At 32.3% G+C, this 57,671-nt stretch carries 54 protein-coding genes and 2 riboswitches (2 of these 56 cut by a window edge); of the genes, 36 read left to right on the top strand and 18 right to left on the bottom strand.

Annotated features, from left to right (window positions below; all coding sequences use genetic code 11):
* The 13 genes from ACWJJ2_RS10300 to ACWJJ2_RS10240 all read left to right on the top strand — a co-directional run.
* Window positions 1–67, top strand: partial view of a hypothetical protein gene (locus ACWJJ2_RS10300; protein ID WP_216303199.1) — the final stretch only. The gene continues 122 nt to the left of window position 1, outside the view; 67 of the gene's 189 nt are visible here — the last part of the coding sequence; its start codon lies off the left edge, out of view; it ends in the stop codon at window positions 65–67.
* A gap of 125 nt (window positions 68–192) precedes the next feature.
* Window positions 193–1,323 carry a site-2 protease family protein gene (locus ACWJJ2_RS10295; protein ID WP_216303198.1) on the top strand — a complete coding sequence of 377 codons (1,131 nt, stop codon included), beginning with the start codon at window positions 193–195 and terminating at the stop codon, window positions 1,321–1,323.
* A gap of 39 nt (window positions 1,324–1,362) precedes the next feature.
* Window positions 1,363–1,569 carry a hypothetical protein gene (locus ACWJJ2_RS10290; RefSeq protein ID WP_216303197.1) on the top strand — a complete coding sequence of 69 codons (207 nt, stop codon included), beginning with the start codon at window positions 1,363–1,365 and terminating at the stop codon, window positions 1,567–1,569.
* Window positions 1,570–1,949: 380 nt separating this feature from the next.
* Complete coding sequence (locus ACWJJ2_RS10285) at window positions 1,950–3,056, top strand: M50 family metallopeptidase (RefSeq protein WP_268064018.1); 1,107 nt, start codon at window positions 1,950–1,952, stop codon at window positions 3,054–3,056.
* Window positions 3,057–3,145: 89 nt separating this feature from the next.
* Window positions 3,146–3,469 (top strand): hypothetical protein, encoded by a 324-nt coding sequence (locus ACWJJ2_RS10280; RefSeq protein WP_216303195.1) that lies wholly within the window; start codon window positions 3,146–3,148, stop codon window positions 3,467–3,469.
* A 466-nt stretch (window positions 3,470–3,935) separates the two neighbouring features.
* Window positions 3,936–4,115: a hypothetical protein gene (locus ACWJJ2_RS10275; RefSeq protein ID WP_216303194.1), complete on the top strand. Its 180-nt coding sequence runs from the start codon at window positions 3,936–3,938 to the stop codon at window positions 4,113–4,115.
* A 170-nt stretch (window positions 4,116–4,285) separates the two neighbouring features.
* The gene (locus tag ACWJJ2_RS10270) at window positions 4,286–5,083 is read left to right on the top strand and encodes an alpha/beta hydrolase (RefSeq protein WP_216303193.1); all 798 of its coding nucleotides are present in this window, start codon (window positions 4,286–4,288) and stop codon (window positions 5,081–5,083) included.
* Window positions 5,084–5,319: 236 nt separating this feature from the next.
* Window positions 5,320–5,583 carry a TM1266 family iron-only hydrogenase system putative regulator gene (locus tag ACWJJ2_RS10265; RefSeq protein ID WP_216303192.1) on the top strand — a complete coding sequence of 88 codons (264 nt, stop codon included), beginning with the start codon at window positions 5,320–5,322 and terminating at the stop codon, window positions 5,581–5,583.
* A 73-nt stretch (window positions 5,584–5,656) separates the two neighbouring features.
* Window positions 5,657–7,075 carry a [FeFe] hydrogenase H-cluster radical SAM maturase HydG gene (gene hydG, locus ACWJJ2_RS10260; RefSeq protein ID WP_220286755.1) on the top strand — a complete coding sequence of 473 codons (1,419 nt, stop codon included), beginning with the start codon at window positions 5,657–5,659 and terminating at the stop codon, window positions 7,073–7,075.
* A 303-nt stretch (window positions 7,076–7,378) separates the two neighbouring features.
* Entirely contained in the window at window positions 7,379–8,824 is a 1,446-nt protein-coding gene (locus tag ACWJJ2_RS10255; protein WP_462953226.1) for an FAD-dependent oxidoreductase, read from the top strand.
* Between the two features lie 140 nt (window positions 8,825–8,964).
* Window positions 8,965–10,026, top strand: coding sequence for an IS30 family transposase (locus tag ACWJJ2_RS10250; protein WP_462953225.1), 1,062 nt, complete (start codon window positions 8,965–8,967; stop codon window positions 10,024–10,026).
* A 157-nt stretch (window positions 10,027–10,183) separates the two neighbouring features.
* Entirely contained in the window at window positions 10,184–10,546 is a 363-nt protein-coding gene (locus ACWJJ2_RS10245) for a Na-translocating system protein MpsC family protein (RefSeq protein ID WP_216303189.1), read from the top strand.
* Between the two features lie 142 nt (window positions 10,547–10,688).
* Window positions 10,689–11,879 (top strand): L-lactate MFS transporter, encoded by a 1,191-nt coding sequence (locus ACWJJ2_RS10240; RefSeq protein ID WP_216303188.1) that lies wholly within the window; start codon window positions 10,689–10,691, stop codon window positions 11,877–11,879.
* A 202-nt stretch (window positions 11,880–12,081) separates the two neighbouring features.
* Here the strand turns inward: ACWJJ2_RS10240 and thiT are convergent, their stop codons facing one another.
* Complete coding sequence (thiT, locus tag ACWJJ2_RS10235) at window positions 12,082–12,723, bottom strand: energy-coupled thiamine transporter ThiT (protein ID WP_216303187.1); 642 nt, start codon at window positions 12,721–12,723, stop codon at window positions 12,082–12,084.
* 87 nt (window positions 12,724–12,810) lie between these two features.
* Window positions 12,811–12,915: riboswitch (TPP riboswitch) on the bottom strand.
* Between the two features lie 272 nt (window positions 12,916–13,187).
* Here thiT and ACWJJ2_RS10230 point away from each other — a divergent pair.
* The gene (locus ACWJJ2_RS10230; RefSeq protein WP_216303186.1) at window positions 13,188–14,051 is read left to right on the top strand and encodes a polysaccharide deacetylase family protein; all 864 of its coding nucleotides are present in this window, start codon (window positions 13,188–13,190) and stop codon (window positions 14,049–14,051) included.
* 66 nt (window positions 14,052–14,117) lie between these two features.
* Here ACWJJ2_RS10230 and metA read toward each other — a convergent pair whose 3' ends face one another.
* Complete coding sequence (gene metA / locus ACWJJ2_RS10225) at window positions 14,118–15,035, bottom strand: homoserine O-acetyltransferase MetA (RefSeq protein ID WP_216303185.1); 918 nt, start codon at window positions 15,033–15,035, stop codon at window positions 14,118–14,120.
* A 112-nt stretch (window positions 15,036–15,147) separates the two neighbouring features.
* A riboswitch (SAM riboswitch) is annotated at window positions 15,148–15,259 on the bottom strand.
* 210 nt (window positions 15,260–15,469) lie between these two features.
* Between metA and ACWJJ2_RS10220 the strand changes: the two genes are divergently transcribed.
* A complete protein-coding gene (locus ACWJJ2_RS10220) occupies window positions 15,470–16,855 on the top strand; it encodes an MATE family efflux transporter (protein WP_253198189.1) in 1,386 nt (461 codons plus the stop codon).
* An 83-nt stretch (window positions 16,856–16,938) separates the two neighbouring features.
* Here ACWJJ2_RS10220 and yjeM read toward each other — a convergent pair whose 3' ends face one another.
* On the bottom strand, window positions 16,939–18,471 hold the full coding sequence (yjeM, locus tag ACWJJ2_RS10215; protein WP_216303184.1) for a glutamate/gamma-aminobutyrate family transporter YjeM: 1,533 nt from the start codon (window positions 18,469–18,471) through the stop codon (window positions 16,939–16,941).
* A 237-nt stretch (window positions 18,472–18,708) separates the two neighbouring features.
* Here yjeM and ybaK point away from each other — a divergent pair, with 237 nt between their 5' ends.
* Window positions 18,709–19,179, top strand: coding sequence for a Cys-tRNA(Pro) deacylase (ybaK, locus tag ACWJJ2_RS10210; protein WP_216303183.1), 471 nt, complete (start codon window positions 18,709–18,711; stop codon window positions 19,177–19,179).
* Window positions 19,180–19,611: 432 nt separating this feature from the next.
* On the opposite strand, the gene ACWJJ2_RS10205 is transcribed toward ybaK, so the two are convergent.
* The 3 genes from ACWJJ2_RS10205 to ACWJJ2_RS10195 form a co-directional block, all read right to left on the bottom strand.
* A complete protein-coding gene (locus tag ACWJJ2_RS10205; protein ID WP_220286748.1) occupies window positions 19,612–20,166 on the bottom strand; it encodes a sugar O-acetyltransferase in 555 nt (184 codons plus the stop codon).
* Between the two features lie 289 nt (window positions 20,167–20,455).
* Entirely contained in the window at window positions 20,456–20,716 is a 261-nt protein-coding gene (locus ACWJJ2_RS10200) for a hypothetical protein (RefSeq protein ID WP_462953224.1), read from the bottom strand.
* A gap of 223 nt (window positions 20,717–20,939) precedes the next feature.
* On the bottom strand, window positions 20,940–21,494 hold the full coding sequence (locus ACWJJ2_RS10195) for a hypothetical protein (protein WP_216303180.1): 555 nt from the start codon (window positions 21,492–21,494) through the stop codon (window positions 20,940–20,942).
* A 410-nt stretch (window positions 21,495–21,904) separates the two neighbouring features.
* Here ACWJJ2_RS10195 and ACWJJ2_RS10190 point away from each other — a divergent pair, with 410 nt between their 5' ends.
* Window positions 21,905–23,134 carry an aminopeptidase gene (locus ACWJJ2_RS10190; protein WP_187351415.1) on the top strand — a complete coding sequence of 410 codons (1,230 nt, stop codon included), beginning with the start codon at window positions 21,905–21,907 and terminating at the stop codon, window positions 23,132–23,134.
* Between the two features lie 376 nt (window positions 23,135–23,510).
* A complete protein-coding gene (locus tag ACWJJ2_RS10185; protein ID WP_165412632.1) occupies window positions 23,511–23,678 on the top strand; it encodes a zinc-ribbon domain-containing protein in 168 nt (55 codons plus the stop codon).
* A 150-nt stretch (window positions 23,679–23,828) separates the two neighbouring features.
* On the opposite strand, the gene ACWJJ2_RS10180 is transcribed toward ACWJJ2_RS10185, so the two are convergent.
* Window positions 23,829–23,993 (bottom strand): hypothetical protein, encoded by a 165-nt coding sequence (locus ACWJJ2_RS10180; protein WP_165412633.1) that lies wholly within the window; start codon window positions 23,991–23,993, stop codon window positions 23,829–23,831.
* Between the two features lie 231 nt (window positions 23,994–24,224).
* Here ACWJJ2_RS10180 and ACWJJ2_RS10175 point away from each other — a divergent pair, with 231 nt between their 5' ends.
* Window positions 24,225–24,950, top strand: a complete 726-nt coding sequence (locus tag ACWJJ2_RS10175; RefSeq protein ID WP_216303179.1) for a hypothetical protein — start codon at window positions 24,225–24,227, stop codon at window positions 24,948–24,950.
* Between the two features lie 43 nt (window positions 24,951–24,993).
* Entirely contained in the window at window positions 24,994–25,419 is a 426-nt protein-coding gene (locus tag ACWJJ2_RS10170; RefSeq protein WP_216303178.1) for an acyl-CoA thioesterase, read from the top strand.
* 30 nt (window positions 25,420–25,449) lie between these two features.
* Here the strand turns inward: ACWJJ2_RS10170 and ACWJJ2_RS10165 are convergent, their stop codons facing one another.
* A complete protein-coding gene (locus ACWJJ2_RS10165) occupies window positions 25,450–26,058 on the bottom strand; it encodes a 3'-5' exonuclease (protein WP_216303177.1) in 609 nt (202 codons plus the stop codon).
* A 252-nt stretch (window positions 26,059–26,310) separates the two neighbouring features.
* Here ACWJJ2_RS10165 and ACWJJ2_RS10160 point away from each other — a divergent pair, with 252 nt between their 5' ends.
* The 3 genes from ACWJJ2_RS10160 to ACWJJ2_RS10150 all read left to right on the top strand — a co-directional run bounded on the left by ACWJJ2_RS10160 (window position 26,311) and on the right by ACWJJ2_RS10150 (window position 30,584).
* On the top strand, window positions 26,311–27,984 hold the full coding sequence (locus ACWJJ2_RS10160; RefSeq protein ID WP_462953223.1) for a LytS/YhcK type 5TM receptor domain-containing protein: 1,674 nt from the start codon (window positions 26,311–26,313) through the stop codon (window positions 27,982–27,984).
* Between the two features lie 4 nt (window positions 27,985–27,988).
* On the top strand, window positions 27,989–28,690 hold the full coding sequence (locus ACWJJ2_RS10155; RefSeq protein WP_216303175.1) for a LytR/AlgR family response regulator transcription factor: 702 nt from the start codon (window positions 27,989–27,991) through the stop codon (window positions 28,688–28,690).
* A 457-nt stretch (window positions 28,691–29,147) separates the two neighbouring features.
* Window positions 29,148–30,584 carry a carbon starvation CstA family protein gene (locus ACWJJ2_RS10150; RefSeq protein WP_216303174.1) on the top strand — a complete coding sequence of 479 codons (1,437 nt, stop codon included), beginning with the start codon at window positions 29,148–29,150 and terminating at the stop codon, window positions 30,582–30,584.
* A 73-nt stretch (window positions 30,585–30,657) separates the two neighbouring features.
* Here ACWJJ2_RS10150 and ACWJJ2_RS10145 read toward each other — a convergent pair whose 3' ends face one another.
* A complete protein-coding gene (locus tag ACWJJ2_RS10145; RefSeq protein WP_462953222.1) occupies window positions 30,658–31,707 on the bottom strand; it encodes an amidohydrolase in 1,050 nt (349 codons plus the stop codon).
* Between the two features lie 241 nt (window positions 31,708–31,948).
* On the bottom strand, window positions 31,949–32,128 hold the full coding sequence (locus ACWJJ2_RS10140; RefSeq protein WP_216304641.1) for an asparagine synthase: 180 nt from the start codon (window positions 32,126–32,128) through the stop codon (window positions 31,949–31,951).
* 225 nt (window positions 32,129–32,353) lie between these two features.
* Between ACWJJ2_RS10140 and ACWJJ2_RS10135 the strand changes: the two genes are divergently transcribed.
* Window positions 32,354–32,518 (top strand): hypothetical protein, encoded by a 165-nt coding sequence (locus ACWJJ2_RS10135; protein WP_165412643.1) that lies wholly within the window; start codon window positions 32,354–32,356, stop codon window positions 32,516–32,518.
* A gap of 314 nt (window positions 32,519–32,832) precedes the next feature.
* Here ACWJJ2_RS10135 and ACWJJ2_RS10130 read toward each other — a convergent pair whose 3' ends face one another.
* A complete protein-coding gene (locus ACWJJ2_RS10130) occupies window positions 32,833–33,246 on the bottom strand; it encodes a hypothetical protein (RefSeq protein WP_165412644.1) in 414 nt (137 codons plus the stop codon).
* A 325-nt stretch (window positions 33,247–33,571) separates the two neighbouring features.
* On the opposite strand from ACWJJ2_RS10130, the gene proB reads away from it, so the two are divergent.
* Window positions 33,572–34,390, top strand: coding sequence for a glutamate 5-kinase (gene proB, locus ACWJJ2_RS10125; protein ID WP_216304244.1), 819 nt, complete (start codon window positions 33,572–33,574; stop codon window positions 34,388–34,390).
* Between the two features lie 65 nt (window positions 34,391–34,455).
* Complete coding sequence (locus ACWJJ2_RS10120; protein ID WP_462952579.1) at window positions 34,456–35,712, top strand: glutamate-5-semialdehyde dehydrogenase; 1,257 nt, start codon at window positions 34,456–34,458, stop codon at window positions 35,710–35,712.
* Window positions 35,713–35,829: 117 nt separating this feature from the next.
* On the opposite strand, the gene ACWJJ2_RS10115 is transcribed toward ACWJJ2_RS10120, so the two are convergent.
* Window positions 35,830–35,967, bottom strand: coding sequence for a hypothetical protein (locus ACWJJ2_RS10115; RefSeq protein ID WP_216304246.1), 138 nt, complete (start codon window positions 35,965–35,967; stop codon window positions 35,830–35,832).
* Between the two features lie 306 nt (window positions 35,968–36,273).
* Between ACWJJ2_RS10115 and ACWJJ2_RS10110 the strand changes: the two genes are divergently transcribed.
* The 4 genes from ACWJJ2_RS10110 to xdhC all read left to right on the top strand — a co-directional run bounded on the left by ACWJJ2_RS10110 (window position 36,274) and on the right by xdhC (window position 41,353).
* Window positions 36,274–37,617: a nucleobase:cation symporter-2 family protein gene (locus ACWJJ2_RS10110; RefSeq protein WP_462953221.1), complete on the top strand. Its 1,344-nt coding sequence runs from the start codon at window positions 36,274–36,276 to the stop codon at window positions 37,615–37,617.
* 68 nt (window positions 37,618–37,685) lie between these two features.
* Complete coding sequence (xdhA, locus tag ACWJJ2_RS10105) at window positions 37,686–39,965, top strand: xanthine dehydrogenase subunit XdhA (RefSeq protein ID WP_462953220.1); 2,280 nt, start codon at window positions 37,686–37,688, stop codon at window positions 39,963–39,965.
* Between the two features lie 19 nt (window positions 39,966–39,984).
* Entirely contained in the window at window positions 39,985–40,872 is an 888-nt protein-coding gene (gene xdhB, locus ACWJJ2_RS10100; RefSeq protein WP_462953219.1) for a xanthine dehydrogenase subunit XdhB, read from the top strand.
* Window positions 40,865–41,353, top strand: a complete 489-nt coding sequence (xdhC, locus tag ACWJJ2_RS10095) for a xanthine dehydrogenase subunit XdhC (protein WP_216304250.1) — start codon at window positions 40,865–40,867, stop codon at window positions 41,351–41,353. Before xdhB ends, xdhC begins: the two co-directional genes overlap by 8 nt.
* 119 nt (window positions 41,354–41,472) lie before the next feature.
* On the opposite strand, the gene ACWJJ2_RS10090 is transcribed toward xdhC, so the two are convergent.
* From ACWJJ2_RS10090 to ACWJJ2_RS10065, 6 genes are read right to left on the bottom strand one after another with little or no spacing between them, the layout of a single operon-like run.
* Window positions 41,473–41,937, bottom strand: coding sequence for a nucleoside deaminase (locus ACWJJ2_RS10090; RefSeq protein WP_462953218.1), 465 nt, complete (start codon window positions 41,935–41,937; stop codon window positions 41,473–41,475).
* A gap of 45 nt (window positions 41,938–41,982) precedes the next feature.
* Window positions 41,983–43,335, bottom strand: coding sequence for a uracil-xanthine permease family protein (locus ACWJJ2_RS10085; RefSeq protein WP_216304252.1), 1,353 nt, complete (start codon window positions 43,333–43,335; stop codon window positions 41,983–41,985).
* Window positions 43,336–43,364: 29 nt separating this feature from the next.
* Window positions 43,365–44,558, bottom strand: a complete 1,194-nt coding sequence (gene ygeW, locus ACWJJ2_RS10080) for a knotted carbamoyltransferase YgeW (protein ID WP_462953217.1) — start codon at window positions 44,556–44,558, stop codon at window positions 43,365–43,367.
* Window positions 44,559–44,594: 36 nt separating this feature from the next.
* Window positions 44,595–45,905 carry a YgeY family selenium metabolism-linked hydrolase gene (locus ACWJJ2_RS10075; protein ID WP_216304254.1) on the bottom strand — a complete coding sequence of 437 codons (1,311 nt, stop codon included), beginning with the start codon at window positions 45,903–45,905 and terminating at the stop codon, window positions 44,595–44,597.
* Window positions 45,906–45,963: 58 nt separating this feature from the next.
* Entirely contained in the window at window positions 45,964–47,175 is a 1,212-nt protein-coding gene (gene dpaL / locus ACWJJ2_RS10070) for a diaminopropionate ammonia-lyase (protein ID WP_462953216.1), read from the bottom strand.
* A 19-nt stretch (window positions 47,176–47,194) separates the two neighbouring features.
* A complete protein-coding gene (locus tag ACWJJ2_RS10065; protein ID WP_462953215.1) occupies window positions 47,195–47,833 on the bottom strand; it encodes a helix-turn-helix transcriptional regulator in 639 nt (212 codons plus the stop codon).
* A 254-nt stretch (window positions 47,834–48,087) separates the two neighbouring features.
* On the opposite strand from ACWJJ2_RS10065, the gene ssnA reads away from it, so the two are divergent.
* The 6 genes from ssnA to mocA all read left to right on the top strand — a co-directional run.
* A complete protein-coding gene (gene ssnA / locus ACWJJ2_RS10060) occupies window positions 48,088–49,419 on the top strand; it encodes a putative aminohydrolase SsnA (protein ID WP_462953214.1) in 1,332 nt (443 codons plus the stop codon).
* Window positions 49,420–49,448: 29 nt separating this feature from the next.
* On the top strand, window positions 49,449–52,451 hold the full coding sequence (ygfK, locus tag ACWJJ2_RS10055) for a putative selenate reductase subunit YgfK (protein ID WP_462953213.1): 3,003 nt from the start codon (window positions 49,449–49,451) through the stop codon (window positions 52,449–52,451).
* A 20-nt stretch (window positions 52,452–52,471) separates the two neighbouring features.
* On the top strand, window positions 52,472–53,845 hold the full coding sequence (gene hydA, locus ACWJJ2_RS10050) for a dihydropyrimidinase (RefSeq protein WP_220320255.1): 1,374 nt from the start codon (window positions 52,472–52,474) through the stop codon (window positions 53,843–53,845).
* The gene (xdh, locus tag ACWJJ2_RS10045) at window positions 53,838–56,396 is read left to right on the top strand and encodes a selenium-dependent xanthine dehydrogenase (protein ID WP_462954331.1); all 2,559 of its coding nucleotides are present in this window, start codon (window positions 53,838–53,840) and stop codon (window positions 56,394–56,396) included. Before hydA ends, xdh begins: the two co-directional genes overlap by 8 nt.
* Window positions 56,397–56,408: 12 nt before the next feature.
* Window positions 56,409–57,158 carry a selenium cofactor biosynthesis protein YqeC gene (gene yqeC / locus ACWJJ2_RS10040; protein ID WP_216304260.1) on the top strand — a complete coding sequence of 250 codons (750 nt, stop codon included), beginning with the start codon at window positions 56,409–56,411 and terminating at the stop codon, window positions 57,156–57,158.
* 90 nt (window positions 57,159–57,248) lie between these two features.
* Window positions 57,249–57,671 carry the 5' portion of a molybdenum cofactor cytidylyltransferase gene (mocA, locus tag ACWJJ2_RS10035; protein WP_216304261.1) on the top strand. It continues 171 nt past the right edge of the window, so 423 of the gene's 594 nt are visible here — the first part of the coding sequence; the start codon lies at window positions 57,249–57,251; the stop codon falls past the right edge of the window.

The following is a 57,671-nucleotide window of genomic DNA, read 5'->3' as shown; positions in this document are numbered from 1 at the left end:
TGTTGCAGTTGGTGTTGCAGTAGGGGTGGTTTTCTATAGCACAATTTTTGATAAAAAGGCAAACTGATATATATATTACTAAAAATTGGAGTATAATAATATTTATATAAAATTTAAGAAGGTGTATATGATAATTAAAAAGAAAAATATAAAATTAATATATATTAGGTTGCCATGTGGAGATTTCATATTATGAATATAAGTAATAAAAAAATAATGGGTCTTGTTTCATTTTTTGTAGGTATAGATATATTAATAATATTAACAGCGTTATGTAAAATTAAAAACTTATCTATTGATATTGAAAGTGTTCACAAATACAGTATATTAATATTATTAGTTTTATTATTAAGTTGTATTTATATCGATATAATAATTCATGAATTAGGTCACTTTATAGCTGGAAAATTAGTTGGATTTAAATTCTATTCTTTTACTATTTTTCCGTTTGAAATAAGAAATCAAAATCAAAAAGTCATTTTTCAAATCACTGGCAATTATGGGTTATTAGGTTCGTGTATGATGTATCCCAAGACTTTTAGTAAATTATTTAAAGAGTTATTAATATATTATCTTGGAGGCATAGGTTTGAACTTTATATTTATAATTGCATATTTATTTTTGATAATTTATAAGGTACCTAACATGAATAATATTTTCATAAAAATATTTTTTTGTTTTTTATTAATTATTAGTGAATTTAATTTAATTAAAAATGTTATACCAAGTAAAGTTAATGGAATGAAAACAGATGGCTCAAATGTATTGACTATAATAAACCCATCAGATTCCAATGATATTGATTTAATGGAAATGGTAATATCATTGCAACTTTTTTGTGGTATTAGACCAAGGGATATAAATTTTAAAGTACTAAATAATCGAAATATATTTAGTGATAAAAGCTTTCACGAATATATAAGCTTATATTATTTTTATTATTACCTAGATAGTGGAAATTTTGATAAAGCCCAAGTATGTATAGGTATAATTGAAGAAAATATTGATGAATATACTAAGGATGTAAGGCTAGATGTAATGTGTGAAATTTTATATTCTTATTGTTATATTAAAAAAGATATCAACAAATCAAAAGAAATATATACACAAATTTCACAAGTACTTTTAAATGATAAAAGTATTGGTGGTTTTCGAATACAAATGGCATATGAACTTTATATTAAAAAAGATATTGTAAAGGCTTTAGAATTTGGGCAGAGTGGATTAAGTTTAGTTAATCAGGATGAAGTAAAAGGAATAGATATTTTTGAAAAAGCTGAAATAGAAAGAATGATTGAACGGATCTCCAATTATAGTAATTAGCAAACAGAAGGCATACACCGTGATAGAGTAGTTATTACTGTGGCAGGAATGGAAGGTGACTTAGGGTGGATGGGTATGAAACTAGATAAAGAATATTATGTGATAGTGTCTATAATAGTATTTGTATGTGGTCTTATTATTAGTACTTATAATTTATATAATTTTACTGGATTTTTAATAATATTGCTACCGAGTACTATATTTAATGTTAGTTGGCATTGGTATCATAATGATAAAGGAGAATGATGTAGAACACTTAGGGAGCAGTTGTGATTTAAAGTGTATATGCTTTTATGTTAAGAGGTGGTCTGCTTTATGAGAAAAAGATAATCAGGCTAATAACTAAAGGTGGTTGCCAAGGATGTAGGTGATTAACATCTTGATTTAAGAGAGAAATAATGTCTCTCATCTGAATGCCCAAATTAAGTAACTTTAGCTCAAATAATTTAGACAAATGGAGCTAATTTGGTTTGTGACTAAATAGTAACTATAGTTAATAGATTTCAATTTTAGTATTATTTAATTTTTGGGGGGGGGAATCAATTAATTACATAAATAATAATATATTTCATAGAAAATTCAGATTCACTAAAATAATAATTAATGTTATTATACTAATAATCTTAATGAAGGGTGCGTATAAAACCAATTTATATAACATAGTTTTAGGTAAAGTGAATTTAAAAAATGATTACATGTTGAATAGAATGGTAATGTATTTTATTGTGGGAATTTTAATCTACTTTGTTTCAATTTTTATGCATGAATTAGGTCATTATTTAATGAGTAAATTAGTATGTATAAAGTTGAAATTATTTGTTGTAGGGCCAATCATATATATGAATGATAAAAAAAGAAAGATTTTTAGATTCAGATTATCAGGTCCACTTATCAGCGGGGGATTCATTTTACCAGAAATTAATGATGAGATTAATGATAAAAAAAGTCTCTTGTCATATACAAACCAATATATAAAGATATTATATGGGGGACCGATATTTACATTTGTAATTATTCTCATTTCATCCCTGTTTATAATAGAAAATAAATTTACTGTGATTTGTATGATTTTATTAATTGTAAATTGGTCAATTTTTATAACTATATTTTATAGCAGCATTAGTGTATATGGTGACTATTGTTTAATTGATTTACTCAAAAGAAAGCCTGAGTTTGTTATATTAATGTTTTCTATTCAATTCTCATCTGAATATCCAATTAATAATTTTATAGTTGAAGAATCTGAGCTGTTTGTGGACAAAATTTTGTCCAAGTGTGAATATAATAATATGGTCGTAGCACTAATAAACAGAATTATTGATCAAAAGATAATAAATGGAGAGAATTTAAGTATTCAGTGTATTAAATTTAAAGAATGGATTTTTAATTATTACTTTAAGTCTTCAAAAGGAAATATAATGTTTGATGCTAAAATTATAAAAGTTGCTTATAAATTCCTTCTGCATGAATACTCTTTAACAAAATATGAACTTAAATTAGATAATTATAAAAGTTTTGATAAGTTTTTAACCTTAAATAATTATAATACATTTAAATATTTTGCCATGATAAACGAAAGTTTAAGAGGATTATTTAGTGACGGTACTGGTTTTGATAAAAAATACAAGGAATATATTTGTGATGCGGGACAAATACTTTCAAAATGTAGTAACTATAAAAATTTGTTAGAAGATATTATGAAGAAATTAGGAGGCTGTGAGAAAAGTCTGTAAAATACAGCTTTCTATGCTAAAAATAATAGCTCCTAAATGAAACAAATTTTTTTGTTTTACTTTGGCCATACGGATATCTCGCTTGATTGTTGCCAAAGAAGAAACTTTATATTTCATTGATAGCTAATTATAAAAAGTGTGATTTATTTTATTTAGATAAATCTTTAGCAAAGAGAATTTTTGTTAGAGACGCTTTGTATGCATCTCTTGGATATATATTAGTTCTTATATCTGCATTTGGATTTTTTGGAATAGGTACTTTGCTTGAATCTGCGGTTATATTGATTGGAATTTTATTACTATATCCAACAATATGTACTGATAGAAAAATAGGACTTAGATATACAAAAGTTAAAGATATTTTAGGTGAAAATTTTTATTTGTATTTTAATTGTAAAGAAAATAATTTGTAGCAAGGTGAAGAATGCGACTACGACTCCTTTTTTACGGTATTGTTTTATAAAAAAAGATTAACAGATGTAGATTTGTTGGTACCTACAAAAAAACTTGGTGATAGCTGTGGGAAAACTGCTGAAGTATAGTTAAATATACTTTAGTGGTTTTATCGTCGTTGTGGCTGAAGGAAAGCCTTAGAAAAGTTAGAAACAGAGTATGTAAGAAATCTTGAAATTGGATTTAAAACAGGAGGAGGATTAAGATGCGTTATATGCATCGCTTGGATATATAATAGTTTTTATGTCTGTATTTGGATTTTTTTGAATCGATTCTTTGCTTGAATCTATAGTTACGTTTGGTAGGATTTTATTACTATATCCAACAATACGTACCGATAGAAAAATGGCGCTTAGATTTAACAAAGTTAAGGATAAATTATAATTAGTCTGCTCTTTCACTAAATTAAGTTTTTAAGGAGGATTTATGACTAAGAAAATGAAACTTGTAAGCTACATCGTAATGCAGTCTTTCATATTATTAGCTGCATTTTTAATAATACTTTTATCATTAAAGTATAATTTATCAATGATGATACCATTGATAATGATTATAATTGCACAAATACCAGTTTTTATATTTTTATTTAGTAAAAATACTAAATAAAAATAGAGGGACTGTCATACTGAATTAGTGGTAGACTTTCATTATTACGCTTAAGATAAAAAAGTAGAGGAAAACGTCATTACATTCATTCCTCTATTTTAAACTATTCGAAATATAGTGTATATAGTATTATACTAATACTAAAAATACTTTAGAGGAGGGGATAAAAAATGGCATTTTTACAAGTGAACTTTGCTTCAAAAGCCTTAAAAAGAGATGTTACTTTCAATGCTCTTATACCAATTGATACAATAGAAATACAGGAGGAAGAAATAATTAAGAAAAAACCAATGAAAGCGCTGTATCTCTTGCATGGGTTAGCTGGAAATTACACTGATTGGGTTTGTAGTAGTAAAATTGAGGAACTATCTTTAAGACACAATATCGCAGTGTTTATGCCCTCTGGAGAAAATAATTTTTATTTAGACGATGTTGATAAAGGCGAATTGTTTGGTGAGTTCGTTGGAAATGATTTAGTGGAATTTACACGCATGATATTTCCGTTATCAAGGAAAAGGGAAGATACATTTATAGGTGGGTTGTCTATGGGTGGATATGGAGCAATTCGAAATGGATTAAAATATTCTGACAATTTTAGCCGTATCATTGCATTATCTTCTGCTATAGTTACATACAATATTGCTGGAGCTTCTAGTGATTTTAAGGACGAAGTTCGTGACTATAAATTTTATACTAGAGTATTTGGTGATCTGAATCAACTTTTGGATAGTGATAAAGACCCAGAGGCACTTATTATTAAGTTGAAGAAGAAAAATGCTCTAATTCCTAAAATATATATGGCGTGCGGTACAAACGATTTTTTGTTAGAGGTAAATCATAAATACCGTGATTTTTTAATTTCAGAAAATATAGATGTAACATATGTAGAAAGTCCTGGCAGCCATACGTGGGATTTTTGGAATGAATATATTGAAAAAGGAATCAGATGGGCAGTTAAAAATAAGTAAATAAATTGTTGTATTGCTTTTTACTATCAGGAGTGGTACGGTTAGATTGATTTTAAATTAACAAAGTTATCGTTCTGAATGCACGAGGGTTCGTCCCGAATGAGAAGGCGAGAGAATAGTTGGAATGTTCCAAAGAACATATCTTTATTGGTTGTACCTTTGGTTTCGACGTACTATCCTTGTGCCTTTTCGGGTGCAGGGGTTTTTTTTATTGTTTAAAAGAAAGGAGGTTGCCAATGGAAACAAGAATTGCTCTAATTGGAATTATCGTTGAAAACACAGATGCTGCTCCAAAGCTTAACTCTATTCTCCACGAATATAGAGAATACATAGTAGGAAGAATGGGAGTACCCTATCTGAAACGCCATATTTCGGTAATAAGTATCGTTGTGGATGCGCCGAATGATGTTATCAGCGCCCTGTCAGGTAAGCTTGGAATGCTACCAAATGTAAACACCAAAACGATTTATTCCAAGGCGCCACCTATAGCAAAGCAGTAAACGAATGATTAAATCAAGGTCTATAAGGGTTTGACCATTTATAAATAATAAATATTAAAAAGGGGTTTATGCTATGTATGATAATAAGTCTAAAAATGCAACTGAGTTTATTGATGACGGTGAAATTCTATCTACCATTTCTTATGCTCGAGAAAACAAAAGAAATCGTGAGCTAATTGATAGCCTGATAGAACGTGCAAAAGACTGTAAGGGTCTAACACACAGGGAGGCTGCAGTACTTCTCGAATGTGATTTGGAAGATGAAAAAGAAAAAATGTTCAAACTGGCAAAAGAGATTAAGCAGAAGTTTTATGGCAATCGTATTGTTATTTTTGCTCCACTATATCTTTCGAACTATTGCGTAAATGGTTGTGTGTATTGTCCATATCACGCTAAAAATAAAACAATATCCCGTAAAAAACTTACGCAAGAAGAAATAGCACAAGAGGTCAAAGCACTTCAGGATATGGGACACAAGCGATTGGCTTTAGAATCAGGAGAAGACCCTGTGAACAATCCAATTGAATATATCCTTGAAAGTATAAAGACCATTTATAGTATTAAGCATAAAAATGGAGATATCCGCCGTGTCAATGTCAATATTGCTGCAACTACAGTGGAAGAATATAAGAAACTTAAGGATGCGGGCATCGGTACCTACATACTTTTCCAGGAAACGTATAACAAAAAAAATTATGAGGAGTTGCACCCAACAGGACCAAAGCACAACTATGAATATCATACGCAGGCTATGGATCGTGCCATGGAGGCTGGTATTGATGATGTGGGGATCGGAGTTTTATTCGGTTTAAATATGTACCGTTATGACTTTGTTGGACTACTCATGCATGCAGAGCATTTAGAGGCAGCCATGGGTGTGGGTCCACATACAATTAGTGTTCCTCGAATATGCCCTGCTGATGATATTGACCCAAATACGTTTTCAAATTCAATCTCGGATGAGATGTTCGAAAAAATTGTGGCTATTATTCGTATCGCTGTTCCATACACTGGCATGATTGTATCAACCCGTGAATCGAAAATAACACGTGAGCGTGTCTTGGAACTGGGTATATCTCAGGTAAGCGGAGGCTCATGCACCAGCGTTGGCGGATATGCGCAGACAGAAACGGAAGAAGATAACTCGAAGCAATTTGAAGTAACTGACACTCGTAAATTGGATGAAATTGTAAACTGGCTTTTGGAATTTGGGTATATTCCAAGCTTTTGCACCGCCTGTTATAGAGAAGGGCGTACAGGTGATCGTTTCATGAGTCTTGTGAAATCAGGTCAAATTGGAAACTGCTGTCAGCCGAACGCACTAATGACACTTAAAGAATATTTGGAGGATTATGCTTCACTTGATACCAAAAAAAAGGGCGAGATGGTAATTGAAAATGAGATTCCTAATATAAAAAATGAAAAGGTTCGTACAATTGCAATAGAGCATTTAAAAGAACTTAAGGAAGGGAAGCGAGATTTCCGTTTCTGATATTACAAATTAACATTTAAACATAACCATAATCATAAAATACAGTAAAGGTGTGTGTCAAAGTAATTGACACATGCTTTTTACGTTCTCGCATTAAGTAAAATTTATTTAATAGCTCAGCAACTATAAAATTACATCGCATTTATTTTTATAAACAACATACACGGCGAAAACTAATAAATAAGAAAACGATTTTATTGAAAATATCTATTATAATGTAAATAATTATATTATAATAGATATTAACAAAGATTAAATATTAAAAGGTTTTAAATATTAATAATATGTTGAGGGGTGATATTTATGTATGATGTAATTATTATAGGAGCAGGAGTAGTAGGTGCAGCGATAGCAAGGGAACTTTCAAGATATAATCTAAAAATAGGCGTTTTAGAAAAAGAAGATGACGTTGCAACGAAAGCATCAAAAGCAAATAGTGGAATAGTTCATGGTGGATATGCTGCAAAGTACGGTACATTAAAAGGACGATTATGCGGAAAAGGAAACAAAATGTATAGAAGTCTTGAGGAAGAATTAAATTTTGGATACAGACAAACAGGAGCTTTAGTGATTGGATTTAATGAAGGTGACGAGAAAAAAATTACTGAGCTTTATGAAAATGGTCTAAAATTAGACTGTAATGATTTAGAGGTGATAAGAGGAGCGAGACTAAAAGGAATAGAGCCACACTTAAATAGTGAAGTAAAGGTAGCACTATATGCTAAAAGCGTAGGGGTAGCGTCTCCTTATGAATTTACAATTGCGTTAGTAGAAAATGCTATAACTAATGGCGTTGAACTTAAGCTTGAAAATGAAGTAATATCTATAGAAAAATTAGAAGATAAGTTTATTGTACATACTAACAAGGAGGATATTAAAGCAAGATATATTATAAATGCTGCGGGTTTGCATAGTGATAATATATCTAACATGGTAGGGATCGATGATTTTAAAATAACACCAAAGAGAGGCCAATATATTTTAATGGGAAAAGATCAAGGGCACCTTGTGAATACTGTTATTTTTCAAGTGCCTACAGATAAAGGGAAAGGGATATTAGTAACTACCACATATCATGGCAATTTTATGATAGGACCTAATGCAGAAGAAGTGAGTAATGGAGATGATGTGTCAACTACCGCTGAAACTTTAAAAGATGTCATTATGGCGGCTAGAAAGTCCATACCTGATTTTAATGTGAGAGGCGCATTAACTACTTTTTCAGGGATAAGAGCTAGTAGCAGTACGGGGGATTTTATCATTGAGGAAAGCAGAGTTAAAAGATTTATTAATGTGGCTGGGATAGATTCTCCGGGGCTTACATCATCGCCAGCAATTGCTGAGATGGTGGTAGAAATACTTAAGAATTCAGGAATGAATCTTGTGAAGAATAATAATTTTAATCCTTATAGAAAAGGAATAATAGTAAAAAAAGATAATAGTTTTGATGGAGAAGTTAATCATGAAGATAAATCAAAAAATATTATATGCAGATGTGAGCAGGTTACAGAGGCAGAGATTATAGATGCGCTTCATAGAAATATACCAATTAACTCTATAGATGCGATTAAAAGACGTACAAGAGCAGGAATGGGAACTTGCCAAGGGAATTTTTGTAAACCTAGAGTTAAGGCTATTATAGCAAGAGAACTGAATATTTGCGAAGATAAAGTGAACGTGCGAGGCAAAAGTGATTCTAAACCGCCTGTTAGAGCGGAAATAAATTTGATTAGGAAATTTGAATTTTAGCAAAGGATGATAAAGTAACAAACTACAACCTGGTAAGTTGTATAATGAAATGACCGAAGAGTAACAAAAAATAAAGACTCAAGAGAAATACTCTTGTATAATGTTAAGTGACTAAACCAACATATACGGGAGGATTTCAAATGAGTCAATTAGATTTTATCACACAGAGCAGAAAAGGTAAACACATAACATACGAGGAACGCATAAAGTTAGAAGCTTTACACAAAATGGGACTTAATTCAACTCGTATTGCGGAGCAAATAGGTGGGCGTTCAGAACGTACAATAAGGCGTGAAATTGCTAAAGGAATTGTAGAACTATTGAATAGTGACTTAACCACTCGCATGGAATATAGCGCAGAAATTGGGCAGTCAGAGCATGACAAACAAGGTACCGCTAAAGGTCCTGCATTAAAAATAGGAAAAGATCATAAATTGGTGAAGTACTTAGAAAAAGCTATTGGTATAGATGGCGAATCTCCGTATGCAGCTATTCAAAATATCACAAATAAAGATCTACAATTTGAAACAACTATTTGCTTCAAAACTGTGTATAACTATTTGGATAATAATTTGTTTTTAAATATAAGTAACAAAGATCTGCCTGTTAAAAAGAATGCTAAAAAGAGAAACTATAAAAAAATAAGATCAGCGTATAACAATACCAAAGGAACTAGCATATCGGAGAGACCTGCAGCGGTAGCTGCACGTGATGAGATAGGCCACTGGGAAATGGACACTGTAGTTGGCAAACAGGGTACAAAAACTGTCTTGATGGTGTTAAGTGAAAGAGTAACTCGTAAGGAGTTAGTCTTTAAAATACCATCTAAATCACAGGCGGCTGTCGTGAAAGAATTGGACAAATTGGAGCGTAAAATGGGAATGTTATTCTCGAAAACATTTAAAACAATCACCTGTGATAACGGCTGTGAGAACCTTGATTTCGAGGGTATTGAGAACTCAGTAAGAAATAAACGAAAGAGAACTAAAGTGTATTATGCTCACCCATATAGTTCATGGGAGCGAGGCACAAACGAAAATATCAATAAAATGATACGACGATTTATCCCAAAAGGTGTGGATATTTCAGCATTCTCTAAAAAACAAATTATGCGAATACAGCACTGGATCAACAATTATCCAAGAAGGATTTTCAACGGTTTATCTGCCAATATGATGGAACAGAAAACCATTACAACTTAACATTATATTTTTCTTGAAAATTTCGGACATTTTATATTGCAATCTACAACAAACTACAACCTTAAATATTATTATTTACAATTATCAATTGATATGCTAAAATTATTTATTATATCAAGACTCTGATTCTATTTATGATGATTTATGGAGGAGCTCAATGACAAAAGGACAAATTGAAGCGAAATTAAGCGAAGCAATTAGTAAATTTGAGATTGAACACATGGGTAGAGGCCCAGAAAAAATTCGGACAATCATATTTCAAGATTTAATAATAGTAAGACTTAAAGGATTTTTAAGTAAATCAGAAAAAAGCTTGGCTCGAAGCAAGGAAGGCGTCGATTTAATTAAAAGACTGAATATTGCTTTGTTTGAGAATGCAAGAGAAAATTTGGAAGAAACTATAAAATCTATAATTGATGTTAATATAGTAAGTACTTATTCTGATGTGAGTACCAAAACAGGTGAAAAAATTATAGCTATAATTGTAGACCAAGATATTGAAGAACGATTAATAAAATAATCATGGAAGACGCACTGAAGGGTCAATGACCAGTCAAGGGGTAAGCCAATAACAATAACTCTGAGTGAGGAGTTTTTGTTATTGGCTTTTTTATTGATTTTAATTTTAAAGGAGTATTATAAAAAACGAAGGGGATGATAATATGAAATTTAAGCAAAGGTGGATATATGTGATTTTGGGAATTATAATTATGATGTGCTTAGGCACTGTATACTCATGGAGTGTTTTTAGGATTCCAATTGAAAAGGCTTTTAATATAGGATCTACTCAAAGTGGCTTTCCTTACATGGTTTCTTTAGCAGCTTATTCATTTTTTATGTTTATAACTGGAAAATATTTAGAGAAATACAGTCCAAGAATGGTTGTTTCTATGGGTGCACTTCTTGTAGCATTAGGATGGATATTATCTGCATATGCACCAAATATATATATTTTAACTATAACATATGGGGTAATAATTGGCGCTGGCGTAGGCATAGCATATGGAGCTCCGATGACGGTAGTAGCAAAATGGTTTCCAGAAAAAAAAGGCTTAGTAGTAGGCATTGTATTAATAGGATTTGGGTTGTCACCACTTATAACAGCTCCACTTGCAAGAAATTTAATAGAAAGTTATGGAATAACAAAAGCTTTCCTAATATTAGGTGTATCTTTTGGGGTAATAATACCTTTGCTTTCGTATCCATTTAGATATCCGTCTGATGTGGAAAGTAAAAGTCTTGAAACAACTGCAAGCACAAAAATTCATATGAATGGTACGAATACTGCTAAAATGATTAAATCAAAAAACTTTAAAGGGTTATATGTAAATTTTATGATTGGATCAATGATTGGACTAATGTTAATTGGAATGACAAGTAACGTTGGTGTAGAACTCATTAAGCTATCCCCAAAAACAGTAGCTTTATTAATGATCGTATTTGCAGTTTTTAATGGAATAGGTAGACCTATATTTGGCTTGATTACGGATAAGTACTCGTCTAAAACCGCCATGCTAATTTCTTACGCACTAATTATTATCGCAGCATTATTAATGCTAGTGGCAAATGAAGGCAGTTTAGTATTATTTAGTATAGCGTTTTCGATATTTTGGTTTAATCTTGGAGGATGGTTAGCTATAGCGCCTACTTCAACTCTTGATATGTATGGAACGAAACATTATAGTGAGAATTATGGTGTTGTGTTTACGGCATATGGTATAGGAGCCATTATCGGGGTGTTGGCTTCTGGACTTCTAATGGATATCCTTGCGAATTATAATTATATTTTTTATTTTATAATTGGTTTATGTATTATGGGTATTCTTTCATCTAAAAGAATGATTAAAACGTAATCTAACAGAATTGCCCATTTTAGTGGGCTAGAGTTAAGAGATGATTGATAGTAATTTCTAAGTTATTATATTTAATGCTACGTAATATTAATATTACGTAGCATTAAATATAATACAGTAAACTTCATGATGAACAGAATAATGTATTAGTATAACTTTTGGTTGAAGAAAAACGTGAAGTAGGTAGTAGATATATTTCGAGTTAATTTAGAGCTTTGGTTATAGCTAACTTTGATAATCGTTTTAAAGGTAGAAGCCCAATAATTACACAGGTAATAATGGTTTCCACACTTAGGTATGAACCGTTATATAAAAGGGAGTATAAATAAACAGAGGTTCCTTTTGGAGCATAGCTTCCGAAGAACACTACTCCAGAAATAAAATGGCATGTAAATCTAGCTAGCATTGCTACGACTACGCCAATAAGTATGACCTTAGTATTACGTGATCTAAAGTAACCAACTATTCCAATGGCCATAAAAGGAAGCGGATAATCAAATAGTACTTGCACTGGATGGAGTGCGAAGGGTGCTACTAAAAAATTAATAATTCCAAATAAAAAACCTGTTAAAAACCCAACTTCAGGACCATAAAATAAGGATATAAGTATGATTGGAACCATGCTCCCAGCAGTAATGCTACCACCTTGTGGTAATTTTATAATTGTAATAAACTGCAATACAGTAGATAATGCAAGAGATATACCAACTAAAGTTATCATCTGCGTAGTAAATTTAATTTTCCTAACTTTCAAAACTGCATAGATTAATAACAAAACTCCTAATAGTGCAAAAAGAGCAATGGGGGTTTTTGTAATTTCAGCGATTCTTTCGGTAAAAGTCATTTTTATAGCCTCCATGTATTGTGCTACAGAAGTATTATGGCAAAAACAAAAAAACTATATTCAAAAAAGGAATATAGTTAATGTACTTATACATCATAACCGCTTTCCTCCGCTGGTATTATCCAGATCAGGTATAAGGGTCAATGAATTAAATATTCATATCTCAGCCATTAGGCACCCCTAGCACATATATTATTATTATAATTTAATTATATAGAAGTATATTATATTTTACAACCTGTTTTAGATATTTATGAATTAAAAGAAAATAATAAAATAAAGAAAATACCGGAAAAGATTGATTTTATAATCTGGATGGTATAAAGTTAATAAATGTAAGGTGATCAATTTAGCATTAGGGTTACAAAATACTCAGGGAATTTATTATTAAGGGGTTTTGTATTAGATGATGAAGATTAAAAAATAATATGTGTTTCCGAAAAAATACATACAAGGAGGTTATTATGAGAAAAAAAATAATTTTAATATTTACACTCGTTATTTTAATGTCTCTTTCGGGGTGTTCAAGATCGAAGACTGCTACAATAAAAAAAACTGCCCCAGTTAAACCAGCAACTGCAGTTGAACCCATTAAACCGGCTGAACCCGCTCAAACCTCTTCGATACCCGCTTTTGACAAGACTGCTGTTATGAAGGCTTCAGGAAAGAGTGTTCCAGTTTTAATGTACCATTCAATTGACTACGAAAAAGATAATCCTATTCGTCTTCCTGTTAAAAGATTTGAGGAGCAACTAAAATATTTAAAAGATAATGGTTATTATACTATTACACTTACAAATTTATATGAATATCTTATTAAGGATATACCAATACCTGAAAAATCCATAGTTCTTACTTTTGATGATGGTTATGAAGATAATTATACGGATATGTTCCCTGTTTTGAAAAAGTATAATTTTAAAGCAACAATTTTTGTTATTACTGGTAGTATTGATAAAAGTCCTAACTATATGACTTCGAAACAGCTTGTGGAAATGGAAAAATATGGAGTGGAAATAGGGAGTCATACCGTAAAGCATGAAAATTTAAAAGAGATGCCTAAGGATAAGCAACTAGAAACTTTAGTTAAATCTAAAAAAGATTTGGAAAAAATATTAAATAAACAAATAAAATTCTTTTCCTACCCTTATGGTGGATACAGCAAAACTTCAATTGAGGCTGTACGAGAAGCAGGGTATACAATGGCTTTTAGTACTGACGGCAGATGGTCTTCCAAAGAGGATGGTATACTTTCCTTACATAGGGTATATATAAGTTCATTCCATGACATGGAAGAATTTAAGAAACGTATTTCTAATACAGATTAAATTTTAATAAAGTTCAATATTTAGAGTTGGGTCCCTAAGTTACTAGGGGCCCAACTTTTATATGTATTATTCTAGGTACACCAAATTGTAAGGTGTCTCCTGATAAACATAATAATTTAACCAGTTTAAAAAAAGCAAACTTGAGTGACCTCTCCATTTTACGATAGGTATTTTTAATGGATCGTCTTTTGGATAATAATTTTTGGGGACATTTATATTTAAGCCGTTTGCTATATCCCTGTCATATTCATTTTTTAATGTTAATGGATCATACTCTGAATGCCCGGTTATAAAAATTTGTCTTCCCTTTTTTGCTGATACAATGTAAATGCCTGATTCCTCAGATTCTGATAAAATTTCAAGCTCATCTATCTTATCAATATCAACTTTTCTTATTTCAGTATGTCTTGAATGTGGAACATAAAATTCATCGTCAAATCCACTCAAAAGTTTAACGTTTTGCTTTGTTATTTTATGTTTAAACACTCCAAATACTTTACTATCAAGTTTATGTTTTTGCACTCCGTAATGATAATGAAGCCCTGCTTGAGCACCCCAACAAATATGCAAGGTAGAGTATACATTGTGAATACTCCATTCCATAATTTTTTTAAGTTCCTCCCAGTAATCCACTTCTTCAAAGGGAATACTTTCAATTGGTGCGCCAGTTATTATCATTCCATCAAATCTAGAGTTCTTTATTTCTTCAAAAGTGTTATAAAATTTAATTAAATGTTCCTGCGATATATTTTTACATGCATGGCTTGCAGGGTGAAGAAGAACTATATCAATCTGTAGTGGAGAGTTTCCAAGAAGTCTTAAAATTTGTGTTTCAGTATCGATTTTTGTTGGCATAAGGTTTAAAATCACAATTTTTAAAGGCCGAATATCTTGGTGAAATGCGCAGTCTTCTGTAATAGTAAAAATGTTCTCTTTATTTAAAGTTTTAAACGCTGGAAGATTGTCAGGTATTTTTATTGGCATTTGCATCCTCCTTGTAATTAGGCATCTTATAAAAAAAAGCTGCTTTCCTATAAGGAAAGCAGCATGATTAACTTTAATAAACAATAAAATTGTATTATAAAATTTGCTATCGTCCTTATCTTTCAGATTTTATAATCTGATGGAATTGACACCATTGCACTCCACTTAAGAATGCTGGTTGTCGGGCATCATCGGGCCAGTCCCTCTGCCGCTCTGGATAAGTTGTATTCAGTTGTTATTGCTTAGTATATTACTCGTAAAAGCAATTGTCAATAGGTAAAAATGTCTTTGTTTTATTTTTGACAATATTGAACATATGTGTTACGATTGCTACTGTTCATCGGAGGGTATATAGATAATTATATGCTGGATAAGATGGTTGGATAAAGCCAACTGCCTTATCCAGCATTTTTTTATTTTAGGAGGCACATATTATGACACAACAGAACATTTTAACAGAAGGAAAGGTTATTATGAAACAAGAGAACACTTTAACAGAGGGTAAGGTTATCCCAACGCTTTTAAAATTTGCATTTCCGTTTCTATTAGCAAGCTTGTTGCAAGCACTCTATGGTGCAGCTGATTTGTTGGTTGTTGGACAGTTTGATAATTCGGCGCAAGTTTCTGCTGTGGCAACAGGAAGCCAGATTATGCAGACAATCACAAGCGTTATCCTTGGATTAACAACTGGAGGTACTATTTTAATTGGCAACTATTTGGGTGCAAAAAAATATAAAGATATTGCAGAGTCAGTTGGAACTATCATTTGTACATTTGGTATAATAGCAGCTGTGTTGACTGTAATTATGGTGGTAATGACAGGTACTATTACAAATTTAATGAATACGCCAACAGAGGCATTTAAATACACAAAACAATATATTTTTATCTGTTCTTGTGGTATTCCATTTATTATAGGGTACAATGCGTTGAGTGGTATTCTGCGAGGGCTAGGCAATTCAAAAGCACCATTATTCTTTATTGCGGTAGCTTGCGTAACTAATATTATGGTAGATTTAATATTAGTGGGTGGGTTCCATATGGGGGCTCCAGGAGCTGCAATTGCTACTATAGCTGCTCAAGCTATAAGCTTCATAATTGGGGTGCTGTATATAAAAAAGATAGGTTTTAACTTTGAGTTTCATCGTAGTCATATTAGGATTGAAGCAGGAAAAGCAAAGAAGGTATTTAAGCTAGGATTACCAATAGCATTACAGGATGGTTTAATTAATATTTCTTTTATAATAATCACAGCAGTTATTAATGTAATGGGACTTACTGCTTCTGCATCTGTAGGTGTTGTCGAAAAAATAATTGTATTTACAATGCTTCCAACGATTGCATTTGCTTCAGCAATTGCAGCAATGACAGCTCAGAATATGGGGGCAGGAAAGAAGGAAAGAGCAAAACAATGTTTGTATATAGGCACGGGATGCTCATTAATATTAGGAATAATATGTTATGCATATGCACAATGGAATCCAACATCGCTTACAGCATTGTTTTCTAGGGATACAGCGGTCATAGAAACAGCTGCATTATATATTAAATCATACAGCATCGATTGCATTTTGGTATGCTTTGTATTTTGTATGAACTCGTTTTTTAGTGGTTGTGGTAATTCGTTATTTCCAATGATTCACAGTTTAATTGCTACATTTATCATTCGTATACCGTTATCTTTTGTTTTAAGTAAAATAGTAGGTATGACTCTATATGAAATTGGATTTGCTTCTCCTCTTGCAACATTCGCATCACTTGTAATGTGTATAATCTACATTAAATCAGGTAAATGGAATAATAATAAAATTATTTATTGAGAAAATTATATAATATAATGTGAAAAGTAAAAAAATGATTTCTGTGCACAACACAGAAATCATCTTTTTGATTCAGCATAGACTTATTTAAAATTTTTATTTACAAAGGGTATATTTTTATTTAAATATTTCTTTTCATAGTGGCTATACATAAACCAGGCAACAGCCCCAAAGAATACTGGGCCACCTATACTCTGAAGCGTTATGATCAATTTTCCTTCCAGTGCTGGTTGTATTATTGAGAAGAAGTTTGCAAATCCAACAGTGAACATAACAACTATTGTCCATATTAGTGCACTTCTTTCAGTTTTGAATATTTCAAAAGGCTTAATAATATCTTTGTTTTTCTTAAATGGTGTAAAAGCAAAAGCTATAAACATGTATGGAAGAGTCATAGCTACATTAGTCATAGCTACTAACACAACGAAAAAACCTGACATATTCTCTCCACCAAAGGATACAAGAGCAATAATAACACAAACTATTGTAGCTTGAATCCACATAGCCCTTTGAGGCATTCCATTTTTCATTTCTGCCATTTTCCCAGGCCATAATTTAGCTGGAGTACCTTCAATTAATTGCTTTAATGGAGAAAACATTAATGTAAAGAATGCACCGGCTAAAGCTAAGAACATTGAAAGCCCAACGAATCTAGCTACTCCATGCGCCAAAGCTAAACATGTTGCTTCGCTTGCACCGAATGCACTACCAAGAGAATACCCTAGGTTACTCATTACTACATAACCAACATTACCTAAGTGAACGCCATTTCCAGTCATAACAGTTGACCAGTTAGTAAATATACCAACAAGGAATAGTCCAAGTGCGTATCCAACTGAGATAATAATTGCTGAAATAACAACACCCTTAGGGAAGTTTTTTTCAGCATTTTCTGTTTCGTCAACTAGTCCTCCAACAACTTCAATACCACCATAAGCAAATATAGCAAATACTACGAAAGCAAATGATGAAATCATATTTCCAGAATAAGCAGGATCTGGCGAGGATATGAATGAACTAAGTCCAGTTATTGGCTGAGCTAACTGGCCATGATTTCCTATAAGGACTAGTAGAGATCCGACTAATAATACTACGTTTAACAATGCAACTGCAGTGCCACCTAGTGATGTTACCTTTTTAATTTTATCTAATCCCTTAGTTGATATAAATGTAACAAATATTATCCAAAGCATTCCAAGTATTCCTAAAGTTTTAGGGCCGGTTAATCCAAATAAGGCCCAAGTCTGTGTTGTGTCTTTTCCAAATATTGCATTTGATATTGGAACCCAAACTCCTGAGGCAACGTTAACCATCCAAATTACATAAGATGCATACCACATGAACGTTGCCATAAACGCAAATTTAGCCCCCACTGATTTTTCCATCCATGAGTAGATTCCACCTTTTTCATCCTTGAAAGCTGCACCAAACTCAGATAGCATGAAAGCAAAAGGAATAAAAAATGTTATTCCAGACAGTATGTACCAAGGAATGGCAGCATAACCCATTTTATAGAATGATCTGGGAATGTTGTTAAATCCATAAACCGAAGTAAAAATCATTAAAACTAATGATACTAATGTTAAATGTTTAGTACTTTTTACTTTTTCCGACATGTTTTTTCCCCCTTTAATGTAGACGATCTAAGTTAATTTACTTTGTTAATATCATTATATAGCAACTGGTAAAAAATTCAATAGCAAAGGGGCATTTATAGTTAATAATTGGAAGAAAGTCCAATATATACTATGGTGATTAGGTAAATAGTGCATAAGGTAAGAAAAGAGGATATAATAAAGGAAGCTTTGAAACTAACTTTTTATTGTAAATCCATTTAAATAAAGGGGAAGATGATGATAAAAACAAATGCTATGCGAATTTTAGATAAAGGGAATGTAGAATACAATGTTATAACTTATGATATCAAAGATGATAAAATAGATGGAGTGTCTGTGGCAAATAAGATAGGTAGAGATGAAAAGTATGTCTATAAAACTTTAGTGACACATGGAATTTCTAAAAATATTTATATTATATTAATTCCAGTTAGAGAAGAAATAGACTTTAAGAAAGTAGCTAAAGTAACTAACGAGAAAAGAATAGAAATGTTAGATTTAAAGGATCTTCAAAAGGTTACAGGATATGTTAGAGGGGGGTGTTCCCCTATAGGTATGAAGAAACAGTATAAAACATTTATTGATAAAAGTGCTCTCGAAATAGATACCATAATTGTAAGTGCCGGAAAAATAGGAGTTCAAGTAGAAATCAACGCAAATTTATTAAAGGATAATGTGGAGGGTGAGTTTGCTTTTTTAGTAAAGTAATCTAACAATTATTCTGAGGGATTATCCAATCGGGATAATAAATTATCATAGGGTGGTGTATTAGCAATTTTAAAATAGGGGATGTTAATGATAAATTACGTTTCTAAAAACTTTTAACGACATTTCAGAAGGAAAGTCTCACACTTCTATAAGTGGGAGTAACTACTATAAGTGGAAGTGTTTGCACAATTGGGTGTAAAATATATGCAATTACGGTTTAGATAAGAAGAAGTTGAACTTAGGTTACAAAAGAATGTGAATAAAAAAATTGGCAAAAGCCAGATAGTGAACTACTGAAATATATATTTCAGTAGTTTTTTGAATATCGAGCATTTTTAATATTACTTGTAATTTATTTCATTATCGGATTTCAATTTAAAGATGAAATGTTGATACAACAGTTGTTAGTACTATATTAGGTACTTTTATTAATTAATCAATATTTTTTATTATTCTACAAGGATTTCCAACAGCGATAACATTAGCTGGAATATTTTTTGTAACCACGCTACCAGAACCTATTACGCTATTATCCCCAATAGTTACACCGGGATTTATTATAGAGCCACCACCAATCCATACATTATTACCTATAGTTACAGCTTTTGTATAATCAGCATTTTTGGGCCTTAATTTGGGATCAATTAAATGAGTTGCAGTAAATATGCTTACATTAGGAGCACACAATACATCATGTCCAATTTTTACAAGTCCATCATCTAAAACCAAAAAATTAAAATTCGCATAGAAATTTTCTCCAATTTCAATATTAGTGCCATAATCACAATGAAAGGGAGGTTCTATTTCAAAATTCCCGCCTATTTCTCCAAGTAGTTTTTTAATAATATTTATTCGCTCGATTGTTTCCTCGGGATCTGTATTATTATATAGTTTTGTAAGATGCCTAGCTTTATTTCTTAAGAGTACTAAATCTTTATCATAGGCATTATATATTTCACCATTTAGCATCTTTTGTTGTTCATTCATTTTATACACTCCTTATTATACTTAGTTAGTATGAGTATAGCATAGTAGAATAAACAGTAGAATTAAAGAGCCAATAAAGCTTAATATAGAAAGTAAAGTGATTAGAAATGGAACCATGTGATATGTCTTTAAAGTATATGATATACAGCGAGAATAAGGGGCGCGTTTCACAAGAATTTGGAAAGGAAATTATGGCAAAATAAGCATGGAAGAACAAAAAACTAAGTCACTTAGATTATTTATGTGACTTAGCCTAATCATATGATTTTGCTCGAATCTAAGTAGAAAATTATTTTTTTACATTGTCTTTGTCCGGCATAGGCATCATATGGTGCATATGCATCATACACATCATACACATCATATGCATCATATGCATCATACAGTTCTGCATCATAGGATCCATTGGTGTCTGATTCATAGGCATCATTGACATCATAGGATTCATTTGATTCATAGGCATCATTGACATCATAGGATTCATTTGATTCATAGGCATCGTAGGATTCATTTCTTTCATGTTTTTACAGTCCATTGAATAATTTTTCATAAAAATCTCCTTATAAAAGTTATACACAATATATTATTATGTAAAATAACATTTTATGTTACTACCTTTTCTAATTTAAAACATACTTCTAAAGAATCTTTATTGTTTTATATATAAGTAATTGTAAGTAGTTAAAGAGAACTACATGATTACAAAATTTCAAAATAAAATTAAACCATTAAAAAATGCGATTTTTTAATGGTTTAATATTTGTGATACTATACTATTTTTTTAATTCCGTTTTTCCTGTCAATTTACTTTTGGCATCCATTTTGAATGTAGATTTAGATTCATCAGTAGTAAAATATATATTTCCGTCAACGGTAGCATCTTTTAACTGAAAGTTATTTGCAGAAACATAAAGATCACCTTTGAAAGTCCCATGTTCTATACTGCCGTTAACACTATTGATAGTTAATTTTGGAACAGTTAAAGTGAATCTAGCAGTTATGTTTTTATTCTCATCTTGGCTGTATAGAGCTATCTTACGTTGTATAATATCTTTGCCACTATCATCTTTTTTACCGTTTTTATACTCACCATCAACTACAAGATCTTTATCAATAGCTAAATCCTTTGTTATTGCAATAATCCATGTCCCCTTGCTACTTATAGCCTTTTCAAAAGTAGCTGTAGTATTTACTATTGAAGCTGTAGTTACTACATTTGGGGTTGTTTCTGGCGGTGTTGTTTGTTTTGGGGGTGCAGGTTGCTTAGCACATCCTACAAACAACACAGTTAATAGAGCTGATGTTAATAGTACAATTTTTGATTTCATGAAAAATCCTCCTTATTAGTAAAATAATTATCGGTTTAAATGTAGTATAACCAAAATCATAAAAATTCATGTTTTTAAATAAATTATATTTAAGTAAAAGTCAGATATGATTATTTTGAGATAATTGTTTTGATTTAGTTCTCATAATTATCTTTATATAATAATATTACTAGTATAGCGGTTATAAAGATTATTATCATTGAAGTAAATAGAAAAGCAGATAGATGAAACTAAACATTAGATTTCATACGCTGTTTTTTATGGTATAATTTTCTTGGATGTACTAATAATAAATTATAAATAAAGTAAGCAAAATCAATCCGTGCAGAAGGCTACACGAGATATTGGAAGGAAGTGAGTATTTAGTGAATTTGAGTACTTGTTGTACACTTACTCGCTAAAAATAAATTATGAATAATGAATTATTAGAAAAATATGCTCTTTTATTGGTAAAAACAGGAATTAATATTCAAAAGAATCAAACACTTGTAATCAACTCGCCTATAGAGTGCGCGTCTTTTACTAGAATTGTTTCTCGAAGTGCTTATATAGAGGGTGCTAGGGAAGTAATTATAAATTGGAGGGATGAATTATCCTCAAAAATTAAATTCATGCATGCGCCAGAAGAGGTTTTTGAAGAATATCCGGAATGGCAGAGAGATTTTTACTTATCTAATGCACGAATGGGCGCAGCTTTCTTAAGTATTTCAGCCTCTGATCCTGAACTTATGAAGGATGTTAATCCGCAGAGATTGTCAAAAGCACATAAAGCAGCTAGTACTGCAATAAAAGAATACAGAGATAGGCTTATGAGTAATAAAAATGTATGGTGTGTTGCATCAATTCCAACTTTATCCTGGGCAAAAAAAGTTTTTCCAGAATTATCAGAGGATAAGGCAATGGAAAAACTTTGGAACTCTATATTTAAAACAGTAAGGGTTGATACAGAGGATCCTGTTGCTTCATGGGAAACTCACAAAAGCAATCTAAAAAAAAGTATGGACTTTTTAAATTTGAATAACTTTAAATATTTGCAATATAAAAATTCATTGGGTACTGATCTTAAAATTGAGCTTCCAGAAAATCATTTATGGCTTGGAGGATCAGATTATACCCCAGAGGGCATAGAGTTTATAGCTAATATGCCTACTGAAGAGGTATTTACACTTCCTAAAAAAACTGGAGTTAATGGAATAGTAGTAAGCTCAAAACCTTTAAACTATAATGGAAATCTAATTGAAGAATTTTCACTTACTTTTAAGCAGGGAAGAATTGTAGATTTCAAAGCAAAAAATGGTTATGATATTTTAAAGAGCATTATTGAAACCGATGAAGGATCTTATTATCTTGGTGAAGTGGCTTTAGTACCATATGATTCTCCAATATCAAATTCAAATATACTATTTTATAATACACTTTTTGACGAAAATGCATCTTGCCATTTGGCTATTGGGAAAGCATATCCAGTATGCATAAAAAATGGTGAAAATTTAAGTAGTGAGGAACTTGCAAAACTAGGGGTCAATGATTCCTTTGTGCATGAAGATTTTATGGTTGGCACAGGAGATTTGCAAATAATAGGTATTACAGCAGATGGAAAAGAAATACCTATATTTAAGAGTGGTAATTTTGCATTTTAACCACATTTCAGAAGGAAAGTCTACTACTTCTATAAGCGGGAGGTAACTACCCTAGCAAAAATAAAACTTCAGTGGGATTATAAATATCCTTCTGGAGTTCTTCAAAGCTGTGCAGCTACCCAGGAGATGATTTAAAGGATAGAGATAAATATTATTTCACTATGGTATGATTTTATAATGATATAAAAAAATGATTGTATAAAAAAGTAAAAAAATATTGTACATGCATTCATAATATGTTAATATAAGTATATAATAGTAATTAATAATTGCTATCTAGAGAATCTAATATGATAAACAGCATATCCTCTTTTAAGGAAATTATTGTTAATCAAATTTAGATTTTAATTTCCAAATAAAAGGAGGAATATTTAAAATGGAAGACAAAAACTTAATTTGTAAAGATTGTGGGAAAGAATTCGTATTCACTGAGGGCGAACAAGCTTTCTACAAAGAAAAAGGATTTGAAAATGAACCACAAAGATGTGTTGATTGCAGAAGAGCAAGAAAACAACAAAATGATAATTCATCTTTTAGAAGATAGTATAAATAAGTGCAAAGCCCTATAAAACTTTGGTTTTATAGGGCTTTTTTTATTTTCTAGGAAATTGTAAAAGTGCATAAGGTAGTGAAGTGGAAACTACAAACTAAAAAACTCCAGAAACATTCTGGAGTTTTTCTAGCGATAAAAATATTATTTGTTATGAGATAATTTAGAGCGTTTAGTCAATTTGTCATTATTTGCATCAATTTTCACGCCATTTTCAATTCCTATATCACCACCGCTTTGGGGGAACATTTTTCTCAGTTCGGCGTTAGTTTTTTTATCAGTTTTCATGTGACTTTTATTATTGTCCATAAGTATTACCTCCTTTTATATTAGGGTTATATAATAATATAACCTAATAATCATAAAAATATTTGCATGAGGAAGTTACTATAAATAGTAGAGATATTTTTACCTTTTTAAGTAATTAAGTAAAATAATATTTTGTGAAATTTGTATTTAACAATTTTAAATAGAGGTGTAATATTAATATGGAATATTTTTTATATGATTTAAAAATAATTTAGGAGGAAGTGACGTAATATGCCTTTTAATGTATACGATAGAAATAGGAAATATTTAGGGTTTATTCAAGCTGCATATCCACAATATACAAGTGTATTTATGGTTGCTAACACAGATATTAAGTTGGAAGAGAAGGATTTTAATAAAAGCAAAATAAAATTGGAGTTAGCTAGCTTTTTGGGCTGTAAAAACATTTTAGGGAAAATTAATGAACCAAGATTAAGCAAAAGCATAGATAATGTAATGAGAAAAGAATTTGGAAAATTTAAAGATAATACCTATGAAGAATTGTTGAAATTGGTATATCTTAGAATATTACGTTGTGAAGAAAAATTTCATTATAAAAGCATCCCAAATGAAGAAATCAATGCATATTTCTTGGTGGATATTAATAATGTTATAATTGAAAATGATTCAATAATTATGAATGAGGATACAGTATATGTTAGTAATGAAAAAATAGGAAATGATATTCCTATGGTTGCAAAGATTATTGATTATCCAAGAATACAAATTGATAGCATGACCTCAGGACAGGGGTTGCTATTAGGGGCAGACATTGCAGATTTGGCGGGAAGAAACCATATTCACAGGACAAAACTAAAAATAAAATCAGGAAATTTTGTATGTGATCTTAATTTGCCTGTAGAGTTATACTTGAAAAAGGGTGATACAATTCAAATATATGTATATAATAAGGTTATTAAAAGGATATTTTGCGATGGTATAATATATGAATTCTAATAATGTTTAGGGTTTAATACGAATGAAGACTGGAGAAATGAAAATGTATATCAATGAAACGAAATTAAAAGTAAGGTATGTAGAGACGGATCAAATGGCGATTGTGCATCATTCAAATTATTACTCTTGGTTTGAAGTAGGTAGAACGGAGTATATAACAGAAATAGGCATGACCTATAAACAGGTGGAAGAAAATAATATTATGTTACCAGTGGTAGAGAGCTCTTGTAGGTACATAGAAGGTGCAAAATATGAAGATATAATTATAATTCAAACATTCATGAAAGAGCTAAATGGGGCTAAGGTAATATTCAATTATAATGTTATTAGAGAAAATGACGGGAAAATCTTAGCTAAAGGCAGTACAACTCATGCTTTTGTTAATGAAAAATTTAGAGTTGTAAATCTTAAAAAAGTTAATATGGAGATGTGGAGTGGATTTGAAAAACTCTTTGAAAAGATAGAATAATGTACGATTATTCTATCTTTTCATTATAAATTATTCAACAAGCTTTGAAAAATAATGTTTAGGGATAAAGCCTTTCTTAATACCTTCTGTAACTAGCAAATAGGTTGCAGTAGTATCAAATCTAGCATCGTGAAAATTTGAAGTATCTCCAAAATATTCATTGCTTTTTAAATTTATATGAGTCTCATTTAACTTAAGAAATTTAATAGTTTCTGATAATTTTGGGTTTTTATATCCACCTCTTGAAGTAAGAAGTTTGCATATATCTTTATAATATTTCATTGTACAAAAAGTATGGCTAAGATTTAGCTTATGCCCACAACTTTCAAGTTCATGAGTTAAAAATTTTATATCAAAATTAACATTGTGTCCTATAAGAATGTCTGCGGTTAAAAAGTCATCAATAAAATCTTCGTGAGAATCTTCAAAAGTTTTGCCATTGCTTAGTTTAAATAAAGCCTCTACACTGAAACCATGCACATCTTGCGCAGATGGCTCTATATAATCTACTGTAAAGAAGATATTTTTACCTATTGTTTTTGTTGGTTTATAATTAGTATCAACAAGGATATAACTTAGTTGACATATATTACCTGGCCTTATGCCAGTAGTTTCTGTATCAAAAAAAATCATTCGCATTAGAGACCCTCCTGTAGTTATCACCTAGGTGTATATTTACAATTAATAGAATAATGTATAAAGGCTATTTAAAGTATTTCAACATTTCGTATTAATTAAAAATAACCTTATAGTAATTATAGCATAGATAATATATCTTTATATATTATAGAATGTTGTATATACTATTTATAAAGCCTTCTTTAATCATGTGTGAAAAATAGACTAGGCTAGTTATTTTTAGATATATTGGGTGAAATGGAGTTAATATGTATGATCGAATTGTTAAGAAATCTTACTAATAATTTAGGGTATGTGATTCTTATTGCTTTTTTCGTTTCTAGGATAGGGAGCTTTAAGAGGATCGTTCAAAAAGATGAGTTCAAAAAAAAAGATCTAATTATGCTCTCAATAATTTTTGGAACATTTGGAATTTTAGGGACCCACACGGGAACAGAGTTTAATGGAGCGATTGCTAACACTAGAATTATTGGAGTAATGGCAGGGGGAATATTATGTGGTCCTTTTGTAGGAATACTTGCAGGGGTTATAGCTGGAATCCACAGGCTACTAGTAGATGTAGGAGGGGTTACATCAATACCTTGTACAATCGTAACTATAATTTCAGGAATAGTTGCAAGTATAATATATAAAAAATCAAATGAAAATAACAAGTGGTTGTATGGGCTAATTGGTGGGATTCTAATTGAAACGTTAGAAATGATTTTAATACTTGTGATGGCACATCCTTTTAGTAGGGCCTTAACAATTGTGGAAAGTATATATTTACCTATGAGCTTTACAAATGCCATAGGAATCACAATCTTAATATTAATAATTCAAAAAATACATAAGGAAAAGGAAGAAATCGCAGCAAAACAAGCACAAATAGCTTTGGAAATAGCTAATAAAACATTGCCATATTTTAGAAAAATGCAAGAAAATTCATTTGAAGAGATATGTGGAATAATAAAAGATTCAATTCATTCAGATGCAGTATCTATAACAAATAAGGAGTATATATTAGCTCATGTAGGTGTAGGAGCTGATCATCATATAAGAGGAAAACGGATTGTAACAGAAGCTACAAAAAAAGTTATTAGAGAGGGAAACTTACTTTCTTTAACTAATGCAAAACAGATAGATTGTCCTAATGTTAAGTGCAATTTGAAATCCGCAATCATTGCTCCTTTGAAGGAAGGAGACGAAATGATAGGAACATTAAAAATATATTATTGCAGCGAGGATGCAATTTCCTTTAGAAATATAAACTTAGCCGTAGGATTATCCCAACTAATTTCTACTCAATTAGAAATTAGTAAATTAGGAGAGCTAAAGAATATGGCAAATAAGGCTGAAATAAAGGCGTTACAAGCTCAAATAAACCCTCATTTTTTATTTAATGCACTAAATACTATAATTTCATTTATTAGACTTGATCCTAACCGTGCAAGAGAGTTAATTATAAATTTATCCACTTACTTGAGATATAATTTAGAAACAGGAGAAAATCTCGTAGATATTTACCGTGAACTAGAGCAGGTTAAAGCATATATAGAGATAGAAAAAGCAAGGTTTGGAGAAAAACTTCATGTAATTTATGATATTGAAGACGATTTAGATGTCAAGATTCCAAATCTGATCATTCAACCAATAGTTGAAAATTCTATTAAACATGGTATTTTAGAGGGGAAAGGATACGGCAGCGTGACAATTGAAATTAAAAAAATTGCGGCTGGTGACATTACAATAGTAATTGAAGATGATGGAGTTGGAATTTCAAAAGAGATTATAGAAAAAGTCTATGAAGGTAAAATGGAAGAAAATAAAATAGGCATGTCAAATGTTCATAATAGATTAAAGTATATTTATGGTGAAGGATTAAGGATAGAAAGACGTACGAGTGGTACTAGAATCAATTTCAATGTGAGGGAAATAAGGGAGTGACGATATGAATTGTATTATTGTTGATGATGAATATCCTTCAAGAGAGGAGCTAAAGTACTTCATAAATAATTTCAGTAGTATAAAAATAATGGATGAATTTGATGATTCTATTAAGGCATTAGAGTTTATTGAGCAAAACAAACCGGATATTATTTTTTTGGATATCAATATGCCTAAATTAGATGGAATGGCATTAGGTAAAATTATTAATCACTTCCCGAAACATTACCTTATTATTTTTATTACGGCTCATAAAGATTATGCTGTAGATGCATTTGAAATTCAGGCTTATGATTATATATTAAAGCCGTATTCAGAAGAGCGTATAGTTAGTACATTAAAAAATATTGAGAAATTTTTCGATAAAAAAAGTATAAATAATAAAATAACACTTTGGAAAGATAATAAAATGATGGTGAGGAGTATGATTGATATTTCTTATTGTGAAGCAAGAGAAAGAGAAACATTAATTTATATTAAAGGAATGCAATACAATATAAATTGTAGCATTTCTGAGTTCTATAAAAAGCTTCCAGAAGAATTCTTTTTTAGAGGTCATAGATCATATATTATAAATACTGATAAAATAACTGAAATAATTCCATGGTTTAACAATACCTTTATGTTAAAACTGCAAGGTGAAGAAGTACATATACCGGTAAGTAGAAATAATATAATTGAGTTTAAACAACTAATGGGCATATAAAAGTACTCCATGCGCTTTTTTTGTTTTTTCATGTATAAAACTGTATTTAATTCTTAATAATATATTATAATTATGTAAATATAATATAATTATGTTAATAAATTGAAATGTAATTATAAATATTGAGGAGGAGTTAAAATGGTATCGTTTATTTTAGCAATTATCGCCCTTATAGTAGGTTATTTTATTTATGGTACAATTGTAGAAAAGGCCTTTGGGGCAGATGCTGTTGCAGCTCCGCAGGAGATGATTTAAGGCATATGAAAATAAAGATGATTGTTACAAAATAGTATATTAACGGACTTTTTATAAAATATAGACCATATATTGCAAATTTACAAACAATGGGTATATAAAAGCACTTTATGTGCTTTTTTTGTCGTTTCATGTATGAAAGCGTATTCAGTTCTTAAAAATACATTATAATTTAGTTGATAAATAATTAGGGGGAGTTCAAATGGTATCATTTATTTTAGCAATTATAGCGCTTATAGCAGGTTATTTTATTTACGGCACAATTGTAGAAAAAGCTTTTGGAGCAGACGAGTCAATTAAAACACCCGCTGTAAGGCTAGCGGATGGTGTAGATTTTGTTGAAATGCCTGGATGGAAGATTTTCTTAATTCAATTTCTTAACATTGCAGGATTAGGACCTATATTTGGAGCAATTGCAGGTGCAATGTGGGGTCCAGTTGCATTTTTGTGGATTGTCTTTGGATGCATCTTTGCAGGTGGAGTTCATGATTACTTTTCAGGTATGCTATCAGCAAGACATGATGGTGCAAGTATTCCTGAAGTTGTAGGAAAATATCTTGGTAAAGGATTTCAAAACTTTATGAGAGTGTTTTCGGTAATAGTTTTAATACTAGTAGGAGTAGTTTTCGTAACTGGACCAGCAGGTATATTAAAAGATTTAACAGGTATGAATTTTCAACTATTAGTTTATATAATATTCGCATATTATTTACTGGCAACAATGGTTCCAATAGATAAGCTTATTGGAAAAATATATCCTATATTTGGATTTTGCTTGTTGATTATGGCAGTTGGTATTGCTTTTGCTTTAATCTTTGGTAGGTACCATATTCCAGAAGTGACACTATCAAATTTGGTTAATATGCATTCAAATTCAGATAAAAATCCAATATTTCCTATGTTATTCATAACTATTGCTTGTGGTGCTATTTCGGGGTTCCATGCAACTCAATCGCCTTTAATGGCAAGGTGTATAAGTAGTGAAAAACAAGGTAAAAAGATATTTTATGGTTCAATGATCGTGGAAGGTATAGTTGCATTAATTTGGGCAGCGGCAGCAATGAGTTTTTTTGGAGGAGTAGATCAGTTAAATGCTACTATGGCGATTAGTGGTCATACAGCAGCGTGGGTAGTAAACGAATCTTCAATTAGTTTGCTTGGAAAAGTTGGTGGAATCTTGGCTATACTCGGGGTTGTAGCATGTCCTATAACTTCTGGTGATACAGCGTTTAGAAGTGCAAGATTAACTTTGGCTGATGCATTTAAATTTAGTCAAGGTCCTATTAAAAACAGATTTGTAATTAGTATTCCACTATTTGTGGTAGGATTTATATTAACTAAGATGGATTTTGCAATAATATGGAGATACTTTGGATGGTCTAATCAAACTTTAGCTACTATAGTATTATGGACAGCGGGTATGTATATGGTTAGTATGGGTAAAAAACACTGGATGGCAACGGTGCCGGCTACATTTATGACAGCCGTATGTACTTCTTACATCTTAATTGCCCCAGAGGGGTTTAAACTTTCACAAAATATTTCATACACGATCGGGATTATAGGAGCAATTGCAGCAATGGTAATTTTCTTGATTGCATCAAAAAAGGTAGAATTAAAAAGCAACATTAATATATAAAATTTCTTTTGAATCTCATTACAAAATAAAGGCTGTTAACATAAATATTATGTTGACAGCCTTTAAAATTCCTTTAAAATTCCTTTGAAATTTCATTTTTTACAATTTCACCATTGACCATTACCAATGCTACTTTACTTCTTAAATCAAAGGGATGTCCACTATATATAACAATATCGGCATCCTTTCCAATTTCCAAGCTTCCAACAATGCCATCTATGCCAAGTATTTCTGCAGCATTTATAGTTATTGCCTTAAGGGCCTCTTCTTCATCCATACCCTCTCTTGATGCAATGCCAGCACATACTGGGAGATATTGAAGTGGGATAACAGGATGGTCTGTCATTATGGCTACTTTTATACCCGCTTTTGATAAAATTCCAGGCGTTTTAAAAGTTAGATTTTTAAGTTCTACTTTTGATCTATTAGAAAGCGAGGGACCTAATATTACACCCTTTTGAATGCCTTCTTTTAAATAATCTATAATTAAGTGGCCTTCTGTGCAATGATCAAGGGTTATATCTATATTAAATTCCTTTGCAATTCGAAGAGCAGTAAGGATATCATCAGCTCTATGAGCATGAGCTTTTAGAGGTATTTCTTTTTTTATGACCTTTGCTAAAGCTTCCATTTTCATGTCAAATTCAGGCGTTTTATCAGGATTTTCACCAAAGGCGACTTTCATAGCAAGACACTCATTTACAATCATATCATCAATTCTATTTCCATAGGTTTTAATAACCGTAAACTGTCCACCAATTACATTGGCGCTACCTGGACCAGTTGCAACGGTTGTTATTCCAGCGTCGATTGCATCTTTGAAACATATATCCATAGGATTAATAGCGTCGATTGCTCTTAAATGAGGGGTAACTGGGTCAACAGCCTCATTACCATCAGCACCTTCAAAGCCCATTCCGTCTTCCCACATTCCAAGATGGCAGTGTGCATCAATCATTCCTGGCATAACAAACTTATTTTTAACATCGATAATTTCTGCGTTACGGGGTGGATTTACGTCATTTGCAATAGCAATAATTTTACCATGATCGATTAAAATCATTCCATTTTCAAAATCCTTATTTGCCATACTGTGTATATTGGCATTTTTAATTAAAATCATATAAACAACTCCTCAATTATTAGATATACTAACATTTCTATAATGAAATTATTATACTAATACTATTATAACATTGATTAGTAAATATTGTAAAAAGATTTTATGGGGAATTTAGAGATTAGATACTATAAAAAAGCTGATTAGAAATTGAAATTTCTAATCAGCTTTTTTGTTTATTCTAAATTATTTTTTTTGAAATTAGAAAGACTTTTTAATATTTAGACAAATGTAACAAAGTAAGTTATCGTCTGTGTTCAACCAAATCAATTGCTCCTAACACAATGTGAGCAAGCCCGAAGCCAATAACACCTGCTTCAATCATAGGAAGCATATTTTTTTTATTCATACTGTTTTTTGAAAATGATGCTCCAGCCGTAGTAACAACTGCACCTAACATAGTTGGAATTAATCCTTCACGCATATTAAAAGACCTCCCTTTTTAATAATATGTTAATATATTTTACAAATATGAGATTATTAATACTATAAAATATATAGAATATAGTCTACATATTATTAAATATGGATTATAATGTATTCACATTTTATATTCATATTTAATAGTTTTAGAATAAAAGTTATCTTCTAGGTAAAAATAAGATATTACAATATTTTATTAAAGTTTAGAGGAGGTAAATAAAAGTCTATGAAAAAAACAAAATTGCCAAAAGGTCAGCATGAAGAGGAAGTTGAAAATATAAAAAATTTGCTTGAAGAAGGCAAGGGCATGATTGAAATTTTAAACTTAACAAGTTTAAATGAAGAGGAAGTCATACAGATTAATGATAAAATTAGAGGAAAGAATAAATAATAAAATGTATTAGTATTAAACAAAATAATATGTAAAAGATAATAAGGTAATGAGGCATATTAAAATAAATTTAAGGAGGAAAAATTATGGCGAAAAAAGGAATGAGTAGACCGCAAGCTCAGCCTAAAGGTGATAATAATAAGAAAATGAAGAAAGACGATGCTAAAAGGGTTCCAGTGGTAGGTAAATAAAGAAAATATAAAAAACTGCTTATTTTATAAGCAGTTTTTTATTATAAATCAATTACCACCATGTTGACTCAACATGGCGGTTAATTATAATTAGGGACTTAGTTGTAATCTAAAATTTGGTAATTATTCATATAACCCAAATCCGGTAATAACAACCATATCCCAATCAGTTTCTTCATTTTTAATCCAATGGTATTCAATGCAAAGTTCTTTTAACCAGGCATTAAGGCCACTACTTTTCTTGCTTACGTTCGGGGATTGTCTTCCAAAATTTTCCCTAATCATTTCAAGTAATTCTATTTGGTCTTCTTTTCCTAGCTCTTTATCTAGCATGTCGTCTATAACGTCACAACACTTTTCATAACATTTTTTGTCTTCAACATACAATTCGTCCGCAAGTAGCTGTCTTTTATTATTTAAAGTGTGTTGTACATTTTTAATTTCATCTAAATTTGATAAGTATTTCTTAGCTATGTTCATAGCGGAAATCTCATTATCTATTCTAACTATTGCTCTTTCTAATTTTGCATTTCTCATTTTAATCTTCCTACTTTACATTTTTTATTTAGTCATTAACTAAGGCATCTTAAAAAAATAACTAGTAAGCATGATAGTCTATTTTTTAGATGGCTAATGACAATAGATTAATTATATCATTAAATTCACTATGATACAAAACTCTACTTAAATAACCTCATCCTAAAAATCAAAATTTTATAAATTAATTAACCCTGGTAATTTATATGGTGTAAAATTAAATTAGTATTATGTATAAAATATCTTTTAAAATTTTAAAAAGTATGGTAAATTTATAAAAACAGAAAATTAAATTAAATATTAGAATGAGATGGGGAGTGGTTATATGAACAGTAGAAAAGAATATTTAAAAGGTGTAACAAAAATTGTGGTAAAGGTAGGAACTTCAACATTAACCCACTCTACAGGATTATTAAATTTTAAACGTATTGAAAATCTTATAAGACAATTGGCAGATATTCATAATCAAGGAATTCAGGTTGTACTAGTCACCTCTGGAGCGATAGGAGCAGGCATGGGGAAATTAGGGTTTACGGTGAGGCCGGAAACAATACCAGAAAAGCAGGCAGCGGCCGCTGTAGGTCAAGGCATTTTAATTCACATGTATGAAAAGTTTTTTTCAGAGTATGGAAAGACTATAGCACAGATTCTTTTAACAAAAGAGGATATCGTAGATAATACAAGATATCTAAATGCCCATAATACGTTTTTGACGTTACTATCTCAGGGGGTTATACCTGTAGTAAATGAAAATGATGCTGTAATCGTTGATGAAATAATGTTTGGAGACAATGACACATTATCTGCAATGGTAACAAGTCTAATAGGTGCGGATTTATTGATAATACTTTCCGATATTGATGGATTGTATGACTCAAACCCTAGGACAAATTCTGATGCGAAAATCATTTATAATGTATCCGAGATTACTGATGAAATTAAGGAATCTGCAGAAGGTGTAGGGTCAAATCTTGGAACTGGGGGTATGGCAACTAAGATTAAGGCAGCAGAAATTGTAGTAGCTGCAAATGCATCTATGATTATTGCAGAAGGCTCTGAACCTAATATTATTAATGATATTTTAGAAGGTCGTGAAGTAGGGACATTATTCGAAAGAAATACAAAAACCATGAGCGAGAGATAGAATAGGTTACACATTGTAATAGCATAGCTGTTATCTATGCTATAAAGCGCCAAGGAGGAGAAAAATTGAATTTTGAAGATTATATTATAAATATAGGCAGACGTGCTAAAGATGCGTCTAGAATCATGGTTACTGCTAGCACTAATGCGAAAAATAATGCACTTTTACATATGGCAAAAGCTTTAATAAACAGTGAAAACGCTATAATTGAAGCAAATATTAAGGATATGGAATTAGGTAAGAAAAATAATTTGTCTGTTGCAATGCTGGATAGATTAATGATTAATCAGCAGAGAATTGAAAATATGGCTGAGGGACTTAAAAATGTTGCATCACTTCCTGATCCTATAGGTGACGGAATAAAAAGATGGAAAAGACCAAATGATTTAGATATTTCCATGGTAAGAGTTCCATTGGGCGTTATAGGTATGATATATGAGTCAAGGCCAAATGTAACTGTAGATGCAGCAGCTTTATGCTTAAAGGCAGGTAATTCAATAATACTCAGAGGAGGTTCAGAGGCTATAAATACTAATATGGCTTTAGCTAAAGTTATTAAAAAAGCTGCTACTTTCGCAGGACTACCAGAAGGGTGTATTCAGCTTATTGAAATGGTGGATAGAGAATTAGTAAATAAGTTAGTAAAGCTTAATGATTACGTAGATGTAATTATTCCTAGAGGTGGCGCTGGACTTAAAAAAGCCATTATAGCAAATGCTACTGTACCAGTAATCGAGACAGGGCTAGGTATTTGTCATATATATGTGGATTCAGAGGCTGATTTAGGTATGGCGGAAGAAATAGTAGTTAACGCTAAAACTCAAAGACCGGGAGTATGTAATGCAGTAGAAACAGTACTTGTACATGAAAATATTGCTAGTGAGTTTTTACCAAGGCTTGCACAAAGACTTTATGGATTAGGTGTGGAAATTAGAATATGTGAAAAAGGAATTGAAATTATTAAAGATGCGAAGGCTGCGATCGACGCGGATTGGGATACTGAGTATTTGGATTTAATAGTTTCAATTAAAGTTGTTGAGTCAATGGAAGAAGCTATTGACCATATTTTTAAATACGGAACAAAACATTCAGAAGCTATAATAACTAATAATTATAGAAATTCGCAGAGATTTTTAATGCAAGTAGATGCCTCTTGTGTATATGTAAATGCTTCTACAAGATTTACAGATGGCGCAGAATTTGGATTTGGTGCAGAAATAGGTATAAGCAATCAAAAACTTCATGCTAGGGGCCCAATGGGGCTTGAGCAGTTAACAACTACAAAATATCTTATATATGGAGATGGGCAAGTTAGGGAATAATGAGCTACCTCAAAAGTAAAATTTATGTAGGGTAACTAAAATCATATTAATATTTTAAATTAAAAATAGTAAAAGCACTGCCAATATTATTGAGTTTCTAATATTGACAGTGCTTTTTTAGATTTTAGTATTTTTTGTACATAGCTTTAAACATTCACCACAGCCCTTAATTATATTGGAATGCAACAATTCCATTTCTTGTCCATTTGCCAAGGCTGCAGAAATAGCTAAGGGGTTAAAAGTTTTGTAAATCATTGACTTTTATTTGTCAAGATGGTAATCTTGACGAAGGGTATAATAGGAAAAAAAACAATATTTTTACAAAAAAATAACAGAGCGTTAGTTATTTATAAATATTCTAAATGAATCTAGAAAACGTATACGAAAGGTAACTATATTTATTGTATGCATCCTAAAAAAAGGCGTAATAAATATAGTAAGTAGGATTATATTATTCATTCCTTTGTAGTATTTTGAATTATCACAATGTCTAGAGTACAAATACAGTCTCCATTATTGTAAATTTATTTATAATTTAATTATAAAAGGGGGATATATTCTATGAGGACAGTAAATTCACCTAGAAACAACGATGGTATCTTGTATAAGGTAAACGACAAACCACCAATCCACATTACAATCATACTTGCTTTTCAACACATTATGGCGGCGTTCGGAGGTATTGTAGCAGTTCCACTAATAGTTGGAGGTGCTTTAGGACTACCAGTGAAAGACATTGCATTTTTAGTAAGTGCCGCATTATTTGCAGCGGGCATCGCTACATTTATTCAAGCCAAAGGAATTGGTCCTGTAGGGTCTAAACTTCCATGTGTTATGGGAACTGATTTTACATTTGTTGGACCATCTATAGCAGTAGGTTCTGCTTTCGGGTTGCCGGGAATGTTTGGTGCAACAATAATGGGATCTTTCATTGAGATTTTTTTAAGTTATTTTATTAAACCACTGAGGAAGTTTTTTCCACCAATTGTAACGGGAACTGTTGTTATGTTAATTGGTTTAACTTTAATACCTGTATCAATAGATTGGGCTGCTGGTGGAGTCGGATCTAAAGATTATGGAAGCGTGAGGAATGTATGTATAGCGTTTGCGGTTATGTTAGTAATTGCTTTATTAAATAGATACGGTAAAGGACTCATTTCTTCTGCATCAGTTATAATTGGTCTGGTATTTGGATACACAATATGTTTTCCATTAGGAATGCTTGATTTTTCAGCAATTGCAAATGCTAGCTGGATTGAATTTCCAACAATTTTCAAATATGGTGTTGCCTTTAAGCTCAGTGCATTTGTTGCATTTATTACAGCGTATCTAGTAACAACTGTTGAGACGGTAGGATGTCTTATGGCTGTTGGTGAAGCAGCGGGAAAAGAGGTAACTTCAGAAGAACTTTCAAAAGGTATACTTGCCGATGGTGTTGGGTCTCTTATAGCAGGATTTGTTAATGCTGGGCCTAATACATCATTTTCGCAGAATGTTGGGCTTATACCACTTACTAAAGTTGCAAGTAGATTTGTAGTTGCTGTTGCTGGAATTATTTTAATGGGACTAGGTATATTTCCTAAAATTGGTGCCCTTATTGCAATTATGCCAAGCCCGGTTTTAGGTGGTGCCGGTATTATAATGTTTGGAATGATAGTATCAGCGGGAATTAAGACTATTAAAGGTGTAGAACTTAACAACAGAAATATGCTTATACTTGCGATTTCAATTGGAATAGGGTTAGGAGTTACTGTAAGGCCAGACCTTTTAAATAGTATGCCGTCAGCAGTTAAAAGTTTCTTTTCTTCAGGTATAAGTGCAGGTACAGTGTCAGCTCTATTACTTAATTTTGTATTAAAAGAAGAATCGAAAGCTAACTTAGATTCAAAAACAGTTTCACAATAAAAAATATTATTAGATCATAAGAGGTTATTGAATATAATAAGGACGCATTTATATAAGGAGGGAAAAAAATGAGTATTGGGAAAAGTATTAAGAGGGTTGATGCTTTTGATAAAGTAACTGGACGGGCACTATATACAGATGATTTTCAATTAAATAATGCTCTAGTTGCTAAAGTTCTTCATAGTAAAATTGCGAATGGTCTTGTTAAAGCTATTGATACTACAGAGGCGATGAAACTTCCAGGGGTTGTAAAAATTGTAACTTGTTTTGATGTTCCTGATATTAAATTTCCAACAGCTGGGCATCCTTTTTCAATTGACCCGAGTCATGCGGATATTGCAGACCGAAAGTTACTTAATCAAAGAGTTAGATATTATGGTGATGACATAGCAGCTGTAGTTGCTAAAGATAATGTAATTGCAACAAGAGCAATTAATCTTATAAAAGTTAAATACGATGAATATGAACCATTAATGTCCATAGAAGCTGCCTTAAAAGAAGGGGCAAAAGCAATCAATGAAGATTACCCTGATAATATTCTTTCGCATACAAGTTATGAAATGGGTAATTATGATAATGCGATAAAAGAACAAGGACTTATTGTTTTTGAAGGGGAATACGAAACTCCGGCCGTTAAACATTGCCAGATTGAAAATCCAATTTCCTATGCATATGAAGAGGGAAAAAGAATTGTTGTTGTTTCATCAACTCAAATCCCTCATATTACAAGACGTGTAATTGGTCAAGCACTTGGTGTTGATTGGGGTAAAATCAGAGTTATTAAGCCATATATAGGGGGTGGGTTTGGGAATAAACAAGATGTTCTTTATGAACCACTTAATGCATATTTATGTAAGGCTATCGGTGGTAGATGTGTCAAACTTGATCTGACCCGGGAAGAGGATTTTGCTAATACCCGCGTGCGTACTGCCATGAAAATCAAAATTAAAAGTTATCTAAGATCAAATGGACGATTTGTTGCAAGAAAAGTTGAAATATATGGTAATAAAGGCGCTTATGCATCACATGGACATAGTGTAACAAATAAAGCTGGCCACGCATTTAAACAGATATATCAAGATGCGGTTGCAACTAAAGGGGATATGTATTCGGTATTTACGAATATGCCTCCATCTGGTGCCATGCGTGGTTATGGGATACCACAAATCACTTTTGCGCTTGAATCCCATATGGATGATATTGCAATAAAACTTGGGTTAGACAGGATTGAAATAAGAAAACTTAATGCTATGAAAGTAGGTTTTGTTGATAATCAGGTTAAATGCAATTGTAATGGTCTTTACGAATGTATCGAAAAAGGTAGAAAATATATTGATTGGGACAATAAAATTAAAGAATACCAAAATCAAACAGGGCCTGTAAGAAAAGGTGTTGGTATGGCAATATTTAGTTATGCAACAGGTGTTTATCCAATATCACTCGAAACAGCATCTTGTAGGATTGTGCTTAATCAAGATGGTTCTGTTCAAGTTCAAATGGGTGCGACAGAGATAGGTCAGGGGGCAGATACGGTATTTAGTCAAATGGTATCAGAGGTTCTTACTATTCCAATTGAAAATGTCCATATGATATCAACTCAAGATACAGATATTACACCATTTGACACAGGCGCTTATGCATCGAGGCAGTCTTATGTATCAGGGATGGCTGCTAAAAAAACTGCTATAAAGCTCAAAGAAAAAATAATTGAGCACGCAAATTTCATGTTAAAAGTTCCATCAGGAAACATTGATCTTAAAGATAATAATATTATAAACAAGGAAACTGGTGAAGTTTTAGTTTCACTTAAAGAAGTTGCTATGCATGCGCTTTACAATGTAGAAAGATCAATTCATATAACAGCTGAAGAAACAAACCAATGTAAATCAAATACGTTTTCCTTTGGAGTATGTTTTGTCGATGTTGAAGTTGATATTCCCGTTGGTAAAATTAAAGTTATTAAAGTTATTAATGTACATGATTCTGGTAAAATTATTAATCCAGCACTTGCAGAAGCCCAGGTACATGGTGGTATGAGCATGGGACTCGGTTATGGTTTAAGTGAGCAGCTATTGTTTAATGAAAAGACTGGTAAACTACTTAATGACAATTTACTAGATTATAAATTTCCAACTATGATGGATACACCACACCTGGAAGCACAGTTTGCGGAAACATATGATGTGTCAGGGCCTTTTGGTAACAAGGCACTAGGAGAACCGCCTGCGATCCCCGTTGCACCTGCAATTAGAAATGCTGTGCTAAATGCTACAGGAGTTCAGTTTAATGTTGCTCCGTTAACGCCACAAAGACTTGTAGAAAAATTTAAGAATCAAAATTTGATATAAAGATGGAGGCGACATAACAATGTATGATATCGGAAAAATATATAGTGCAACTTCAATTCAAGATGCAATACAGCATCTTGTGGATGAACCTGATGCTGTAATTATTGCAGGTGGGAGTGATGTACTTATTAAGATTCGTCATGGAAAGCTTGCTGGATGTTCTCTTATAAGTATTTATGGATTAGACCAGCTAAGAGGAATATCTATGGAGGAAAATGGTAGTATAAAAATAGGCGCCATTACAAGTTTTTCACATATAACAAAAAATGAAATTATTAAAAAACATATTCCAGTACTAGGAGATGCGGTTGATGAAATAGGAGGCCCACAGTTAAGAAACATTGGCACAATTGGAGGGAATATTTCAAATGGTGTTACAAGTGCTGATAGTGCATCGACGTTATTTGCACTGAATGCTATTCTTGAAATAGAAGGGGCAAATGGGAAGAGGGTTATTCCAATTGCGCAGTATTATGTAGGTCCAGGAAAAGTTAGTTTAAAAAATGGTGAAATACTTACGGCTATATATATTACAAAAGAAAATTATGAAAATTTCACAGGTAATTATATTAAATATTCTATGCGTAATGCAATGGATATTGCAACCCTTGGCTGCAGTGTAACTTGCAAACTTAATGTGCAAAAAGATGTGATTTGCGATGTACATCTTGCCTTTGGGGTTGCAGGTCCTATTCCTATGAGATGTCCAAAAGCTGAAGAGGCCATAAAGGGAATGAAAATATCTGATGAAATGTTCAATATTTTTGGAGAAATAGCAAAAACAGAAGTTAATCCGCGTACTTCCTGGCGTGCATCTAAAGATTTTCGTCTCCAGCTTGTTTATGAATTGTGTAAACGGGCTTTAAAGAAATCAATAAGACTATCAGGAGGTGTGGTAAATGGCTAATGCAATTTTAAACTTCACAGTAAATGATGAACCTAAACAACTTATGATAGATGATAGAGAGTCACTTACGGATGTTCTCAGAAATCATCTTCATCTTACGAGCGTTAAAAAAGGCTGTGAGGTTGGAGAATGTGGAGCTTGTACTGTCCTTATTAATGATGAAGCTTTTGATTCTTGTATTTACCTTGCAATTTGGGCAGAGGGTAAAGAAATTCGTACAATTGAGGGTTTAATGGATGGTGATGGAAATATATCAGATATTCAAGAAGCATTTATTGATGAAGGTGCTGTCCAATGCGGTTTTTGTACATGTGGAGCTGTTATGGCATCTATCCCTGTTCTTGAAGACAGTAAAGAGTATACAACAGATGAAATTAAAAAAGAACTTTCAGGTAATCTTTGCCGTTGTACAGGTTATGAAAATATTTTGAATGCTGTAGAAAAAGTTAAAAAGCATCGTTGCGAAAATTGTAACCATTGAGAACGATGGTGAAATGTTTTAAACTTCGATCGTCACTGGTTTAAAACAATAATGAAGATTCAAGAAATGAAAAATAAAGCACTTACATCGCTGCGATGGAAGTGCTTTGCTTTTATGTTCTAATATTGAACCCTATCTATTTTAATTTTCCATTTTTTAAAAGCTTCAAGGCTCTCTTCTCTATCTATTTGTAGCATTTCAACTTGCAATTTTTTTGCCGTTCCGTTTATTACATCATAAATATATTGGTCATCAAAATCTATATTTGCAGCATCTTGCCTTGTTGAACCATAATAAAGTGTTTTTATTTTTGCCCAATGAATTGCTGCAAAACACATAGGACAAGGTTCACAAGAGGAGTATATTATACAATCTGATAAATCGAATTTACCAAGTGCACTAGAAGCTTTTCTAATGGCTGTAACCTCAGCATGTGCAGTAGGGTCGTTGGTCTTAATAACTTGATTATGAGCGGAACTTATAATTTCACCATTTCTTACAATAACGGCTCCAAAAGGGCCACCATCGTTGTTCTCCATTCCAGCTAAAGCTTCTTCTATAGCGATTTTCATAAACTTATTCATTTTTATACCACCTCATTAAAAAGCCACTAAAGTGGCTTGATTTTTTTACATGTTTATTGATTTAGATTTATTATTAGTAATAGTAACGTTTTCAGGTTTATCTTTAGGTAAGATAAGGTTTAGTGCTATTGCAACTATGGTTGTAACAACAATGGATGATTTTCCGAATATAGATATAAACCATGATGGGAATAGAGCAAATGCATTGGGAACTTGAACAATACCTAGACCTAATGCAATTGCAATTCCTACAACTGCTGAGTTTCTCATTGTAAGATTAGTTAAAGAAATCATTTTAACTCCTGTCATTGTTATTGTGGCAAAAACCGAGATTGTTGCTCCGCCAAGAACACATTGAGGAATAGTTGTAAGCAGTGAAGCAAATTTAGGAATAAGACCTGCTAAAATTACAACAAAAGAAGCAAAAGCAAATACCCACTTATTGATAACTTTATTTGTAATTACTATACCTACATTTTGGCTATATGTCGCAGTTGGCATACAACCAAAGAAAGCACCAATTATACTTGAAAATCCGTTTCCGATAATACCACCAGAAAGTTCTTTATCAGTGGGAGATCTATCCATACCTCCACCCGTTGTAGCAGATAAATCACCTATAGCTTGAACAGAATTTACAATATACATTATAGCCATAGATGTTATAGCTGTAATATTAAAGTTTATACCGAAGTGTAGTGGTTTTGGAGCTTGAAATAAGCCAGCTGAAGTCACCGCATCAAAGGATACCATTCCAAGAAATATAGCAATAACATATCCTGCAATTATACCTATTAAAATAGATGCAAGTTTGAGAGTCCCCTTAGTAAAATAATTTAAAAACATAACAACAGCAAGTGTTGTTAGAGCAACAGCCCAATTTTTAGGAGAACCGAAAGTTGGAGAACCAGCACCGCCAGCTATATATATAATAGCGACTGAGTAGAGTGATAATCCTATGCTAAATATAACGGTACCAGTAACAAGAGGTGGAAAGAATGCTAAAAGTTTTTTTAAAAATATCCCAAAAATTATAGCAACTAAACCACCTATTATTTGGGCTCCCAAAACAGTAGCAATATCAAATTCACCAGTAATAGCCGTTAATGTTGGAACATATGCAAAACTTACTCCCATAATTACAGGTAATCTTGAACCAATAACTTTACCAAGTGGAAAAATTTGAATTAAGGTTGCTATACCAGCAAAAAAAAGTGAGGACTGTACAAGTAAAATTTTATCAGCGGCGGTGAGATTTGCAACGCCAGCAATTATGAGAGCCGGTGTAACACAACCAACAATCATAGCAACGACGTGTTGCATGCCTAGCGGTATAATCTCTTTAAGTGAAGGTTTACCATCATATTGGAATAGTAAGGATTTTTGATTAGAACTCATAAAAACTCCCCCCCAGCATTTAATTTGGGTTATTTTAATTTGCGCTCTTTATTGCTCTTCTCAAGCATAGCTAAAACTTCTTGTGGATTATTAACTTTACTTAAGAAAATCATAGCAGCTATTGTATAAGGTTTATAGCTTGCTTCTTTATAAAGTGGTTTGCGATAACGATCGAACACAGAAGCAGCAACTTCTCCAACTTCACAGTTAACACCAGAGATATCAGCGGGCAAACAGTGAAGATAAAGCGCTTTCCCATCTTTTGTAGTTTTCATAAGTTCCTCAGTACACTGCCAATCCTTATGCTCAGCATTTTGTGAAAGGAGTTCTTTTTCAAGTGTATTTATACCAGCTTGGTCATTTTTTGCATATAAATTTGTACGTTTTTCCATAGCGACAAAAGGAGCCCAGCTCTTAGGATAAACTATGTCGGCATCTTTGAATGCTTCTTCCATAGAATTTGTTTTTGTAAATGAACCACCAGACTTCGCAGCATTTTTTATTGCAATTTCTTCGACGGAGCTCATAACTTCATAACCCTCTGGATGTGCAAGAACAACATCCATACCAAAACGAGTTAAAAGTCCAATTACTCCTTGGGGAACTGAAAGGGGCTTACCATAAGATGGAGAATATGCCCATGACATAGCAATTTTTTTACCTTTTAAATTTTCAATACCGCCCAATTCATTTATAATATGAAGAGTATCAGCCATACATTGAGTGGGGTGGTCTATATCACATTGTAAACTAACAAGTGTTGGACGTTGTTCTAAAATTCCTTCATCATTACCTTCTTGTACAGCCTTAGAAACTTCACGCATATAAGCATTACCTTTTCCAATATACATATCATCACGGATACCTATAACATCTGCCATGAAAGAAATCATGTTAGCGGTTTCTCTTACTGTTTCACCATGAGCAACCTGAGATTTTCCTTCATCAAGATCCTGAACTTCAAGACCAAGAAGGTTACAAGCAGAAGCGAAACTAAATCTTGTACGAGTTGAATTGTCACGGAAGAGTGAAATTCCCAGGCCACTATCGAAAATCTTTGATGATATGTTATTTACTCTTAATTCTTTAAGAGCTTCTGCAACTGTGAACACTGACTCGAGTTCGTCCTTTGATTTTTCCCAAGTGAGCATGAAATCATTATTATACATATTTTTAAAATCTAGGGAGTTAAGTTTGCTGATGTATTTATCCATTAAAGCCATTTTTAAAAACTCCTTTTTATTTAGTATTATTTATTTTTATTTACTTTTACAATAAATCGTTGGGAGAGCAGCATATACAGCAGCACATTTAACCAAGTCATCTTTCCAAGTTTTTTCATTTGGAGCATGTGCCTGAGATTCTGCACCAGGTCCGAATCCTATGCATGGTATTCCATGACGACCCATTATAGCAACACCGTTTGTTGAGAATGTCCATTTATCAGTAAGCGGACGAGCTTTTCTCATTTCATCAGTGCTATAAGAACCGCTTCTTGTTGTTCCGAACATTCCTTGGTATGATTCTTCCATTGCCTTAACAACAGCATGATCTTCAGGAATAACCCAGGTAGGGAAGTAGCAATCCTGAGGGTATGAAAGTCCAGTCCAGCTTTCTTTGTCATATTTATACATAGTGACTTCAGCATTGTATTTTTTAGCAGCTGGAAGTTGACGGATTTCTTCTAAACAACTTTCAAAGGTTTCTCCAGAGGTCATACGACGATCTAATGAAATCGCGCAAGAGTCAGCTACTGCACAACGGCTTGGTGAAGTAAAGAATATTTCTGATGTAGTTACAGTACCACGTCCTAAGAATTGAGCTTCTTCGAATTTAGGGTTATATTTTTTATCTAACATTTTTACGAGACCTTTGATTTCTGTAGAATCAGCAGCATCATTTGTGTTAAGGTTTTTGATATCTATTAATATTTCAGCCATTTTGTAGATTGCGTTGTCTCCTCTTTCTGGAGCTGAACCGTGGCATGAAACACCCTTAACATCAACACTGATTTCCATACGTCCTCTATGTCCTCTGTAGATACCGCTATCAGTTGGCTCTGTGCTTACAACGAATTCAGGTTTGATTTTGTCCTGTTCTATGATGTGCAGCCAGCAGTTTCCGTCACAATCCTCTTCCTGTACTGATCCAACTACGAGAGCTGTGTAGTCTTCGCTTAACATGCCAAGATGTTTCATTATCTTAGCGCCGTATACAGCTGATACGATACCACCAAGTTGGTCAGATGCACCACGTCCACCAATTTCTTCCTCAGTTTCAAAACCTATATAAGGGTCAAAAGTCCAGTTACTGAGCTCTCCAAGACCAACAGTGTCAATATGAGCATCAAAAGCTATAAGAGTTTTACCTGTTCCAACATAACCTAAAATATTTCCCTGTGGATCAATTTCTACTTTGTCAAAACCAAGAGAAATCATTTCTTGTTCTATTCTTTTAACAACACCTTCTTCCCCACAGCTTTCGCCAGGGATAGCAATTAAGTCACGTAAGAATTTTGTCATTGGAGCTTTATAGCTCTCCGCTTTTTCCTTAATACTGTTAAAATCCATTTTTTTATTCCCCCTTAAATTTGAATAAATATTAAATTACTAGTTAAATTGAGAATTATTACAATGATGAATAATTACCATCCCATACAATATTACGATATACATCTGGATCAGTATCTCCCTCTGTTGAAAACAAGAGTACTTTTGAATTTTCATCAAGTTTTAGAGCTTGTTTTAGATCTTTTAAATTATCATTTTTCATTATATTAAATAGAACACCCATTGTTACAGCGCCGGATTCGCCAGAGGTAACAGTAGGATCTCCCTTAATAGGTGCAGCAAGTAGTCTCATTCCTTTAGCGGAAATATTATCTGGGCAAGATACAAAGAATGAACTATTATTTTTTAAAATATCCCATGATATTGTATTTGGTTCTCCACATGCAAGGCCTGCCATGATTGTTTGCATGTCATCAGTAACAATTCTTACATTTCCGTCTTTTGCTGATGCAGAACGGAATATACAATCAGCCTTATTGGGTTCTACTATAGTAACTATTGGTGGATTACCAGGATAAGCATTTGAAAAATAGCCTTGGACTGCACCAGCGAGAGAACCTACACCAGCTTGCAGAAAAATATGTGTTGGTGCATCACAATTATCATTATGCAGTTGTTCATTAGCCTCCATTGCCATTGTTCCATAACCTTGCATAATCCAAGAGGGTATTTCTTCATAACCAAGCCATGCAGTATCTTGAACAACTACAGAATTAGGAGTTTTTGCCGACTCGGCTATTGCGATGCGGACGCATTCGTCATAATTTACATCTTCTATTGTAGCAATAGCGCCTTCCTTTTGAATGTTTTTTAATCTGGTTTTTGAAGAGCCTTTTGGCATGAAAATGACGGATTTTTGATTTAATTTGTTAGCTGACCAAGCAAGACCTCTTCCATGATTCCCATCAGTTGATGTGAAGAAAGTTATTTGTCCGAATTCTTTAAGAAGTTCTTTTGACGTAATAGTATCATAATGAAGCGTTGATATATCCTTACCTAATTTTTTTGCAATGTAACAACCTATAGCAAAAGAACCACCTAAGACCTTGAAAGAGTTTAATCCAAATCTATAAGACTCATCTTTTACATACAGATTTTTAAGGCCAAGGAATTTAGCCATATTATCTAGTTTAGCTAAGGGTGTTTGACTATATTGGGGGAAACTTTTATGAAAAGAAGATGCCTTATCAATTTTTTCAAGGGACATTACATTTAACATTTTATTACTGTTTTTAGGGAGCTCATTTCGTACCCAGTTTATTTTATTCATAACAAAACCTCCAAAAAAATTATTTTTTTATATCTACATAATTGTAGATTGAATACTTTGAAATTCCGAAAAAACTGGCTATTTTATCGCCTGCTTTAGTAATTAGGAAAGCGCCGGCATCATTAAGATATTGAATAGCTTGTATTTTCTCTTCTCTACTCATTAATCCAACTGGTTTATTTACTTTCTTTACAGATTCTTCTAATAAATCATCTAGTAGTTGATTTACATTTTGAGGAATTTTATTCCCGTCATAAACGTTTTCTTTATGACTAATCAAAGACTCTATACAATTACTAGCTATGGTAAGCTCAGTAATATCATAGTTAATAGAAAATACACCAACAGGAATATTTTCATCATTTCGTATATATATAGTACTTGATTTTAGAACCCTACCATCATGAGTTTTGGTAATATAGTTTAAATTATCCTCAATTTGTTCACGATTGTTTTTCAAAGCGTTTAATACAATACGCGAGGCACTGCTAGTGCTCGTTGTTCTTTTTGTAACATCACCATTCTCAATAAAGAGAATCGGATAATCTGGGTTACCAGAAGATAAGTCATGTATAACTACTTCGCAATTTCGCCCAAATTGAGATGAAATGCCTTTGGCTAAATTTTTTAAAAAATCTAAATTACTGTTAATATCCATAATAAACCTCTCAATCTGTTGTATAATAAGTCATGATTTATAAAATTTTACAAAAATTTTATAAATTCAGTATATCAGTATTTTTTTTATAAATCAACAAAAAATACAAAAACTTTTTAAACTTACAAAAGTTTTTGTGGAACGAATTGACTAAATTCGAAAAATAATGGTAGAATAAATTTGGAATAGTAAAAACAATGAGAACAATCAATTAATTACATATCATTTTGAAAATATATTACAGGAGGGATATTATGATTTTAATAGGCAATGGTAAGTTATTGACTAGAGATAATGACAATACATTTATTGAGGATGGTTGTGTATGTATTGATGCTAATATTATAGTGAACATCGGAACCACAGAGCAAATGAAGAAAAAGTATGAGGGCGCTGAGTTTATTGATGCTAAAAAAGGTTTAATTATGCCAGGAATGATTAATACTCATCATCACATATATAGTGCATTTGCCCGTGGTCTTTCTATTAAAGGGAATAACCCTAAAAGCTTTTTAGATATTCTTTCTGGAATGTGGTGGAAAATAGATAGATTATTAACACTCGAAGATACAGAATATAGTGCATATTCAACATACTTAGATTGTATAAGAAATGGGGTTACAACTGTTTTTGACCATCATGCAAGTTACGGTAGTATTTCCGGAAGTTTATTTCAAATATCGGGTGTTGCTAAAAAGCTAGGAATTCGTACATCTTTATGTTATGAAGTTTCTGATAGAGATGGAGAGGAAAAAATGAGACAAGCTGTAAAAGAAAATGTTGAATTTATGAAGGCAGCTAAAAATGATTCCTCAGATATGCAAAAGGGTATGATGGGACTTCATGCATCATTTACATTAAGTAATAAAACACTTGAGTATTGTGCTAAAAATATAACCTGTGGTGCTGGGTATCATGTGCATACAGCAGAAGGTATAGATGATGTATATGATTCTTTAAAAAAATACAATAAAAGAATAGTAAATCGTTTATTTGATTTTGATATTTTGGGAAGCAAAACTATGGCTGTTCATTGTATACACATTAATAATGGTGAGATGGATATATTAAAGGAAACTAGTACAATGGTAGTACACAATCCTGAATCTAATATGGGTAACGCCGTAGGATGTACCCCTGTGCTAGAGTTTGTTAAAAAAGGATTAACGTTAGGGCTTGGAACTGACGGATACACCAGTGATATGCTTGAATCAATGAAGGTTGCAAATATTTTGCATAAGCATAATAACTGTAATCCATCTGTTGGATGGGATGAAATTCCTCTAATGACATTTAAAAACAATGCAAAGATTGCTAATAGATTCTTTGAAAAACCTCTTGGAATTATACAAAAGGGAGCTTATGCTGACATTATAGTAGCAGAATACGATCCACTAACGCCATTTAATGTAAATAATGCAAACGCTCATATTTTGTTTGGAATTAATGGAAGATGTGTAACAACTACGATGATAAATGGTAAGGTTCTTATGAAGGATCGTGAAATAATCGGTGTTGATTCTGAGCAAATCATGGCGAAATCAAGAGAATTATCAAATGAATTGTGGAATAAAATCAACAGCTAAAAAACAATAAAAATAAGGGGGTATTACCTATGGGTGATAGAATGACACCTATTCCATTTAAAAACTTAATGGAGTGGATAACTTACGAAAATAAAAAGCAGGTCAAGATATTTGGAGTAAACAAATTTTTCAAAAAGCAGGATAATAAGGTTCTCGAAATATTTGGAGAAAAAATTGAAACTCCTTTTGGTCCAGCAGCTGGTCCACATACACAGTTAGCACAAAACATAATTGCAGCTTACGTTTCTGGGTGTAGATTTTTTGAATTAAAAACAGTGCAAACCCTTGACGGTGAAGATTTACCTGTGTCAAAGCCATGCATAAGAGCAGAAGATGAGTGCTATAACGTAGAGTGGTCAACAGAGCTTAGAGTTACCGAGGCATATGATGAGTATGTTAAGGCTTGGTTTGCACTAAAAATATTATCAAAGGAACTTGAGCTAGGAAGTCCTGATGGATTTATTTTTAATATGAGTGTAGGATATGATTTTGAGGGGATTTCTTCACCTAAAATAGGTGAATTTATTAGGGGACTTAAAGATGCATCTAAAAGTGATATATGGAGTGAATGCAGGTCATACGTCTTTGGAAATATGGATAAATTCCAAAACATTGATAGTGAATATGTTGAGCATATATCACCTAAGGTATGTACATCGATAACATTATCAACATTACATGGATGTCCATCACAAGAAATTGAACGCATTGCAACATACCTAATAAATGAAAAAGGGCTAAACACTTATGTGAAATGTAATCCCACATTATTAGGTTATGAATTTGTACGTAAAACTTTAGATGATATGGGGTATGATTATGTTTCATTTGATGAACATCACTTCAATGAGGACTTGCAATTTAATGATGCTACTCCTATGTTTAGAGGTTTACAAGATTTGGCAAGCAAGAAAGGATTGTCATTTGGCGTTAAATTAACGAATACAGTTCCAGCTCAGATTAAAAATGCTGAATTACCAGGTGATGAGATGTATATGTCAGGAAAATCTCTATATCCCCTTTCAATAGCACTTGCATATAAGCTTTCAAAAGAATTTGAAGGAAAACTTAAGATTTCTTATTCAGGGGGTGCAGACGTTTTTAATATAAATGATATATTTGAAACGGGTATATGGCCTATAACTATAGCAACAACACTTTTAAAAGTTGGTGGATATCAAAGATGTGTTCAAATTGCTGAAAAATTAAACAAGTCGGAATATGCTAATAAGTATGTTATTGATAATGGAAAATTAAGAGATCTTAAAGATAAATCAGTAAAAGATATTCATCATATAAAGCCTATAAAACCAATTCCTAATCGCAAAATAAATGAGAAAGTACCATTAGTTGATTGCTTTATTGCATCATGCGAGAAGGGATGTCCTATAGGACAAGATATTCCAGAGTACATACGTCTTGTTTCAGAAGGAAAACATCTTGAAGCACTAAAGGTAATAGTTGAAAAAAATCCACTCCCATTTATTACTGGAACAATATGCAGTCATGCTTGCATGAGCAAATGCATCAGAAATTTCTGCGATGAGTCTGTTAACATAAGGAATATAAAATTACAAGCAGCAGAAAAAGCATACGATAGTTTAATTAAGGAACTTAAGATAGCAGATAAAGGTGATGCACGGGTAGCAATTGTTGGTGGAGGAACTACAGGTCTTGCGGCAGCGTATTTCCTTGCAAGAGAAGGAATCAATGTAACAATTTTTGAAAAAAGAAACTCTTTAGGAGGAATAGTAAAACATGTTATTCCAGGATTTAGAATACCATCAAATTCTATTGAGAAAGACATTGAGCTTGTTCGAAGCGTGGGAGTTAAAATTGAATTAAATTCAGAGAAGAATTCTGCAGATGAGTTGAAAAAGCAAGGATATAAATATGTCCTATTTGCGATCGGGGCATGGCAGCCAGGTAGAGTTAATATCGAAGGCGGAAATGTAATAAATGTACTTCATTTTTTAGAGAAATTAAAGAATAATGATAAAAATTTAAATATTGGTAAAAATGTTGTAGTAGTAGGTGGTGGTAACACTGCTATGGATGCAGCTAGGGCAGCTAAAAGAGTAGACGGAGTAGAGAATGTATATGTAGTATATCGTAGAACTAAAAAATACATGCCTGCAGATGTCGAAGAATTGCAAATGGCAATCAAAGATGGAGTAGAATTAAAGGAATTACTATCACCTGTAAAAGTTAGCGGTGGTGTTCTTAAGTGTGAGGTTATGAAACTCGGAGAACCAGATGAAAGTGGAAGACGAAGACCAGTTCCAAGCGGCGATATGGTAGATATAAAAGCAGATATCGTTATATCAGCAGTTGGGGAGAAGATAGATACTAAGATATTTGAAGAAAATAATATTAAACTAAATGAAAAAGGACAAGCCGATGTAAATGCACAAACACTAGAAACAAACATTAAAAAAGTATATGTTGCTGGAGATGGTCTGCATGGACCGGCTACAGTAGTTGAAGGCATAGCAGATGCAACAAGATTTGCAAGGTCTATAGTCAAAGAAGAAATGAATCGTGATTTAAGAATAAATATGCCAAAAGCAAGCACAAATACTGAAGCGGCAATAGCTAAAAAAGGTATACTCCAAATGGCTGAGTGCGGTCCTAAAGAATGCGCACGATGTCTTGAGTGTTCAACAATATGTGAAGCTTGTGTTGATGTCTGCCCTAACCGTGCAAATATTACTATAAAAGTAAAAGGTAATAAAATGCATCAAATAATTCACTTGGATAAACTATGTAATGAGTGTGGAAACTGTGAAACGTTCTGTCCATATGATAGCGCTCCATATAAAGAAAAGCTTACACTATTTGCTAAAGAAGCCGATTTTGAAAACAGCAAAAACATGGGATTTGTATTAATTAATAAAGATGAAAAAATCGTAAAAGTTAGGTTAGATAGAGAAGTTTTAGAAGTTAATCTTAATGAAAACAATACAGAAATACCTAAAGACATTGAAAATATGATTTGGGCTGTAATTTCGAACTATAGTTATATGATTTGAAAATTGATGAGGTGGGTTAAATGTTAATTATTATAAAAAATGGGACTATTGTAACTCCTAGAAAAAGCTATATTTCTGATATTAAAATTGAAGATGAGATAATTACCTCTATTGGTGAAAATTTAGAAGATGATAAAGCACAAATTATAGATGCAGCAGGTTGTTTAGTATTTCCAGGATTTATTGATTCTCATACTCACTTTGATTTAGATACAGGATACACTAGAACTGCAGATGATTTTAAAACAGGTACTGCCGCGGCTATTGTAGGTGGAACCACAACGATTTTGGATTATGCAACTCAAAACAAAGGAGAAACTCTAAGTGAAGCGCTAATAAATTGGCATAATTTAGCTAAAGATGTTTCAAGTTGCGATTATGGATTTCATATGGCAATAACGCAGTGGAATGCAGATGTAAAAGATGAACTTAAAATAATGAAAGACCAGGGAATAACATCATTTAAAGCATATATGGCCTATGACAATTTGCGTCTTAATGATGGAGAGATATATGATCTTTTAAAGTGCTTAAAAAAATATAATGGTTTGCTTTGTGTTCATTGTGAAAATGGTGATCTTGTAAATACTATGATAAAAGAACAGCTTAATAGTGGAAATACGACCCCGGTAGCCCATCCACTGTCACGACCTAATATTGTGGAATCAGAAGCAGTATCAAGATATATAGATATTGCAAATTTAGCAGATGCGCCTATATATATTGTACATCTAAGTACAAAAGAAGCTTTAGAAGAGGTATTAAAAGCAAGAAAAAGAGGACAAAAAATATATGTAGAAACATGTCCTCAATATCTACTTTTAGAAGATAGTTTATATTTATCAGAGGATTTCGAAAGTGCTAAGTATGTTCTGTCACCACCTTTAAGAAAAAAAGATGATCTAGAAAGATTATGGCAAGCTTTATCAAAGGAAGATATTGATACAATTGGAACAGATCATTGCAGTTTTAATTTTAAAGGTCAAAAAGATCATGGTATAAACGATTTTAGTAAAATACCCAATGGTATACCAGGGGTTGAACATAGACCAATCCTTATGTACACCTATGGAGTAGATAAAGGTAGAATAAGTAAAGAGCAAATGTGTTCTATGCTTAGTGAAAATATTGCAAAGATTTTTGGAATGTATCCTAGAAAGGGAGCATTACAAGTTGGAAGTGATGCGGATATAGTTGTATGGGATATAAGAAATCAAGGAATTATATCTAAGTATAATCAAACACAAAATGTAGATTATACACCTTTTGAAGGATTTAGAACTGTAGGGTCTGCTAAGCATGTTTTTCTACGAGGGACACAGATTGTAGAGAATGGAAATATTATAAAGCAGAATTTTGGGAAATATATAAAACGGGGTGGTCGCAATTTTTAACTTTGTTGTAAATGGGAATAAAGTTAGGGCTAAGGAAGATAAAAAGCTAATTACATTCTTAAGGGAAGATTTGAATTTAACATCAGTTAAAAATGGGTGCTCTGAGGGTGCCTGTGGAACATGTATGGTTTTAGTTGACGGCGAGGCAAAAAAAGCATGCATATTAAAAACAAGCAAGCTTGTAGATAAAAATATTATAACGGTTGAAGGCCTAACTGGTAGAGAAAAAGATGTATATGGATATGCTTTTATGCAGGCAGGAGCAGTACAGTGTGGTTTTTGTACTCCAGGAATGGTTATAAGTGCAAAGAGTCTTATTGATAAGGTAGAAAATCCAACTGAGGTCGAAATAAAAAATGCTTTGAAGAATAATATTTGCCGCTGCACGGGATATGTGAAAATAATTGAAGCTGTGAAGCTGGCGGCTAAACTATTACAAGAAAACACAGAGGTACCTAAATCTACTTGTAAAGGTTTAATAGGAGAAAATTTGAATAGAATTGATGCTGTAGACAAAGTGCTTGGCACAGCAGAATATGTAGATGATATGCGTATAGATGGTATGATTTATGGTGGAGCGGTTAGAACTAAATATCCACGTGCCTTAGTAAAAAGTATAGATATTAGTGAAGCTAAAAGACTACAAGGTGTTTATTTAGTAATTACAGCGGATGAGCTTCCTGGAAGCCCAAAAGTTGGTCATATTATAAAGGATTGGGATGTATTAATACCAATGGGAAAGATAACTCACTGCATAGGAGATGCTATAGTTCTAATAGCTGCCCGAACGAAAGAAATACTAGAAAAAGCTAAATCTTTAGTTAAAATTGATTTTGAAGAATTAACACCGGTTACATGTCCGGAAGATGCACTGAAGGGAGGTGCGCCTCAAGTACATGCAAGCGGTAATTTATTAGTAACTGAAACCATGGTATTTGGCAATGCAGATAAATATATAAAAAGTTCGAAATACAGCGTAACAAATAAATACAGCACGCCATTTACAGAACATGCTTTTTTAGAAACCGAAACGGCAGTAGCTGCGCCAGATGGTAATGATGGAATAATAATATATTGCGGTGACCAAGGTATTTATCAAACAAGGAAGGAATGTGCAGAAGCTTTAGGGATTGATCAAAGTAAAGTAAGGGTTGTAAGTAAAATAGTTGGTGGTGGTTTTGGTGGAAAAGAAGATATGAGCGTTCAACACCATGCATCAATTCTAGCTTATTTATGTAACAAACCTGTGAAGGTTGCATTAAGTCGCAGGGAAAGCATGATGATACATCCCAAACGTCATGCTATGGAGATGGAGGTTACAACTGCGTGTGATGAAAATGGATATTTGATTGCTATGAAAGCTATCATAATAGCTGATACAGGAGCATATGCGTCGCTGGGCGGACCTGTGCTGCAAAGAGCATGCACCCATGCAGCAGGGCCGTATAATTATCATAATATTGATATAATTGGGAAAGCAGTATATACAAATAATCCACCAGCTGGTGCATTTAGAGGGTTTGGGGTAACACAGAGCTGTTTTGCAATAGAAAGCAATTTAAATCAGCTTGCGCATTTGGCTTCAATAACTCCCTTTGAAATAAGATATAGAAACGCAATTAGACCAGGCCAAGTACTTCCTAATGGTCAAATTGCAGATTCATCAACATCTATTGTTGAAACTTTGGAAGCAGTGAAAGAAATATGCAAGCAAAATCCTAAAGCAGGAATAGCTTGTTCTATTAAAAACAGTGGACTAGGAGTCGGAATCCCTGATATTGGACGTTGCACGCTGGTTATAAAGGATGGTAGCGTATATATTCATACCAGTGCGGCTTGTATTGGACAAGGGCTTGGGACTATATTAACGCAAATAGTTTGTGAAACCCTTAATATGTCATCGGATAAAGTGGTACATGCAGCGCCAGATACTTTGACTTGCCCTGATTCTGGGAATACAACAGCTTCACGCCAAACATTATTCACAGGTGAGGCAGTAAAAAGAGCAGCTAGAGAACTTCTTGATGCATTAACTTATCAAACATTAGAAAACTTAGATGGGCAAGAATTCTATGGAGAATTTAAAGGGATAACTGATAAAATGAGCTCAATTAAACAAAACCCTGTAAGTCATGTAGCTTATGGCTATGCTACACAGGTAGTTATTTTGAATGATGAGGGTAAACTTTTGAAGGTTATTGCGGTTCATGATGTTGGTACTCCTATAAATCCTAAAAGTATTGAGGGGCAGATTGAAGGCGGTGTTGTTATGAGTCTTGGATATGCTCTAACAGAGGATTATCCGCTTAGGGGCAGCGTACCAACTGCAAAATTTGGGACACTGGGATTGTTTAAAGCAACGGAGGTACCGAAAATAGAATCTATTATATTAGGTAGAGGAAATATGAATCTTGCATATGGAGCGAAGGGAATAGGTGAGATATGTTCAATACCAACTGCGCCTGCTGTGGCTGGTGCGTATTATAGCTATGATGGAGAGTTTAGAACAAAGCTACCTATTTTGAATACGCCATACAGTAAGAAAAAATAAGTAGGTGATATCATGAAGCTGAGTAATTATATGGAATTGAAGAAAAAAGACATTATATCTTTTGTAGGTGCAGGTGGGAAAACCACGATGATGTTTAAGCTTGCAGAAGAGCTGAGAGCGAATAATAGGGTCTTAGTAACTACAACCACTAAGATATACATTCCATTAGATGATAAGTATGACTTTATATGCACTGATAAAGAAATAATTCCAAGGTATATTACTATGAATAAAAATGGAATTTATATTTTAGGATTAGCTGTAAATGGAGAAAATAAAATATTGGGGCTAAGCACAAAAGAATTAGATGAGTTAGTACCACATTTTGACTATATACTAATAGAGGCAGATGGGGCAAAGGAAAAACAGCTAAAAGGGTGGAATGAATTTGAACCAGTTATATACGCAAAAACTACAAAAACTGTAGGAATTATAGATATGCAGTCATGTGGTATTCTAATTAATGAGAGCAATATTCATAGAAGTAAGATATTTTGTGAAATAACGGGGGTAAAAGAGGAAGAAACTGTTAAAATTGAACACCTATCTAAGCTAATATTTCATCCTAAGGGGTTGTTCAAGGGAGCACAAGGAGAAAAAATACTATACATAAATAAAATAGAAGACCCCCATCATTTAATATTAGCCAGGTTGTTAGTTAAGGAAATAAATTTAAAGAATAAGAAATTATTAAATAGTATATTTATTGGAAGTTTAAAAACTAACGTATATTTTGGAGAATCCCATGAAGGTATTATATGATTAGAAGGATTTTTTATCATATAAATTATGTAAGAAAAATGAAATTAAGTTTTAAGTTTGTAGTTATGGGTAAGAGTAGGTGATATAATAATGGTAACTGCTATAATATTAGCATCAGGGTATTCGAGGAGAATGGGGAAAAATAAGCTTATTTTAAAATATAAAGGTAAAATGCTAATTGAACACACTATAGAAGTAATTAAACAATGTTGCTTTTTAGAGGTGATTGTTGTAGCTAGAGAAGAGGAAATAATAGAAATTGGTAAAAGAAATGATTTAAAAGTTATTAAAAATGAAAATGCAGTTAAAGGAATAAGCGAATCAGTTAAATTGGGTGTAACACATACAACAGAAACAGATGGATATATGTTTTTTACTGCGGACCAACCTTTTTTAGATAAAGATACGATAAATGGATTAATCTATGAATTTAAAGAGAATTCAGCTTATATAATTATTCCAAGGTGTGATGGTAGACATGGGAATCCTGTAATATTTCCGTACATCTTTAAG

Source organism: Clostridium sp. CM039 (assembly GCF_055081075.1).
The sequence above is the reverse complement of the archived record's forward strand: the minus strand, read 5'-3'. Positions and strand labels throughout refer to the sequence as shown.

Coding starts and splice junctions, on each gene's coding strand:
- ACWJJ2_RS10135 (WP_165412643.1), top strand. CDS start 32,354: ATGAAAAAAACAAAATTGCCAAAAGGTCAGCATGAAGAGGAAGTTGAA.
- xdhA (WP_462953220.1), top strand. CDS start 37,686: ATGAGTATTGGGAAAAGTATTAAGAGGGTTGATGCTTTTGATAAAGTA.
- ygeW (WP_462953217.1), bottom strand. CDS start 44,558: ATGGCTTTAATGGATAAATACATCAGCAAACTTAACTCCCTAGATTTT.
- ACWJJ2_RS10270 (WP_216303193.1), top strand. CDS start 4,286: ATGGCATTTTTACAAGTGAACTTTGCTTCAAAAGCCTTAAAAAGAGAT.
- ACWJJ2_RS10285 (WP_268064018.1), top strand. CDS start 1,950: ATGAAGGGTGCGTATAAAACCAATTTATATAACATAGTTTTAGGTAAA.
- ACWJJ2_RS10275 (WP_216303194.1), top strand. CDS start 3,936: ATGACTAAGAAAATGAAACTTGTAAGCTACATCGTAATGCAGTCTTTC.
- yjeM (WP_216303184.1), bottom strand. CDS start 18,471: ATGTCGGAAAAAGTAAAAAGTACTAAACATTTAACATTAGTATCATTA.
- ACWJJ2_RS10195 (WP_216303180.1), bottom strand. CDS start 21,494: ATGAAATCAAAAATTGTACTATTAACATCAGCTCTATTAACTGTGTTG.
- proB (WP_216304244.1), top strand. CDS start 33,572: ATGAACAGTAGAAAAGAATATTTAAAAGGTGTAACAAAAATTGTGGTA.
- ACWJJ2_RS10075 (WP_216304254.1), bottom strand. CDS start 45,905: ATGGATTTTAACAGTATTAAGGAAAAAGCGGAGAGCTATAAAGCTCCA.
- ACWJJ2_RS10115 (WP_216304246.1), bottom strand. CDS start 35,967: ATGATTTACAAAACTTTTAACCCCTTAGCTATTTCTGCAGCCTTGGCA.
- hydA (WP_220320255.1), top strand. CDS start 52,472: ATGTTAATTATTATAAAAAATGGGACTATTGTAACTCCTAGAAAAAGC.
- ACWJJ2_RS10150 (WP_216303174.1), top strand. CDS start 29,148: ATGGTATCATTTATTTTAGCAATTATAGCGCTTATAGCAGGTTATTTT.
- ACWJJ2_RS10175 (WP_216303179.1), top strand. CDS start 24,225: ATGCCTTTTAATGTATACGATAGAAATAGGAAATATTTAGGGTTTATT.
- ACWJJ2_RS10265 (WP_216303192.1), top strand. CDS start 5,320: ATGGAAACAAGAATTGCTCTAATTGGAATTATCGTTGAAAACACAGAT.
- xdhC (WP_216304250.1), top strand. CDS start 40,865: ATGGCTAATGCAATTTTAAACTTCACAGTAAATGATGAACCTAAACAA.
- yqeC (WP_216304260.1), top strand. CDS start 56,409: ATGAAGCTGAGTAATTATATGGAATTGAAGAAAAAAGACATTATATCT.
- ACWJJ2_RS10140 (WP_216304641.1), bottom strand. CDS start 32,128: ATGCGTGAAGGATTAATTCCAACTATGTTAGGTGCAGTTGTTACTACG.
- ACWJJ2_RS10130 (WP_165412644.1), bottom strand. CDS start 33,246: ATGAGAAATGCAAAATTAGAAAGAGCAATAGTTAGAATAGATAATGAG.
- ACWJJ2_RS10065 (WP_462953215.1), bottom strand. CDS start 47,833: ATGGATATTAACAGTAATTTAGATTTTTTAAAAAATTTAGCCAAAGGC.
- xdhB (WP_462953219.1), top strand. CDS start 39,985: ATGTATGATATCGGAAAAATATATAGTGCAACTTCAATTCAAGATGCA.
- ACWJJ2_RS10230 (WP_216303186.1), top strand. CDS start 13,188: ATGAGAAAAAAAATAATTTTAATATTTACACTCGTTATTTTAATGTCT.
- ACWJJ2_RS10250 (WP_462953225.1), top strand. CDS start 8,965: ATGAGTCAATTAGATTTTATCACACAGAGCAGAAAAGGTAAACACATA.
- ACWJJ2_RS10155 (WP_216303175.1), top strand. CDS start 27,989: ATGAATTGTATTATTGTTGATGATGAATATCCTTCAAGAGAGGAGCTA.
- ACWJJ2_RS10185 (WP_165412632.1), top strand. CDS start 23,511: ATGGAAGACAAAAACTTAATTTGTAAAGATTGTGGGAAAGAATTCGTA.
- ACWJJ2_RS10145 (WP_462953222.1), bottom strand. CDS start 31,707: ATGATTTTAATTAAAAATGCCAATATACACAGTATGGCAAATAAGGAT.
- ACWJJ2_RS10165 (WP_216303177.1), bottom strand. CDS start 26,058: ATGCGAATGATTTTTTTTGATACAGAAACTACTGGCATAAGGCCAGGT.
- ACWJJ2_RS10085 (WP_216304252.1), bottom strand. CDS start 43,335: ATGAGTTCTAATCAAAAATCCTTACTATTCCAATATGATGGTAAACCT.
- ACWJJ2_RS10295 (WP_216303198.1), top strand. CDS start 193: ATGAATATAAGTAATAAAAAAATAATGGGTCTTGTTTCATTTTTTGTA.
- ygfK (WP_462953213.1), top strand. CDS start 49,449: ATGGGTGATAGAATGACACCTATTCCATTTAAAAACTTAATGGAGTGG.
- ACWJJ2_RS10170 (WP_216303178.1), top strand. CDS start 24,994: ATGTATATCAATGAAACGAAATTAAAAGTAAGGTATGTAGAGACGGAT.
- ACWJJ2_RS10200 (WP_462953224.1), bottom strand. CDS start 20,716: ATGAAAAATTATTCAATGGACTGTAAAAACATGAAAGAAATGAATCCT.
- ACWJJ2_RS10255 (WP_462953226.1), top strand. CDS start 7,379: ATGTATGATGTAATTATTATAGGAGCAGGAGTAGTAGGTGCAGCGATA.
- ACWJJ2_RS10240 (WP_216303188.1), top strand. CDS start 10,689: ATGAAATTTAAGCAAAGGTGGATATATGTGATTTTGGGAATTATAATT.
- ACWJJ2_RS10205 (WP_220286748.1), bottom strand. CDS start 20,166: ATGAATGAACAACAAAAGATGCTAAATGGTGAAATATATAATGCCTAT.
- ACWJJ2_RS10090 (WP_462953218.1), bottom strand. CDS start 41,937: ATGAATAAGTTTATGAAAATCGCTATAGAAGAAGCTTTAGCTGGAATG.
- ACWJJ2_RS10190 (WP_187351415.1), top strand. CDS start 21,905: ATGAATAATGAATTATTAGAAAAATATGCTCTTTTATTGGTAAAAACA.
- ACWJJ2_RS10220 (WP_253198189.1), top strand. CDS start 15,470: ATGACACAACAGAACATTTTAACAGAAGGAAAGGTTATTATGAAACAA.
- ssnA (WP_462953214.1), top strand. CDS start 48,088: ATGATTTTAATAGGCAATGGTAAGTTATTGACTAGAGATAATGACAAT.
- dpaL (WP_462953216.1), bottom strand. CDS start 47,175: ATGAATAAAATAAACTGGGTACGAAATGAGCTCCCTAAAAACAGTAAT.
- hydG (WP_220286755.1), top strand. CDS start 5,657: ATGTATGATAATAAGTCTAAAAATGCAACTGAGTTTATTGATGACGGT.
- metA (WP_216303185.1), bottom strand. CDS start 15,035: ATGCCAATAAAAATACCTGACAATCTTCCAGCGTTTAAAACTTTAAAT.
- ACWJJ2_RS10110 (WP_462953221.1), top strand. CDS start 36,274: ATGAGGACAGTAAATTCACCTAGAAACAACGATGGTATCTTGTATAAG.
- ACWJJ2_RS10180 (WP_165412633.1), bottom strand. CDS start 23,993: ATGGACAATAATAAAAGTCACATGAAAACTGATAAAAAAACTAACGCC.
- ACWJJ2_RS10245 (WP_216303189.1), top strand. CDS start 10,184: ATGACAAAAGGACAAATTGAAGCGAAATTAAGCGAAGCAATTAGTAAA.
- ybaK (WP_216303183.1), top strand. CDS start 18,709: ATGATAAAAACAAATGCTATGCGAATTTTAGATAAAGGGAATGTAGAA.
- thiT (WP_216303187.1), bottom strand. CDS start 12,723: ATGACTTTTACCGAAAGAATCGCTGAAATTACAAAAACCCCCATTGCT.
- ACWJJ2_RS10160 (WP_462953223.1), top strand. CDS start 26,311: ATGATCGAATTGTTAAGAAATCTTACTAATAATTTAGGGTATGTGATT.